The 55,877-nt window shown below is 69.1% G+C and carries 53 protein-coding genes and 1 riboswitch (2 of these 54 cut by a window edge); of the genes, 31 read left to right on the top strand and 22 right to left on the bottom strand.

What is annotated here, in order from left to right:
• The 9 genes in view from HYV14_06925 to HYV14_06965 are tightly spaced (at most 49 nt apart) and all read right to left on the bottom strand, a layout consistent with a single transcriptional unit that may run on beyond the window.
• Positions 1–760, bottom strand: the 5' portion of a protein-coding gene (locus HYV14_06925; GenBank protein MBI2385731.1) for a 3-hydroxybutyryl-CoA dehydrogenase. The gene continues 317 nt to the left of window position 1, outside the view; the window shows 760 of its 1,077 coding nt (coding positions 1–760); its start codon is at positions 758–760; the stop codon falls past the left edge of the window.
• Between the two features lie 4 nt (positions 761–764).
• Positions 765–2,279: a B12-binding domain-containing radical SAM protein gene (locus HYV14_06930; GenBank protein ID MBI2385732.1), complete on the bottom strand. Its 1,515-nt coding sequence runs from the start codon at positions 2,277–2,279 to the stop codon at positions 765–767.
• Positions 2,280–2,328: 49 nt separating this feature from the next.
• A complete protein-coding gene (locus tag HYV14_06935; protein ID MBI2385733.1) occupies positions 2,329–3,105 on the bottom strand; it encodes a class I SAM-dependent methyltransferase in 777 nt (258 codons plus the stop codon).
• Between the two features lies 1 nt (position 3,106).
• Positions 3,107–4,339: a hypothetical protein gene (locus tag HYV14_06940; GenBank protein MBI2385734.1), complete on the bottom strand. Its 1,233-nt coding sequence runs from the start codon at positions 4,337–4,339 to the stop codon at positions 3,107–3,109.
• The gene (locus HYV14_06945) at positions 4,336–5,007 is read right to left on the bottom strand and encodes a hypothetical protein (protein MBI2385735.1); all 672 of its coding nucleotides are present in this window, start codon (positions 5,005–5,007) and stop codon (positions 4,336–4,338) included. Before HYV14_06945 ends, HYV14_06940 begins: the two co-directional genes overlap by 4 nt.
• A 2-nt stretch (positions 5,008–5,009) precedes the next feature.
• A complete protein-coding gene (locus HYV14_06950; protein ID MBI2385736.1) occupies positions 5,010–5,837 on the bottom strand; it encodes a phenylacetate-CoA oxygenase subunit PaaI in 828 nt (275 codons plus the stop codon).
• 1 nt (position 5,838) lies between these two features.
• On the bottom strand, positions 5,839–6,630 hold the full coding sequence (locus HYV14_06955; protein ID MBI2385737.1) for an enoyl-CoA hydratase/isomerase family protein: 792 nt from the start codon (positions 6,628–6,630) through the stop codon (positions 5,839–5,841).
• Positions 6,627–7,418, bottom strand: a complete 792-nt coding sequence (locus HYV14_06960) for an enoyl-CoA hydratase/isomerase family protein (GenBank protein MBI2385738.1) — start codon at positions 7,416–7,418, stop codon at positions 6,627–6,629. Before HYV14_06960 ends, HYV14_06955 begins: the two co-directional genes overlap by 4 nt.
• A 1-nt stretch (position 7,419) precedes the next feature.
• The gene (locus tag HYV14_06965) at positions 7,420–8,925 is read right to left on the bottom strand and encodes an aldehyde dehydrogenase family protein (protein MBI2385739.1); all 1,506 of its coding nucleotides are present in this window, start codon (positions 8,923–8,925) and stop codon (positions 7,420–7,422) included.
• Between the two features lie 174 nt (positions 8,926–9,099).
• On the opposite strand from HYV14_06965, the gene HYV14_06970 reads away from it, so the two are divergent.
• The 6 genes from HYV14_06970 (at position 9,100) to HYV14_06995 (ending at position 15,422) form a co-directional block, all read left to right on the top strand.
• Positions 9,100–10,230, top strand: coding sequence for a HAMP domain-containing histidine kinase (locus tag HYV14_06970; GenBank protein ID MBI2385740.1), 1,131 nt, complete (start codon positions 9,100–9,102; stop codon positions 10,228–10,230).
• Between the two features lie 61 nt (positions 10,231–10,291).
• Positions 10,292–11,317 carry a c-type cytochrome gene (locus HYV14_06975; GenBank protein ID MBI2385741.1) on the top strand — a complete coding sequence of 342 codons (1,026 nt, stop codon included), beginning with the start codon at positions 10,292–10,294 and terminating at the stop codon, positions 11,315–11,317.
• Positions 11,314–11,802, top strand: coding sequence for a PaaI family thioesterase (locus HYV14_06980; protein ID MBI2385742.1), 489 nt, complete (start codon positions 11,314–11,316; stop codon positions 11,800–11,802). Before HYV14_06975 ends, HYV14_06980 begins: the two co-directional genes overlap by 4 nt.
• A 33-nt stretch (positions 11,803–11,835) precedes the next feature.
• Positions 11,836–13,020: a pyridoxal phosphate-dependent aminotransferase gene (locus HYV14_06985; GenBank protein ID MBI2385743.1), complete on the top strand. Its 1,185-nt coding sequence runs from the start codon at positions 11,836–11,838 to the stop codon at positions 13,018–13,020.
• Entirely contained in the window at positions 13,017–14,765 is a 1,749-nt protein-coding gene (locus HYV14_06990; GenBank protein ID MBI2385744.1) for an ABC transporter ATP-binding protein, read from the top strand. The genes HYV14_06985 and HYV14_06990 overlap by 4 nt, the downstream gene beginning before the upstream one ends.
• Entirely contained in the window at positions 14,766–15,422 is a 657-nt protein-coding gene (locus tag HYV14_06995; GenBank protein ID MBI2385745.1) for an HAD-IA family hydrolase, read from the top strand. It abuts the gene before it with no gap.
• A gap of 137 nt (positions 15,423–15,559) precedes the next feature.
• Here HYV14_06995 and HYV14_07000 read toward each other — a convergent pair whose 3' ends face one another.
• The 9 genes from HYV14_07000 to HYV14_07040 form a co-directional block, all read right to left on the bottom strand.
• Positions 15,560–16,201, bottom strand: coding sequence for a hypothetical protein (locus HYV14_07000; GenBank protein MBI2385746.1), 642 nt, complete (start codon positions 16,199–16,201; stop codon positions 15,560–15,562).
• Between the two features lie 73 nt (positions 16,202–16,274).
• A complete protein-coding gene (locus HYV14_07005) occupies positions 16,275–17,750 on the bottom strand; it encodes a glycerol kinase (GenBank protein ID MBI2385747.1) in 1,476 nt (491 codons plus the stop codon).
• A 76-nt stretch (positions 17,751–17,826) separates the two neighbouring features.
• Entirely contained in the window at positions 17,827–18,966 is a 1,140-nt protein-coding gene (locus HYV14_07010; GenBank protein MBI2385748.1) for a PD-(D/E)XK nuclease family protein, read from the bottom strand.
• Between the two features lie 42 nt (positions 18,967–19,008).
• A complete protein-coding gene (locus HYV14_07015) occupies positions 19,009–19,827 on the bottom strand; it encodes a tetratricopeptide repeat protein (protein MBI2385749.1) in 819 nt (272 codons plus the stop codon).
• Positions 19,824–20,357 (bottom strand): hypothetical protein, encoded by a 534-nt coding sequence (locus HYV14_07020; protein ID MBI2385750.1) that lies wholly within the window; start codon positions 20,355–20,357, stop codon positions 19,824–19,826. The genes HYV14_07015 and HYV14_07020 overlap by 4 nt, the downstream gene beginning before the upstream one ends.
• A 28-nt stretch (positions 20,358–20,385) precedes the next feature.
• On the bottom strand, positions 20,386–20,952 hold the full coding sequence (radC, locus tag HYV14_07025) for a DNA repair protein RadC (GenBank protein MBI2385751.1): 567 nt from the start codon (positions 20,950–20,952) through the stop codon (positions 20,386–20,388).
• 5 nt (positions 20,953–20,957) lie between these two features.
• On the bottom strand, positions 20,958–21,674 hold the full coding sequence (locus tag HYV14_07030; protein MBI2385752.1) for a hypothetical protein: 717 nt from the start codon (positions 21,672–21,674) through the stop codon (positions 20,958–20,960).
• Positions 21,661–22,011, bottom strand: coding sequence for a hypothetical protein (locus tag HYV14_07035; protein ID MBI2385753.1), 351 nt, complete (start codon positions 22,009–22,011; stop codon positions 21,661–21,663). Before HYV14_07035 ends, HYV14_07030 begins: the two co-directional genes overlap by 14 nt.
• Positions 22,008–22,538, bottom strand: a complete 531-nt coding sequence (locus HYV14_07040; protein ID MBI2385754.1) for an RNA polymerase sigma factor — start codon at positions 22,536–22,538, stop codon at positions 22,008–22,010. The genes HYV14_07035 and HYV14_07040 overlap by 4 nt, the downstream gene beginning before the upstream one ends.
• Before the next feature lie 106 nt (positions 22,539–22,644).
• Here HYV14_07040 and HYV14_07045 point away from each other — a divergent pair, with 106 nt between their 5' ends.
• From HYV14_07045 to HYV14_07070, 6 genes are all read left to right on the top strand, one after another.
• A complete protein-coding gene (locus tag HYV14_07045; GenBank protein ID MBI2385755.1) occupies positions 22,645–23,562 on the top strand; it encodes a HAMP domain-containing histidine kinase in 918 nt (305 codons plus the stop codon).
• Positions 23,563–23,628: 66 nt separating this feature from the next.
• Positions 23,629–24,789, top strand: a complete 1,161-nt coding sequence (locus HYV14_07050) for a PAS domain-containing protein (protein ID MBI2385756.1) — start codon at positions 23,629–23,631, stop codon at positions 24,787–24,789.
• A 2-nt stretch (positions 24,790–24,791) separates the two neighbouring features.
• Positions 24,792–25,232 carry a response regulator gene (locus tag HYV14_07055; protein ID MBI2385757.1) on the top strand — a complete coding sequence of 147 codons (441 nt, stop codon included), beginning with the start codon at positions 24,792–24,794 and terminating at the stop codon, positions 25,230–25,232.
• A 55-nt stretch (positions 25,233–25,287) separates the two neighbouring features.
• A complete protein-coding gene (locus HYV14_07060; protein ID MBI2385758.1) occupies positions 25,288–27,312 on the top strand; it encodes an MFS transporter in 2,025 nt (674 codons plus the stop codon).
• A 53-nt stretch (positions 27,313–27,365) separates the two neighbouring features.
• Positions 27,366–27,755: an OsmC family protein gene (locus tag HYV14_07065; protein ID MBI2385759.1), complete on the top strand. Its 390-nt coding sequence runs from the start codon at positions 27,366–27,368 to the stop codon at positions 27,753–27,755.
• A gap of 61 nt (positions 27,756–27,816) precedes the next feature.
• On the top strand, positions 27,817–29,091 hold the full coding sequence (locus HYV14_07070) for an acetate kinase (protein MBI2385760.1): 1,275 nt from the start codon (positions 27,817–27,819) through the stop codon (positions 29,089–29,091).
• An 8-nt stretch (positions 29,092–29,099) separates the two neighbouring features.
• On the opposite strand, the gene HYV14_07075 is transcribed toward HYV14_07070, so the two are convergent.
• On the bottom strand, positions 29,100–30,599 hold the full coding sequence (locus HYV14_07075) for a CoA-acylating methylmalonate-semialdehyde dehydrogenase (GenBank protein ID MBI2385761.1): 1,500 nt from the start codon (positions 30,597–30,599) through the stop codon (positions 29,100–29,102).
• 174 nt (positions 30,600–30,773) lie between these two features.
• On the opposite strand from HYV14_07075, the gene HYV14_07080 reads away from it, so the two are divergent.
• The 6 genes from HYV14_07080 (at position 30,774) to ygiD (ending at position 38,095) form a co-directional block, all read left to right on the top strand.
• The gene (locus HYV14_07080; protein MBI2385762.1) at positions 30,774–30,968 is read left to right on the top strand and encodes a hypothetical protein; all 195 of its coding nucleotides are present in this window, start codon (positions 30,774–30,776) and stop codon (positions 30,966–30,968) included.
• A 2-nt stretch (positions 30,969–30,970) separates the two neighbouring features.
• On the top strand, positions 30,971–34,165 hold the full coding sequence (locus HYV14_07085; protein ID MBI2385763.1) for an EAL domain-containing protein: 3,195 nt from the start codon (positions 30,971–30,973) through the stop codon (positions 34,163–34,165).
• Between the two features lie 105 nt (positions 34,166–34,270).
• Positions 34,271–34,390, top strand: a riboswitch (cobalamin riboswitch).
• A 35-nt stretch (positions 34,391–34,425) separates the two neighbouring features.
• The gene (locus tag HYV14_07090) at positions 34,426–36,477 is read left to right on the top strand and encodes a TonB-dependent receptor (GenBank protein ID MBI2385764.1); all 2,052 of its coding nucleotides are present in this window, start codon (positions 34,426–34,428) and stop codon (positions 36,475–36,477) included.
• 109 nt (positions 36,478–36,586) lie between these two features.
• Positions 36,587–37,168, top strand: coding sequence for an NAD(P)H-binding protein (locus HYV14_07095; protein MBI2385765.1), 582 nt, complete (start codon positions 36,587–36,589; stop codon positions 37,166–37,168).
• Between the two features lie 19 nt (positions 37,169–37,187).
• Entirely contained in the window at positions 37,188–37,325 is a 138-nt protein-coding gene (locus HYV14_07100) for a hypothetical protein (protein ID MBI2385766.1), read from the top strand.
• Positions 37,322–38,095, top strand: coding sequence for a 4,5-DOPA dioxygenase extradiol (gene ygiD / locus HYV14_07105; GenBank protein MBI2385767.1), 774 nt, complete (start codon positions 37,322–37,324; stop codon positions 38,093–38,095). Before HYV14_07100 ends, ygiD begins: the two co-directional genes overlap by 4 nt.
• Here the strand turns inward: ygiD and HYV14_07110 are convergent.
• Positions 38,092–38,844, bottom strand: coding sequence for an alpha/beta hydrolase (locus HYV14_07110; protein ID MBI2385768.1), 753 nt, complete (start codon positions 38,842–38,844; stop codon positions 38,092–38,094). The genes ygiD and HYV14_07110 overlap by 4 nt on opposite strands.
• A 97-nt stretch (positions 38,845–38,941) precedes the next feature.
• Here HYV14_07110 and HYV14_07115 point away from each other — a divergent pair, with 97 nt between their 5' ends.
• Entirely contained in the window at positions 38,942–39,178 is a 237-nt protein-coding gene (locus HYV14_07115; GenBank protein MBI2385769.1) for a hypothetical protein, read from the top strand.
• Positions 39,175–39,573 (top strand): type II toxin-antitoxin system VapC family toxin, encoded by a 399-nt coding sequence (locus tag HYV14_07120; protein MBI2385770.1) that lies wholly within the window; start codon positions 39,175–39,177, stop codon positions 39,571–39,573. Before HYV14_07115 ends, HYV14_07120 begins: the two co-directional genes overlap by 4 nt.
• Here HYV14_07120 and HYV14_07125 read toward each other — a convergent pair.
• Positions 39,570–42,002, bottom strand: a complete 2,433-nt coding sequence (locus tag HYV14_07125; GenBank protein MBI2385771.1) for a Zn-dependent oligopeptidase — start codon at positions 42,000–42,002, stop codon at positions 39,570–39,572. The genes HYV14_07120 and HYV14_07125 overlap by 4 nt on opposite strands.
• A gap of 98 nt (positions 42,003–42,100) precedes the next feature.
• Between HYV14_07125 and HYV14_07130 the strand changes: the two genes are divergently transcribed.
• Entirely contained in the window at positions 42,101–43,090 is a 990-nt protein-coding gene (locus tag HYV14_07130) for an AI-2E family transporter (GenBank protein MBI2385772.1), read from the top strand.
• Here HYV14_07130 and HYV14_07135 read toward each other — a convergent pair.
• On the bottom strand, positions 43,080–45,389 hold the full coding sequence (locus HYV14_07135) for a DUF3536 domain-containing protein (protein ID MBI2385773.1): 2,310 nt from the start codon (positions 45,387–45,389) through the stop codon (positions 43,080–43,082). The genes HYV14_07130 and HYV14_07135 overlap by 11 nt on opposite strands.
• 38 nt (positions 45,390–45,427) lie before the next feature.
• Here HYV14_07135 and HYV14_07140 point away from each other — a divergent pair, with 38 nt between their 5' ends.
• The 10 genes from HYV14_07140 to HYV14_07185 all read left to right on the top strand — a co-directional run.
• Entirely contained in the window at positions 45,428–47,233 is a 1,806-nt protein-coding gene (locus tag HYV14_07140; protein ID MBI2385774.1) for a hypothetical protein, read from the top strand.
• On the top strand, positions 47,230–47,706 hold the full coding sequence (locus HYV14_07145) for a DNA-deoxyinosine glycosylase (protein ID MBI2385775.1): 477 nt from the start codon (positions 47,230–47,232) through the stop codon (positions 47,704–47,706). The genes HYV14_07140 and HYV14_07145 overlap by 4 nt, the downstream gene beginning before the upstream one ends.
• Positions 47,707–47,720: 14 nt before the next feature.
• Positions 47,721–48,476 (top strand): outer membrane lipoprotein-sorting protein, encoded by a 756-nt coding sequence (locus HYV14_07150; protein MBI2385776.1) that lies wholly within the window; start codon positions 47,721–47,723, stop codon positions 48,474–48,476.
• 58 nt (positions 48,477–48,534) lie between these two features.
• Positions 48,535–49,692, top strand: coding sequence for an ABC transporter permease (locus HYV14_07155; GenBank protein MBI2385777.1), 1,158 nt, complete (start codon positions 48,535–48,537; stop codon positions 49,690–49,692).
• On the top strand, positions 49,685–50,374 hold the full coding sequence (locus tag HYV14_07160; protein ID MBI2385778.1) for an ABC transporter ATP-binding protein: 690 nt from the start codon (positions 49,685–49,687) through the stop codon (positions 50,372–50,374). Before HYV14_07155 ends, HYV14_07160 begins: the two co-directional genes overlap by 8 nt.
• A gap of 92 nt (positions 50,375–50,466) precedes the next feature.
• Positions 50,467–51,570 (top strand): hypothetical protein, encoded by a 1,104-nt coding sequence (locus HYV14_07165; GenBank protein MBI2385779.1) that lies wholly within the window; start codon positions 50,467–50,469, stop codon positions 51,568–51,570.
• Positions 51,571–51,584: 14 nt separating this feature from the next.
• On the top strand, positions 51,585–52,724 hold the full coding sequence (locus HYV14_07170) for a redoxin domain-containing protein (protein ID MBI2385780.1): 1,140 nt from the start codon (positions 51,585–51,587) through the stop codon (positions 52,722–52,724).
• Between the two features lie 7 nt (positions 52,725–52,731).
• Positions 52,732–54,390, top strand: a complete 1,659-nt coding sequence (locus tag HYV14_07175) for a thioredoxin family protein (protein MBI2385781.1) — start codon at positions 52,732–52,734, stop codon at positions 54,388–54,390.
• Positions 54,387–54,974, top strand: coding sequence for a thioredoxin family protein (locus HYV14_07180; GenBank protein ID MBI2385782.1), 588 nt, complete (start codon positions 54,387–54,389; stop codon positions 54,972–54,974). Before HYV14_07175 ends, HYV14_07180 begins: the two co-directional genes overlap by 4 nt.
• A 115-nt stretch (positions 54,975–55,089) precedes the next feature.
• Positions 55,090–55,877 carry the 5' portion of a hypothetical protein gene (locus tag HYV14_07185; GenBank protein MBI2385783.1) on the top strand. 388 nt of this gene lie beyond the right edge of the window, so only the first 788 of its 1,176 coding nucleotides appear in the window; the start codon lies at positions 55,090–55,092; the stop codon falls past the right edge of the window.

A 55,877-nucleotide genomic window follows, 5' to 3' on the forward strand; every position in this document is an offset into this window, starting at 1 on the left:
GTTCCGGTCTCCCCAGAGCCTCATAGATGGCCGTCGTAATGGCCAGGTTCGTGTCCAGCCCGATCAGATCCATGAGTTCAAATGGGCCCATCGGCACGCCGCCAATGCCGCGAGCGCCGTCATCAACGGCGGCGCAGCTCGTCTGTGTATTGACCATCCGCTGCGCCGTGACGTAATAAGGCCTCATCACGCGGTTGACGATGAACCCCGGCACGTCCTTCACATCGACCGGCGTCCGCCGCAGGCCCATCAACAGGAACTCCCACGCGGCCTGGAACGCTTCCGGAGAGGTCTCATCCGTCCGTATCATCTCGACCAGCTTCATCGCGACGGGGGGGTTGAAAAAGTGCACGCCGAGGGTCCTCTCCGGCGATTTGGCCCTCTTCATGATCTCCGCGACCGACAAAGAGGACGTGTTCGTCGCCAGAAGCCCGTCGGGGCAGACCTCCGAGAGCTTCTCGAACAGCTCCTGCTTCAGCGCCAGATCCTCCGGCGCCGCCTCGATGACCAGGTCCGCCCCCGCGAGGTCGTCGATATCGTTGACCGCGGAGATGGAATGGAACGCTCTTTCCGCCTGCTGCGTGGAGAGCTTCCCTTTGAGGACCGCCGTGTCGAACGACTTCTTCAGGCGCCCCGGGAGCGCCGCCAGCGCCGCCGGCAAGGCGTCGTGCACCTTCACGGAGAACCCGGACTGGGCGCACAGCTGAGCGATGCCCGCGCCCATCGTGCCCGCCCCCACGACCGCCACGCGCTGGATCATCGCCTCAGACCTTCTTGACCGGCGGCGCCAGCTTCATGCGGCTGAGGATCCCGCTCAGCGCCATCTCGCCGCGGGACTCGTGATGGCCCGTCCTCAGGTTGTGCAAGGTCGTGAGGAAGCGCGAGGGGCGGAACAGGTAGTTGCTGCCGTAGAACACCGCGAAGCCGAGCCAGTTGTAGATGCGCAGCCACCGGGACGAGATGTGGTCGGTGTAGGAGATCGTTTCCGTGATGTCCACGTAGGCGAGCTTGTCGAAGTACTCGTCGTCGTGCTTGATCTTGCCTTCCTTGACCAGGCGCGCGTACAGCTCCGACCCGGGATAGGGGGAAAAGGCGCCGACGGAGACGTCGTGCGCCCCGTGCCAGGACATCTTCACGAGGAACCACAGCGTCTTCCACGTGTCGAGGTGCGTGTCGTCGGGCATGCCGATGATGATGTTGAGCTTGACGTTGAGCCCGGCCTTCACCGCGTCGCGCAGGGACTGCGTCAGCCGGGGGATGCTGACGTTCTTCTTCATGCGCTTGAGGCTCTCGGCGGAGCCGCTCTCGGGCGCGTAGTTCATGTTGCGGCAGCCCGAGGCGTACAGCCATTTGGAGACCTCGGCGTCGATGGCCTCGGAGCGCGTGCCGCTGGGCAGCTGCCAGGTGATGCCGAGCTTGCGCTCGACGAGGCCCTTGGCGAACTCGAGGATCCAGTCGCGCTTGACGATCGCGGTGAGGTCGTAGAAGTCCACGTTGCTGACGCCGAAGCGCTTGACGTAATCCTCGATCTCGTCGAGGACGAGGTTCGGGGCGCGCGCGATCCAGCGCGTCGTCCACATCACCGGGTTCGAGCAGAACGTGCACTGGTAGGGGCAGCCGCGGGAGGCGAGCATCGGCATGCTCTTGCCGCGGTTGACGCCGTAAGAGAGGAAGTTGTCCCAGTAGGCCCTGAGCGGGATCAAGTCCCAGGCGGGCTTGGCGATCCGGTCCACGGAGCGGATGCGCGCGCGCTCGCCGGTGAGGAGCACGCCGCCGCCGTCGCGCAGGGCCAGGCCCTTCACGAGCTTCAGGTCGCCGCCCTTCTCGAGCGCCGCCGCCACCTCGACGATGGTCTCCTCGCCCTCGCCGAGGACGCAGACGGAGAGGCCGGGGCACTGCTTCATGCTGACGGCGGGCTCGGCGGTGAAATGCTCGCCGCCGGCGACGAGCGGGATGCCCGGGCGCGCGGCGCCGATCTTGTTGATCAACTCGCGGATGTGGACCCACTCCGAGGAGAACATGCCGGAGACGCCGATGAGGCCGGCGTCCCTCGGTATCCGCTCGCAGATCTCCTCGAAGGTCAGCCCGCGCAGGACGAGGTTGTAGGCGATCGGCACGCTCTGAAGGGGCTTCTCCCCGATGCCGTCGATCAAAACGACCTCGTGGCCGGCCTCGCGCAGGGCCGAGGCGATGTAGGCGAGGCCGATGGGAGGCGTCAGGGACGCGATGTACGAGACGGGGTTAACGATCGACGGGGGCCGGACGAGGCAGATCTTCATGTCTTCCCCTTAAGGATAGCCCCGTCGAGGACCCGCGTCAATGCCGCGCTCACCCGGGCTTCGTCCCGGAGACCCGCCAGGAGGTCCCGACGTAGAAATCCACGTGCGCGTCCTTCCAGCCCTCGACCCAGGAGCGCGCCTGCGCTTCGGTGATCAGGTGGGTGGTCGGGGCGTTGAGCTTGTCGAAGACGTTCAATAAACGACGTTGGTAGGTCGAGTCCCGAAGGTTCTTGCAGTACGAATAATACGGGAAGGTTTCCGGAAGGGGGAGGCGATAGAAGGTGTGCATGAGCGCGGTGCCGACGACGGTCAAGACATGGCTCAGGCCCATGACGACGGGCCGCGGAAGGTAATCCAGGAAATATTTCTTCAAGGGCTCCAGGATCCAATACACGAATCCGTTCCCTTCCCGCGAGTACAGCCAGAAGATGATCCTCCCGCCCGGCTTGACCAAGGTCTTCAGATGCGCGGCCGTCGCGTCGGGGTCCTGCGTGTGGTGGACGACGCCGACGGAATACACCACGTCGAAGCGCTCGCCGGTGTCCCACTTGGCGATGTCGCCGGAGACGATCTCCACGTTCGGCAGGTCCTTGAGCTTCTCCCGGGCGATCGGGGAGGTGTTGAGGTCCACGCCGACGACCCGCTTGGCGTACCTCGCCGAGAGCCGCGAATGATGCCCCGGCCCGCAGCCCGCGTCCATCACGGTCTTACCGGCGAAGCTCTCGATCGTGTTCGGGTGGATCCAGGCGCGGAACAGCCACTCGTCGTTGTCCTGGAGGTTCGTCCAGAGATAGTTCCATTCCTGCTGATTGGCTTGCATGGTCATGTCAGTGTCCCCAGGTCAGGGCCCTCAGCCACAGTGCGGCCGCCCTGGCCTGCCCCTGGAAGGCCCAGACCAGGACGTTCGCGCCGAGCCAGGCGGAGGAGGCCCGAGTGAAGCGCTTCTCGCCGGCCGCGTCGCGAGCGGCCTTCATGCCGACGACGGCGAGGAGCACGATGAACGGCGAGACGCCCTGGCGGTAGCGCGAGGCGTAGCCGCCGAAGAAGGTGAACACGATGAGCGAGCACAGCACCGCGCCGGCGACGGGCCACAGCTCCTTGCGGCGCGCGGCGACGGCGCAGCCGAGCAGCCAGAAAGGGACGATGAAGGCGTAGGTCCAATCGTACTGCGGGAGGAACGGGTACAGGATGCTGAGCAGGTTGTAGACGTAAGCCTTGGCGATCTGGCCGGCGGTCAAGGTCGCGGCCAGGGCCTTGTAGGCGCGGGCGAAGTCCGCGTCGCGCTCGAGCTCGCTCATCGTCGCGGGAGGCGCGTGGCGCTCCCCGGCGAGGCCCATCTTGGCGGCGGGGAGGTACAGCGACAGGTAGCCGACGCTCTTGCCGACGGAGCTGGCGGGCATGATGCGTCCAAGTGCCGCAAAATTCCTCCCGACCCATACGCCGACGATCAAGGCGACGACGGCCAGGGCCGAAAGCGCCTCCTTGCGGGAGAATCTCGCCCAGAGATACGGCATGAGCAGGATCGAGCAGACGATGTACGGGAGCGGCTCGGGGCGGACGAGGTAGAGGCAGGCGGAGAGCGCGGCGAAGCACACGGCGCGGCGCAAGGGCTTCCAGGACGGGTGGTAGAGTCCCCAGACGGACAGCACGAGGAAGAAGCTGTACAGGCACTCGCTGAGGGGGGCGGCGGCGGGGACGATCAGATCGTAGTAGAGGGCCGCGACGGCGCCGCAGGCGACCGCCCACTTCTCAGGGACGAAGCGCCGGGCGAGATCGAGCAGGATCACGCAGGTCAAAGCCCCGAGGAGGCACTGGGCGGCGATGACCGCCTCGGGCGAGGCGCCGAAGAGGACGCGCAGCCCGGCGAGGAAGAGCGGGTAGCCCGGCATGCGGGAGGCGGCCTCGCCGTTCGGGCCGAGGTAGCGCCCGGTCTCGACGAGATTGCGCGCGAAGGCGTCGTACTCCAGCGCGTCGCCGACGAGCGGGAGCGTCCCCTGGAGCCGCCAGAACGCGAGGCGGGCCGCCAGCGCCGTCCCGAAAACGGCGGCCGCCGCCCTCATGCCTGTTTCAGGCGGCCCGAGCGCCAGGCCTCGATCGGGAAGGCGACGCAGGCGAAGAGCGGGATCACCGTGGTGAAGAAGCGGTCGAGCAGGCCCGGGGCCAAGGCGCGCGTGAGGATCACGCAGCCCTCCTGGAACGCCCAGAACCCGGCGAGGAGGACGAAGAAGAAGCCGGCGTTCGCCCGCAAGGTGCGGAAGCCGAGCAGCAGGGCGCCGAGCGCGCCGGACGACTCGCGGCGGCGGGCGGCGGCGATCGAGGAGACGGCGCCGAGGCCGAAGGCCGCCAGCTTGCCCAAGGCGAGGATGAGGTAGAGGCCGGCCATGGAAACGCCCTGGGAGAGGCCCGCGTGGAGGAGCCAGTAGGCCAGCGGCGTCGTCAACAGGCCGAACACGAACAGCAGCGGGTAGGGGATGATGAACAAGGTCCCGGTCTCGACGAGGCGCCGCGGATCCACGCTCCGCCCGTCGCCGAGCCACAGCTCGGCGAAGAACGTCGTCACCACGACCGTCATCAGCGCTCCGAGCAGGACGCCCAGCATGACGGAGCCGGGCAGGCCGGGGGAGAGCAAGGACAGGAGGTTCTGGCCGAGCAGTCCCAGCAAGGGTGGAACGACCAGCCAGGGTCGCGTCAGCGCGCGGTCGCGGACCTCGTCTATCAAGCGCCCCACGTCTATCCGGGGATGAAAGGCTCTTCGGACATCTTGGCCGCGACCGGCGTCCACGCCGGGACCTTCAAGCCGAACTTCGCGGCCTTGTCCTTGATGTCGGCGGCGAAGGCCTGCCGGACCTCGTCGTTGTCGCGCTTCTTCAGGCCGTACTTGCGGTAGAGCGCGTTCTTCGGCGAGTTGGCGCGGCCGAAGATGTTCATCGTGCGCGGGTACCCCTTGTCGAACGCCTTCTGGAGGTCGTCGTGCGTCTTCGGGTCCTCGGACAGCCTCTTCGCCCACTGGTCGCCGTGCGCCATGTGCATCTCCTCCTCCTTGAAGATGCCCTCCATGCCGTCGCACCAGGGCTTGTAGGAGCAGTCGAGGGAGTCCTCGAGCTGATGCCCCGCGCCGCGGTCCATGCAGAAGTTGAACATGATGAAGTCGTACCAGGTCTCGATCGGGTAGTAGAAGATGTTGACGCGCTTGTCGTCGGCGGCGCGCAAGGTGCCGATGTCGTCGGCGTCGACGCGCAGGTTGAAGTTGTGGGTCTTGTAGTACTCGTCGACGTCCACGCCCATGCCCTCGAGCAGGCGGTACATCACGCGCGCGTGGCGCACCTCGTCCTTGACGATCTGCGCGACCTGCAGGGTCTCCTTGATGTCGGGGGACTTCTGGATCCACGGCACGTAGCCGAACGCGCCGGCCAGCTCGGAGTCGGCCTGCATCGACATCAGGTTCGTGAGGTGCTCGCGGTAGTCGTCGCTCATCTCGGACAGCTCGGTGATCTTCTGGCCCTTGGCGATCTTGGCGAGGAGCTTCTCTTCGCGGATGCGGTTCGGTTCGAGGGTCATCTCATTCTCCTTTGAACTGCGCGGGGCGCTTCTCGAGGAAGGCCGTGACGCCTTCGGCGTGATCGGACGTCTTTCCGAGGACCTCCTGCAGCTGGGCCTCGTACTCCATCTGCTCGTCGAGCGACGGGGACTCGGCGGAGCGGTTGACCGCCCGCTTGGTGAGCGCGAGCGCCAGCGGGGGCATCTTCACGAGCTCGGCGGCGAGCATCTGGGCCTCGACGAGGACGAACTCGGCGGGCACGACCTTGTTGACGAGGCCGCAGGCGAGGGCCTGCTCGGCGGTGACGGGCTTGGCGAGCCACATGTGCTCGAGGGCCTTCGAGTAGCCGAGGAAGCGGGGCAGAGAGTAGGTCATGCCGGAGTCGGGGACCAGTCCGACGCGGACGAAGGCGTTCAAGAAGGTGGCCTTCTCAGCGCACACCTTTATATCGGTCGCCAGGATTATGCTGGCGCCGGCGCCCGCGGCGAGGCCGTTGATCGCGCCGATGACGGGCTTCTCCAGACGCCGGATCTGAGCGACCAACGGATTGAAGTGGTCGCGGAGCTCGTCGCCGAGGGAGAACGACTTGACGGACTGCCGCTTCTTGAGGTCGCCGAGGTCGGCGCCGGCGCAGAAGGCGCGGCCGCTCGCGGTGAGAATGACGGCCTTGACGGACTTGTCCGAGGACGCTTTTTTGAGCGCTTCGCGGATGCCCTTCATCATGTCCAGGGTCAATGCGTTCAGGACTTCGGGGCGATTCAGGGTGAGAGTGAGGACGCCGTCTTTGAGCTCGTTGAGGAGATCCATGCTCATTTGCCGCTCCAAACGGGCTTTCGTTTTTCCGCGAAGGCCTTCATGCCCTCTTTCTGGTCCTGCGTGTCGAACAAACGGTAAAACGACTGGCGCTCGAATGACAGACCTTCCGACAACCGCGAATCTAACGATTCACGGACTGAAGCTTTCGCCGCCTGCACGGCGAGCGGCGGTTGAGCGGCGATGGTGTGGGCCAACTTTTTAGCTTCGCTTAAAAACGATTCCACCGGCACGACTCGATTCACCAAACCCAATGACAGGGCCTCGCGCGCCGTCAGTTTTCGGCCCGTGAGGTTCATCTCCATGGATAAAGCCTTGCCGACGGCTTTGGTCAATCTCTGAGTGCCTCCGGCGCCGGGCATAACGCCTATTAATACCTCCGGCTGGCCGAAGACGGCGGTTTCGGAAGCGACGATCATGTCGCAGGCCATCGCCAATTCGCATCCGCCGCCCAAGGCGAAACCCGAAACGGCGGCGACGACCGGCTTTTTCAGGTTCCCGATCCGGTCCCAATTCGACAGGTGGCGAGCGAGCTGCTTTTCGGCGGCTGCGCCGCCGGTGATATCCTTCATCTCGGCGATGTCGGCGCCGGCGGCGAACGCCTTCGGAAGACCCGCGAGGACCATGGCGTGGATGCTCGGATCTCGGTCGAATCCGCCCAAGGCCTCGGAAACGGCGTCCATGACGGAGATCGACAGAGCATTCAACGCCGACGGACGATTGATCGAGACGACGCCGATCTTTCCTTCGACCTCGACCAACACCTCGGCGGCGGCGGTCTGAGCCATCTTAGTTGAGGTCCACCCAGACCGACTTCAGCGACGTGTAGTTCTCGAGGGCGTACTGGCCTTTCTCTCGTCCGTAACCGGATTGCTTGACGCCGCCCCACGGCGCCGCCGCGTCCACGAAGTGGTAGCAGTTGATCCAGACCGTGCCGGCCTTGAGCTTGGCGGCGGCCTGATGGGCCTTCTTGACGTCCTTGGTCCACACGGCGGCGACGAGGCCGTAGTCGCTCGAGTTGGCGCGCGCCATGACCTCGTCGAGGCCGTCGAAAGGCATGACGGACACGACCGGCCCGAAGATCTCCTCGCGGGAGATCTTCATCTCGTCCTTGACGCCGCCGAACACCGTCGGCTGGACGAAGTAGCCGGGGCCCGAGGCGGCCGCGCCGCCCGCGAGCAGCTGCGCGCCTTCCTTCTTGCCCGACTCGATGTAGGAGAGGACCCGGTCGCGCTGCTCGGCCGAGACCAAGGGCCCCATGTGCGTCTTGGGGTCGAGAGGGTTGCCCTGCTTGACGGTCTTGGCCCGCTCGGCGAGTGCCGCGACCATCTTGTCGTAGGCGGGGCGCTCGATGAAGACGCGGGAGCCGGCGGAGCAGCACTGGCCCTGGTTGTAGAAGATGCCCATGAAGATGCCCTTCGCCGCGGCCTCGAGGTCGGCGTCGGCGAACACGATGTTGGGGGACTTGCCGCCCAGCTCCATCGAGATGCGCTTCATGTTGCCGGCCGAGGCCTTCACGACCTCGCGGCCGACCTCGGTGGAGCCCGTGAAGGTCACCTTGTCGATGCCCATGTGCCGGGCGATCGCCGCGCCGGCCGTGGGGCCGAAGCCCGGCACGACGTTCACGACGCCCGCGGGGACTCCGGCCTCCAGGAGCAGTTCTCCTAGCCAAAGAGCGGAGAGCGGCGTCTGCTCGGCCGGCTTCAGGACGACGGCGTTGCCGCAGGCCAGGGCCGGGGCGAGGCGCTCGACGGCCATCAAGAGGGGGAAGTTCCAAGGTATGATGGCCCCGACCACGCCGACGGGCTCGCGCACGGTATAGTGGAGGAACTTCGCTCCCGGGAAATAGGGCACGGAGACCGGGGTCGTCTCCCCGTGGATCTTCGTGGGCCAGCCGCCGAAGTAGCGCAGGAGGCCGACGGCCAAAGGCAGGTCGCCGTTCTTCGCCTCGCGGATCGGCTTGCCGTTGTCGAGCGACTCGAGCTGGGCGAAGGCCTCGGCGCGGGCCTCGAGCAGGTCGGCGGCCTTGTGCAGGATCTTCTCCCGCTCCGCGGGAGAGAATCTGGACCAAGATCCGTCCAGGGCCTTGCGCGCGGCGGAGACGGCGCGGTCGATGTCGGCGGAATCGGCCTCGGCGACGATCCCGAGGGCCTCGCCGGTCGCCGGGTTCAGGGTCGCGAAGGTCTTGCCGGACGCCGCGTCGGCGGGCAGGCCGTCGATCAGGAGCTTGTGGACCTTGCGCGACAGGAATTCCTTCAGAAGGGGGTGAACTTCGGGCAAAATGGCGGTGCTCATTCGTCCTCCGGGGCTCGTCGAGCGGCTGGCTTTATTCAACCAAATTCGGAGGGAATTGACACCGTCGGCTCGCCCATTGACAGGGGGGCGGGGCGGGGCTAAACTGAGGTCGTAAGGAACGAGGCGGCCGCGCACTCCGCGTTCAAGTTCCAGGAGATCGCCTTCTCGATCTGCATGGGCGCGGTGGCCGTCCTGAGCCGCGACAACCCCCACTTCTCCTCGCCCGGGATCCTCTGGGCGTTCGCGGGGCTGCTGGCCTTCAACCTCGCCTATCAGCTCGCCCTGCGCCGGCGCGGCGAGGTCTGGTTCGTCCCGATGGTCTCGATGGCGGTCAACACGGTGCTCGTGACCGCGGTCCTCGCCAGCTCGGGCGGAGAGGACTCGGGCTTCTGGCCGATGTACCTCCTGCCCATCTTCACGGCCTGCCTCTATCTCCAGGCGCGCCACGTCGTCATGGCCGCGGCCTTCTCCTGCGCTTTCCTCGGCGCCCTGCATCTCACCCCGGCGGACGGCGAGGCCGCCGCCCTGACCGCCGCCGAGCTGGCCATCAAGGTGATCGTGCTCGTCATGTCCGCGGGGGTGACCTCGCGCTTCGCGCAGCGCGAACGCAGCGCGCGCGAGGCGCTGGATCTGGCCCGCGCCGACCTCGACCGCCTGTCGGCCGACGTCGACCGCGGCGAGCGCGCGCGCCTCGACGGCCCCGGGCGGTCCGGGTTCATGGAGGGGATCCTCTACGACGTGCACGCCCGGCTCGCCGTGATCCTCGGCAGCGCTGAGGTCCTGCGCCGGGAGCTCGGGGAAGCCTCGCCGCTGGCGGAAGACGCCGAACGGATCGAATCGGCCGCGCGCGCGCTCGGCCGGCTGACCGCCGACGTCCTTCGCCGCCGCCCGGGGGAGGACGTCTCCGAGTGCCGCCTGGACCGCATGACCGAGCAGGTCCTCAGTCTCGTGGCCCACACCATCAACGACCGGAAGATCGCCCTCGAGACGCGCATCGAGCCGGAGTTGCCGGCCGCGCGCGGGAGCGCGCCGCACGTCCAGCAGGCCCTGCTCGAGCTCGTCACCATCGTCTGCACCCGCGCCAAGCGCGGCTCCCGCCTATCGGTCGTCGTCCAGTCCGAGGAGCACGAGGTCCGCGCCCGCCTGCGCTTCGCGGCCCCGGAGGAGAGCACTCCTCCGCCCCTGGCCGCCCAGCGGCGCGTCCTGGCCGCGTACGGAGGCGACGTGCGCGCCTTCGGCGCGGGACGCAACTGCGAGCTGCTCGTCAGCCTCCCGGCCGCGAGTCCCCGCGGCGTCGGGGCTTGACGTCCCCGCGAATTAGGGATATAATTAATCCGTTGATAATTATTATCCAATAGGGGGCCCCATGATCCGCCTGCTCGCCGCCGTCCTGCTCGCCGCTTCCGCGTCGCCCGCCGCGACCGCCGCCCACGCCGGGGATTTCGACGGCCCCGAATACCCGTACAAGGTCCCGCTCGGCCTGAAGGCGCCCGACGTCCCCGCGGACAACCCGGTCACCGACGCCAAGGTCGACCTCGGCAAGAGGCTCTACTTCGACAAGCGCCTGTCGCGCGACGGCACCGTCTCCTGCGCGACCTGCCACGCCCCGGAGAAGGGCTGGACCGACCAGTCGCCGGTGTCCACGGGCATCAAGGGGCAGAAGGGCGGCGTGTCCGCGCCGACAGTGCTCAACTCCGCCTACATGGAGTTCCAGTTCTGGGACGGCCGCGCCCCGAGCCTCGAGGAGCAGGCCAAGGGCCCCATCCAGAACCCGCTCGAGATGGGCTTCACGCACGAGGAGGCCGTCGCCCTCCTCAAGACGATCAAGGGCTACGCGCCGCTGTTCAAGAAGGCGTTCGGCGACGAGGGCATCGACATCGACCGCGTGGCCAAGGCCATCGCCACCTTCGAGCGCACCGTGCTGACCGGCGACGCGCCCTACGACCGGTGGCAGGCGGGCGACGAGAAGGCGATGAGCGAGTCCGCCGTCCGCGGCCACCGCGTGTTCAACGGCAAGGCCAACTGCGCGATCTGCCACGACGGCTTCAACTTCTCCGACTCCGACTTCCACAACATCGGAGTCGGCATGACGGTCAAGGAGCCGAACCCCGGCCGCTTCGCCCGGACCAAGGACCCGAACCACACCGGCGCCTTCAAGACCCCGACTTTGCGCAACCTCGGACACACCGCGCCCTACATGCACGACGGCTCCGAGGCGACCTTGGAGGCGGTGGTCGATTACTACGACCGCGGAGGCGCGGCGAACCCGCATCTCGACGGGCGCATGAAGCCCCTCGGCCTCACCGCGCAGGAGAAGAAGGACCTCGTCGCCTTCATGAACGCGCTCAACGGCGACCCGGCGGCCGTCAAATTTCCTAAAATGCCGGAATGACAGAGACCCAAGCCTCGCCCTGGCCCCTCCCCGGCTGGGAGGAAGTCCAGCCGTTCCCGTTCGCCGCGGCGAGGGGGGCCTTCGCGGGCATGACCGGCACGGAAGGCCGCATCGTCCTCAAGTACTACCGCCGCGAGGACGGGTCTTTGGTGGCGACCGCCCGGTTCGGAAGCCTGTCCGAGGGCGCGCCGGGGCTCGTGCACGGCGGGGCGCTGCTGACGGCCCTCGACGAGGCCCTGGGCGCCGCGGCCTGGCTCGCCGGACGCCCGGTCATGACCGCGCGCCTGACCACCGAGTTCCGCAAGGGCGTGCCCGTGGGGGCGACCATGCTCGTCGAGACGCGCCTGATCCGGGAGCGCCACCGCCTCGTGCTCCTCGAGGGCACGCTCAGCGACGCCGACCACGTCGTCTACGCCTACGCCGACGGCCGCTTCATGGTCCTGGCCGATTCCGACCAACGCCGTATTTTAGGACGGGCGGCGTGAATAAAAACGGCGAAAAAAGGTTAATATCCCGCTATGAGACTCGCTAAAAGCTTTTCCCGCCTCGGAACCGAGACCGCCTTCGAAGTCCTCGCCCGCGCTCGCGCGCTCGAGGCCCAGGGCCGCAAGATCGTGCACCTCGAGATCGGCGAGCCCGACTTCGACACTCCCGTCAACATCCGTGAGGCGGCCAAGAAGGCCCTCGACGCGGGCCACACGCACTACGGCCCTTCCGCCGGCCTGCCCGACACGCGCAAGGCCATCGCGGAGTACGTGAGCAAGTCCCGCGGCGTCTCCTACGCGGCCGAGGAGACGGTCATCGTCCCCGGCGGCAAGCCGATCATCTTCTTCACCATCCTCGCCTTGGTCGAGCCCGGCGACGAGGTCATCTACCCCAACCCCGGCTTCCCGATCTACGAGTCGATGATCAACTACGCCGGCGGCAAGCCCGTGCCCCTGCCCATCCGGGAGGAGCTCGACTGGGACTTCGACGCCGAGGAGTTCGAGAGGCTCCTCACGCCCAAGACCAAGCTCGTCATCCTCAACTCGCCCGCCAACCCGACCGGCGGCGTGATGAGCCGGGAGACGATGGACCGCGTGGCGAAGGCGCTGGCCAAGTTCCCCGACGCGATGCTGCTCGCCGACGAGATCTACTCCCGCATCGTGTACGAGGGGAAGCATCTGTCCTTGCTCGCCTACCCGGGCATGAAGGAGCGCACCATCCTCCTCGACGGCTTCTCCAAGACCTGGGCGATGACCGGCTGGCGCCTGGGCTACGGCGTCGGTCCCAAGTGGCTGATCGACGCGATCGCCAAATTGTCGACCAACGACCACTCCTGCGTCCCCGCGTTCTCCCAGTACGCCGCGATCGAGGCCCTGACCGGCCCGCAGGACTCCGTGACCGCGATGGTCGCCGAGTTCAAGCGCCGCCGCGACGTGATCGTGAAGGGCCTGAACGCGCTGCCGGGCGTCACCTGCAAGACGCCGAAGGCGGCGTTCTACGTCTTCCCGAGCATCAAGGGCACGGGGCTCAAGTCCAAGGCCCTGGCCGACGCCCTGCTGGCCGAGGCGGGGGTCGCGTGTCTTCCCGGCACCTCGTTCGGCGCCATGGGCGAGGGCTACCTGCGCTTCTCCTACGCCAACTCGGTCGCCAACATCGAGACCGCTCTGGCGTCGATGACGGCGGCCCTGCCCAAATTGTCGGCGGTCGCCGCGAAGTGAGCGCGGACAGGAGGTCGCTCGACCGCCTCCTGACCTACGTCAGGCCGCACCGCGTCCGCCTGCTCCAGGCCGTCGTCGTCATGGTCGGCATGGCCGCGCTCAACGGCACCCTCGTGCGGGTCCTCGGGCCCATCACGAACAGCCTGTTCATCGACTCCGACCCGGTGAAGCTCAAGCGGGTCGCGCTGATGATCCCGGCGATCTTCTTCCTCAAGCTCATATTCCAATACACGCAGAGCTACCTGATGAGCTGGCTCGGGCAGAGGATCACCCAGGAGATCCGCGAGGACCTGTTCACGCACCTGCACGCCCTCCCGATGGACTTCTTCTGGAAATCCAAGGCGGGCGAGGTCCTGGCGAAGCTCACCAACGACATGACCGCCCTGCAGTCGGCGCTGCAGTTCGTCCCGCTGTACGCGATCCGGGACTCCCTGACCATCGTCTTCGTCCTGATCATCATGATCACGACCAACCCGAAGTTCGCGCTGGTCGCCTTGATCGTCATCCCGGTCGCGGGCGGCGTGCTGGGCGTGCTGGGCCGCAAGCTGCGCTCCTCCGGGCGCCGCGGCCAGGAGGTGATGGGGGAGATCTACCACCGCTTCCAGGAGAGCCTGCAGGGCATGCTCGTCGTGAAGTCGTTCAACTACGAGAAGGGCTCGATCGCGAAGTTCCGCGTGGAGAACGACGAGTTCTTCCACCAGATGATGCGCTACTTCAGAGCGACCGCGCTGTCGGGGCCGCTGATGGAGTTCCTCGGCTCGCTCATCATGGCCGCCATCGTCTGGCTCGGCGGCTCCGCCATCGGCGCGGGCCGCATGACCGCGTCGCAGTTCGCGGTCTTCATCGGCTCATTCTTCATGGCTTACGGACCGATCAAGAACCTCGCCCAGATGAACTCGACCCTCCAGCTCGGCCTGGCCGCCGCGGAGCGCATCTTCTCGATCTTGGACGAGAGTCCGTCCGTCGTCGAGCCGCGCCATCCGCTGCCTTTCCCCGCGCTCACGCAAGGCGTGGTGTTCGAGAACGTGTCCTTCAAATATCCGTCCCGCGAGCTCTGGGCGCTGAAAGACGTTTCCCTCACGATCAAACCGGGCGAGGTCGTCGCGTTGGCCGGTCCGTCGGGTTCCGGAAAAACGACGTTCGTTCATCTGCTCCTGCGTCTGTTCGATCCGACCGAAGGTCGCATCCTCATCGACGGCATCGACCTCAAAGACATGTCCTCTCACGAACTGCGCGCGCGGCTGGGCCTCGTCTCCCAGGAGACGATCCTCTTCAACGACACCGTGTTCGGCAACGTCGCCATCGGCCGCGAGGGCGCCAGCCGCGCCGACGTGGAGAAGGCCCTCGCCGTGGCCGACGCCTCCGAGTTCGTCGGCGCGATGAAGCAGGGCCTCGACACGCCGCTCGGGGACCGCGGCGCGCGTCTCTCCGGCGGCCAGCGCCAGCGCCTGGCCATCGCCCGCGCCGTCCTCAAGGACCCGAAGCTGCTCATCCTCGACGAGGCGACCTCGAACCTCGACGCGGGCAGCGAGCGCTCCGTGCAGAACGCCATGGAGCGCCTCTATCCCGGCCGCACCGTCGTCATGATCGCCCACCGCCTGTCCACCGTGCAGAAGGCCGACCGCATCGTCGTCATGCGCCACGGGCGCATCGAGGAGATGGGGAGCCACGGCGAGCTGATGGCCAAGAACGGCGTCTACGCCACCTTGACCCGCTACCAGCAGCTCGAGGCGTCGGAGGCGTAGATGAAAGCCGTCATCTTCGACATGGACGGCGTCATCGTCGACTCCGAGGCGCAGTGGAAGGCCGTCGAGGCGGAGTTCTTCCGGGAGACGGTGTCCGGCTGGAAGGCGGCCGACAATGACCGCATCACCGGCCTCGGCGTCGAGGACCTGCACCGCTTCCTCGTCAAGGAATACGACTTCTCGATGGGCAAGGTCGAGTTCCTGGCCCACTGCGACGTCTCCGCGACGAAGGTCTACCGGGACCGCGTGGACTGCTCCGAGGGCTTCCTCGAGCTGGCGCGGCACCTGAAGCACAAGGGCGTGCGCACGGCGATCGCCTCGTCCTCCCCGGAGCGCTGGATCAAGATCGTCGTCGAGCGCTTCGAGCTGACGCCGCTGCTCGACGCCATCGTCTCGGCCGACGACGTGGGGGGGAAGACCAAGCCGCTCCCCGACATCTACCTCGAGGCGGCCGCCCGCCTCGACCTGCCTCCGGGAGAGTGCCTCGCCATCGAGGACTCCTCCATCGGCCTGCTCGCCGCCAAGCGCGCCGGCATGAAGGTCGCCGCCTTCCGCACCGAGCACAACGAGGGCCAGGACATGTCCGGCGCCGACTTCGAGCTGGGCAGCTTCGCCGGCCTCAACTACGAGCGCTTGATCTCGCATCTGCGCCGTTGACCCGACGGCGCGACTGTCGTTGACGACAGTCCCGATGTGAACGATGGGGATGAGTCCGTAGTCCGCGCGGCCCGATAAAGACGAAGGCCGGCGCCGCTTGAAGCGGCGCCGGCCTTCTTTTCAGTAAGGCCCGTCGGCTAGTCGAACTTGAGGGTCGAGGGATCGACCGCGGCGGCCTTCTCCAGGATCACGCGGCGGTCGCGGCCGCGCGGGAAGTCCGGGATGCGCGGCTCGCGGTGGTTGGGGCGGCACCACGAGGTGTAGCGGCGCTCGTTGCAGCGCGTCGCGTAGCGCGACGAGAAGGAGCCGAGCTCGGCGCCGGCGGCGGAGCGGAAGCCCACGCTCCAGTTCTCGTCGCAGGGGTCGAAGGTCGTCTCGACCATGCAGGTCTGGCTGCCCTGGTCTTCCCAGTTCGACCAGCGCTGGCTGGGGCCGGTGATCGCGTAGGAGCGGGCGCTGGCCATGTCCACGGGCTGGCCGATCTCGGAGCCCTTCAGCGTGAAGTTCCCGGTCCGGTAGTCGCCGGCCACGGCGGCCTCGAGCTCGACGTCGGGGCGGCCGCTCTGCTTGACGCGGATCGCGATCGACTTGTCGGAGGAGCCCTTCTTGAACGTGATCTCGGCGGAGCCGGCGACGAGCGTCGCGGGCCCGGCCTTGCCGTTCAGGGGGATGCCGGCGGCGCCGGCGGTCAGCACGATCTGTCCGGAACGCGTTTCTTTGAAATCGCATCCGGCTACGGCGAGGAGCACGGCGACGAGGGGGAGGGATCGGCGGTTCATGACGATTATTCTAGCACGCCCATAAATTCGCGGCGAAGGAAATTGGGCCTTAAGGCCCGGTTTTTTCAGGGCCTTATAGCACGACTTCGCGGCTGAGGCGCTGGGTCGACTCGACGAAGCTCGTCCACTCCGCGCGGCGCTTGGCGCGCGCGCCCTCCTCGGACTTCGGCGCGAACGTCTTCTCCACGCGCGCGTCGGCCATGCGCTCGGGGTCGGGCAGGCCCGCCGCCTTCGCGGCGAGGATCGCGGCCCCGAGGGCCGTCGCCTCGACCTCCTTGCGGCGCTCGAGTGTCGCGCCCAGCGCGTCGGCCTGGAAGCTCATCATCGCGTCCGCGCGCGACAGGCCGCCGGCGACGCGCGCGCGGGTCACCGGCGAGCCGGAGGCCGTCATCACCGCGGCCGCGTCGGCGAGGAGCATGCACAGCCCTTCCGCGGTGGCGCGGACGAGGTCATGCTTGGTCGTCTGCGAGTCGAGTCCGAAGAAAGCCGTCTTGGTCTTGTAGTCCCATCTAGGCGCGCCGAGCCCGCCGATCGCGGGCAGCATCAGCACGCGCCGCTTTGATTTTTTAAAGGCCTCGTCGACGGCCTTGGCGTCCTTCATCAGCCCCAGGTTGTCCTTGAGCCACTCGAACGAGGTGCCGGCCGCGTGGACGGTGCCCTCGAGATAGTAGCCGCGCAGGCCGCCGACGGTGGCCGCCGCCGAGGCGAGCAGGCCGGGCGCGCGCTCGGGGCGCGGGCCGGTGTGGCGCAAGAGGAAGGCGCCGGTGCCGTAGTTGGCCACCGCGTCGCCCTCGTTGGCCGCGCCGAGGCCGATCGCGGCCGACTGCTGGTCGCCGACCGCGGCCAGCAGCGGTATCTTGCGGCCTTTGCGCTCGATGACGCCCCAGTCCCCCGCCGACGAGCGGATGGAGGGGAGCAGCTCGGCCGACAGGCCGAACAAGGCGAGAAGGGCCGGGTCCCAGGCCGCCGTGTCCAGGTTCATCAGGAGCATGCGCTGGGCGCAGGTGGGGTCGGCCGCGACGACCGCGCCCTTCGTCAGGCGGGCGGCGATGAAGGTGGAGACCGGCGCGCACAGCAGGCGGCCCGCGTCGGCCAGCGCACGGACCTTGGGGGCGCGGTCGAGGAACCAGCGGATCTTGGGGGCGGAATAATAAGGAGTCGCGTACAAACCGGACAGGCCGTGCACCTCGCCTTGGCGCTCCTGGAGCGGCGCGACGAACTCCGCGGCGCGGCCGTCCATCCAGGATGGGGCGGACGCGGCGGGCTTGAAGCTCCCTTTCTCGCAGAAAACGACGGTCGAGCGCTGAACCGCGAGGCCGGCGGCGAGCACGCGGTCCTTGGGGCCGAGCCTGGAGAGGACCGCGTCGAGGGCCGATTCCAAGGTCTTGGCGAGCTCGAGAGGGTCGTGCTCGACCCAGCCGGCCTTCGGCCGTTTCGTGCGCACGGGGCGCTGCGCGAGGGAGACGATCCTGCCCTTCAGGTCGAAGAGCACGGCGCGCGAGGAAGAGGAGCCCTGGTCCAGAGCGAGGAGAAGGTCGCGGGTCTTCATGTCACGGTCTCCCGGTTGGCGGAGTAACTATCCTCAAGGATAGCTGATCGACTCGCACCGGTGCGAGTCCCTCGCCTCACAGGCCCTTAAGCTTGAGATCCGTCGATTCGACGCGCTCGCCGAGCTCGGCCAGGCGCGAGCGCAGGTCCGCGTCCACGGCCTTGTCCTCGAGGAGCTTGTTGACGAGGGGCGCCGAGGGCGCGAGGACCTTCTCGTACAGGCCCGCCGTCTTCAGCATCTCGAGGACCTTCTTCTTGTCCTGGAACTCCCACCTCAGGACAGGGGAGGAGGCGACCTCGAAGCGCTCGCCGAAGGCGCGGACGTAGTTCTTCTTCTTGAGCGCGGCGGCCAGCTCCTTGGCGGCGGCGGCGGCCTCGGCCTTGGCCGCCTCGACCTTGGCCAGGGCGTCGCCGTACTTGTCGACGAGCGCGGCCAGCTCCGGCTCGCCGGAGGGCTTCGCGGCGACGGCGGGCATGCCCGCGTACTGGTCCTTGTAGATCGGGCACAACGGCTTGTAGTCGCACCAGCGGCAGGCGTTCTCGGTCGGCTTCGGGTCGAAGCGCTCCTTCGTGATGCCCTCGGCGGTGTCCACGATGCGTTTGGTCAGCTCCTTGACCAGCGGGGCGCCGCGGCGCACGGTGCGGTGTTCTTTGAGAGTGGGGAGATGATAAAAAATGAGCTCGCCGACTTCGGCGCCGAGCTGGCTCTCGCAGGCGAACTGGTACATGGTGAGCTGGGCGTCGATGTCCAGACGCCCGGCGGCGAGCTTCTTGCCGGTCTTATAATCGAGGATCGACAGGCGCCCGTCCGGGAGCTTGTCGATGCGGTCGACCTTGCCGGTCAGGGGCACGCCCTCGTATTCAAAATTAAAGTTGTACTCGACCGAGAACGGGACGTGGAACGACTTCGCGTGCTTGTCGTGAAAACGGGCGAGGAGCTGGCGGCCTTCCTCGAACAGCTCCGCCTCGTGGTTCTCGTCGCGATAGCCGGTGTTCACCCAGATCTCGCGGAAGTGCTTCAGCAGGTCCTCGAGGCTCGGGGCCTTGGCCTCCTTCGGGCCGTAGAAGTACTCGAGCGCCAGATGGACGCTTTGTCCATAAGAGAAGAAGTGCTTGGGCTTCTCCGGGATCTTGTCGACGTACTTGAACTTGTACTTCTGCGGGCACTCGTTGTAGAGCGTGATCGACGAGTGGGACAGGGGGCGGGGGAGGTTCATGCGGCGCTCCGCGCCGTCCGACTATCTTTCATAAGCAGGCCGCTATTTTACCAAATCCCCGTCGAAGCGGCTGAGTTCGGTGTTCGGGTTCTCGAAGCCGGGGCCGCCGATCGTCGTCTTCACCCGGCCGACGCCCGGGCAGTAGTAGTCGTAGCGCCAGGAGCCCTTGAAGGCGCTGTCCTTCTCCCGGATCTTGAGGCAGCCGCTGAAGGTCCCGGCGGCGGCAGTGACCGTGGTCGAGGCGGAGACGACGAGGTACTCGACCTTCGACTTGCCGCGCTTGGCGCTCCAGGACTGCGCCTCGTTGTACGGATAGCGCAGGATCGCCTCGCGGCCGTCCTTGTCCACGCGCCAGACCGCCCAGTCGGCCTTCTGGTAATACTCGGTCTTCGTCAGGATGCGCTTGTCGCCGGCGTACAGCGCCGACGAGATGGAGCCGACCGAGCCGGAGGACGCCCGCGCCTCCCACTCGAGGCGCATCGCCTGACCGCGGCTGGCGCTGTCCACGTACACCCAGGTCCGGCCGGCGTCGGTGGGGAAATAGTCGGGGCAGCGCAGGAGGCCGGTCTTGGCGCGCTCGAGACAGGCGGTCAGCTTCGGGAAATCGCGGGCGGCGGCCTCGTAATGGGCGCGAGCCTCGCCGCAGCGGCCGAACACGGTCCGGTACAGTTCCGCCGCGCGCAGGCGCACCTCGCACGCGCGCGGGTCCTTCGGGCGCGAGGCCAGGAACTTCTCGTACTGCTTCACGGCCTGCACCGGGCGCCGCGCGTCCTCCTGGAGCGTGCCCGAGAGGTAGTGATAGGTGTCGCAGCCCGCGAGGAGAGCGGTGGCGGCGAGGGCGGCGATCCGGAGGGGGTTCATCGCTTTTCAGAGTATGCCACTTTCAGGCGGCGGACCAATACGGGAACGACGATCATCGCGCCGAGGACGATGAGCATCGTCGTGTTCGGGTCCTTGAAGTAGGCGTTCAGGCGCAGGGTCGAATACGCGATCACGGCGTAGTACATCATGTCGCCCGCGATCGCGATCGCCCAGCCCGCCACGAAGCCGTGCCCGGCGGCCATGGCCGCCGCGCGCCCCGTCATCGGGTCGACGCCGAAGGCGACGAGGATCAAGGCGAACGGCCCGGCGCCTTTGCCGCCGTAATGGGCCGCCGCGCGGTCCATCGCGGCCTTCATCGCCGCGCCCGCGCGGGCCAGGAAGTCGATCCTCCGGGCGACCGCCGCGAGGAGGCGCAGGACGGGCTCGAAGGCGACGGCCAGGATCAGGTCCGACGCGAAGTACAGCCCCGCGGTGACCGGCCACGCCAGGCCGGTCTGGCGCGCGAGGAGCACGCCGGCGGGTATGCCGCCGCCGACGGGGATGAGGAAGAGCAGCAGGACCGGGAGCATGATTGATTCTAACTGTTTCCGGAAACAGTCACAGAAGGCCGCTTTCCCGGAAACTGAAGAAAGAAGACTCGGACACGATCACGTGGTCGGCCAGCGGTATGCCGAGCAGCTCCCCGGCGCGCTGCAGGCGGCGCGTCGCCTCCCGGTCCTCGGCGGAAGGCGACGGATCGCCGGAGGGATGGTTGTGGACCGCGACGACGGCCGCCGCTCCGTGCGAGATGGCGGGAGCGAACACCTCGCGCGGATGGACGAGGCTCGCCGACAGGGTCCCCACCGAGACCGTCTCGATGCGCAGGAGCTGGCGCCGGGCGTTGAGGCACAGGACCAGGAAGTGCTCCTTGCGGGCGCAGCGCGCCTCGGAGGGCACGAGGCCCGCGGCGGCGCGCGCCCCGTCGACCACCGGCCGCGGGTCGAAGGCCCGGCGGCGCTTGGCGTACTCCTCGAGGGCGGCCTCCCGGCCACGGCCGCCTCCTTCCTTCACGATCGATTCGGCGCGGCGCGCGGTCACGCTCAGGATCACGGAGACCAGCTCGGCGTCGGTCAGCGCCTCGGGGCCCCGGCGCGCCAGCTTCGCCCGCGGATGCTCCTGGTCCATGACGCTCACCGGCCCGCCGTCTCGGCGACCCGGGAGGCGTCGTCCTCGGCCAGATCGCCCGTCACGACGGCCTTGCCGCCGATGAGCCGGACCTCGTAGCTCTCGAGGCCGTTCGACCAGCACCGGGCCCCGCCGCTCTCGCCGGCGAACACGAAGCCGTCGGGCGCCCACGGCCCGGTCTCGACCGCGGCCTTCAAAGGCTCGACCGGAGCGGGCAGGGACAGCTTGACGATCCGCTCCCGGCGGCGCAAGGTCCCGTCGTCGCGGTACGTCTCGCGCTTCATCAACAGGCCGCTGTCCCGGTCCACCCACAGCGCCCGACGCAGGATCCCGGACCGCAGCCTGAGCTCCAGCTTCCAGGTCCTGCGCTTGGCGACGACGCCCCCGGTGGACACGGTGACCGCGTAGAGGCCCCGCAGCCGGGCGTGAGCCGGCACGGCGTCCTCGCGAACGTGGACCTGAACGAGGGGGGCGGCTTTCTTCTTCGGCGGAAGAGTCTCGCGGCGGATCATGCCCGCTCGCGAGGAGACCAGGACCTTGAGCGCCTTAGGCTTCGCTCCGGCGAGGAACACCTGCACCCGCTCCACTCCCGCGTAGCTCGTCGTCGGACCCGACAGCATCTTCAGCAGGAGCTCATCGGCTCCCGGCCGGGCCTGCCGGGGCTTGGCCTGAAGCGGGAGAGCGGCGAGGAGGACCGCAACGACAAGATCAAATCTCGTCATCGTCGCCTCCGTCGTCGTCCGACCACAGGTCCGCCAGGGCCTGCGGGGCCGCGCTCTCGATCCTCTGGACCGGACGCTCCGCGACCGCCGGCGGGGCCTCCCGCCCGGGGACCGCCCGAAGGATCAGCATCCCCACGCCGGCCGCGGCGAACGCGGCTCCGGCCCCGTACGCCCAAGCTCCTCCGGACAGGGCTTCCCTCAAGCCGTCCCAGATCGATGGCGCCGGCTTCCGGCTGCGGGCCATGCGCTTGAGCTCGTCCTTCAGGCTCTGCGGAGCCGGGACGAGCAGGGACTTCATCGCGGCTTTCGCCAGGCGGGCGTCGTCGTCTTCATTCATAGGGTGACCTCCAGGGCCAGCAGTCGTTCCTTCAGCGCCGTGCGCGCGCGCACGATGCGCGAGCGCAGGGTGTTCAACGGGCAGCCCATCGCCGCGGCCGCCTGTTCGTAGCCGAGCCCTTCCAGATCGATCATCATCAGGACCGCCCGGGCGTCCGGGGTGAGAGCCCGCATCGCGCGGCGCACCAGCTTCGCGTTCTCCTCGCGCTCCAGGCGTTCGAGAAGCGACGTCTCCCGTATGTCCGCGATCCCATCGGCCACCGTCAGCCCCGACTCGTCGATCGGCAGGTCCAGCGACTGACCGTGCCGCTTCTCGTAGCGCTTCGTCCCGTCCAGGTAAAGATGCTTCAAGACGGTCAAAAACCAGGCCTCGAAGGGCATGGACGGGTCGTGGGTGCCGATGCGGTCCATGGCCTTGGCGAAAGCCTCCTGGACGAGCTCCTTGGCGTCCTCCTCGTTGCCGCACAGGCCCATGGCGAAGCAATAGGCCTTATTCGCCGTCGCGTCGATGAGGGCGTCCCAGTCCATTTCGATCATTCTACCTACCATACGATCGAGGGGGGCAAAAAGTTGCATCCCCGGATGTAAGTTTACGCGTAATATCGTTGTAACAGATTTAAGATACATTTAAGCCATGGACGCGACACAGCCGCAGTGGGAAGACCTGGTGATCCGCGAGGCTCCGAAGTCCGGACTGGAGCCCGCGAAGCCCGCCGCCAAGAACCACGTCCCCACGGCCCTCCGCCGCCCCGACTCGAAGGTCCAGGCCGCCTATCTGGCCCACGAGCTCCGCGCGCCGGTGACCTCCATCCGCCTCGGCCTCGAGATCCTCTCGGAGCAGATCGAGACCAAGCTCCAGGCCGACGAGAAGCAGATGCTTTCCTTGGCGATCCGCAACACGATGCGTCTCGAAGGTCTCGTCAACGACATCATGGATTACAGCAAGATCGCGGCCGGCAAGCTCGCGATCGTCAAGGAACCCTGTGACGCCCGGACGATGGTCGACGACGCCGCCGACTCGCTTCGCGCCATGGCCACCGCCAAGGGCGTGAAGATCAACAAGGACTTCGCGCCGCTGCTGCCGCGCTGCGCGGCGGAGAGCCGCCGCGTCGTCCAGGTCCTGATGAACCTGATCTCCAACGCGATCAAGTTCACGCCCGCCCGCGGCACGGTGACGGTCACCGTCGCCGAGGGCAAGTACGAGCACGCCGGGACCTTGCTCTTCAAGGTCAAGGACACGGGCTGCGGCATCGCCCACGACGAGCTCGAGAAGATCTTCGGGATGTTCGAGCAGGCCTCCGGCTCCCAGGCGCGCCAGGCGCAGGGCACCGGCCTCGGCCTGACCCTGGCGCGCGCGATGGTCGAGCTCCACGGCGGGCGCATCTGGGCCGAGTCCTGGAAGGGCTCGGGCTCGACCTTCTGCTTCACCGTCCCGATCGCGACCGTCGACATGGTCCGCCCCGTCGAGGTCTACGCGGAGCCGCTCCAGCTCCACGGCCTGCTGCTCGACGTCGCCCGCCGCCTCAACGCCTTCGTGGCGATGTTCGTCTAGAACGCGCACCCTACCTGTTACACGCCGTATATCGTCAGCGCGGCCGCCTCCTGTCTAGAATGAGACGTGGCCACCGCCCTTTTGAAGGAGACCGACTTCCGCGCCCTGTTCGAGGGGGCGCCGGACCTCTATCTGGTCCTGACTCCGGACCACCGGATCGTCGCCGCGAGCGACGCCTACCTGCGCGCGACGATGACGCGGCGCGAGGACATCCTCGGGCGGGACCTCTTCGACGTCTTCCCGGACAACCCCGCCGACCCCCGGGGCTGCGGGGTCGAACGCATCCGCCGCGCCTTGGAGGAGGTCGTGAGGGAGCGGCGGGAGGAGACGGTGCCCGTCCTGAAGTACGACATCCGACGGCCTGAATCCGCGGGCGGGGGCTTCGAGGAGCGCTACTGGAGGCCGCGCTTCACTCCGATCCTGGACGCCGACGGGAAGCTCTCCTTCATCATCCACCGCGGCGAGGACGTGACCGAGTTCGTGCGCCTCAAGCGGCGGAGCGTGGAGGATCTGGAGAAGGAGATCGCCGAGCGCACCGCCCAGCTCCAAGCCAGCGTCGCCTATCTCGAGGCCTTCTCGCACACGATCGCCCACGACCTCCGGGCGCCGCTGCGGGCCCTGGAGGGCTATTCGCGGATCCTGCTCAATCGTCTCGCCGGTTCGGCCTCGCGCGAGACGACGGAGATCCTGCACCGCATCAGGCGCGCGGCCCTGTGGATGGACCGCCTGACGCAGGACGTCTTGAACTACAGCCGCATCGCCCGCGAGGACGGGGCTCTGACCCGCGTCGACCTCGACGGGGTCGTGGCCTCCGTCCTCGAGCACTACGCCGGCATGCTGGAGGGCGCGTCCGTCCGCGTCCACGGCCCCCTGCCGCCCGTCCTCGGACAGGAGTCGCTGCTGAGCCAGTGCGTCGCCAACCTCCTCGACAACGGGCTCAAATTCGTCCCCTTGGGACGGAAAGCGGAGGTGGAGATCGGAGCGGAGGAGCGCGAGGGGAAGGTCCGGCTCTGGGTCGCCGACAACGGGATCGGCGTCGAGCCCGGCTTCCGCGACAAGATCTTCCTGCCCTTCGAACGGCTGCACCCCAAGGGCGGCCGCGCGGGGACCGGGATCGGCTTGGCCGTCGTCAAGCTGGCGGCCGAGCGCATGCGCGGGACCGTCGGATTCGAGTCGGAGCCGGGGCAGGGCAGCCGTTTTTGGCTGGAGCTGGAGTCCGCGACGTGACGATGCCCGCCGGCTCCGCCGTCCTGATCGCGGAGGACAACGAGGACGACCGCTATCTCCTGACCGAGGCCCTCCGCATCGCCGGGGTCGGCCATCCGGTGCGGTTCGTCGAGGACGGCCGGCAAGCGGTGGCCTACCTCTCCGGGACCGGCGCCTTCGCGGACCGGACGAGGTTCCCGCTGCCCGGCCTCGTCGTGCTCGACTACAAGATGCCGTTCATGAACGGGATCGAAGTCCTGCAATGGATCCGCGCCTCGGACATGAAGCGGCTGCCGGTGATCATACTGAGCGCGTCCTCCTTGCCCGGCGACGTCGAGCGCGCCTACGACCTGGGCGTGAACTCGTATCTCATGAAGCCCTCGTCGATCGAGACCCTCGCGGGCCTGGTGAAGGCCCTGAGCGCCTATTGGCTGACGTTCAACGAGTACCCGCGCGTGCCTTAAAACCGCGACTTTGCTAACATAGCCGCACGATGAGAGCCCTCCTTCCCGTCTTCGCGTGCGTCCTGATGTGCGCCTCGGCCGCCGTCCGCGCCGAGGAGACGGAAGCCGGGCCTCTCTGGAAGAGCGCGGTCCGCGGCGCCGTCGGGACGGGCGGCTACCTGGGACGAGGCGCCTCGCTCCAGTACGGCGACGTCTGGCGCCTGAAGGGCAGCTACTCCGACTATCGCTTCGACGGCTCGACGGGCACGACGCGCACGGCCGGCCTGCGCGCGTCCTATCAGGGAGAGAACCTCGCCGTCGGGCTGACCGCCTCGGTCACGCCGCGCAACGACGCCTACGCCAACCGCGGCTTCGGCGCCGACGCCGGCTGGACCTTCCTCCTCGACGAGTCCGACGAGCCCTCCGGGGTCGAGGAGCTCGAGCTGGGCGCCTTCTGGTCGCAGACCCGCCACTCTCAGATCGTGCCCGCGACGCCGGCGCTTCCGACGCGGCGCAACGTCATCATCAACCAGAACGACCTCGGAGTCACCGCCTCGGTCACGGCCTGGGACCTGACCGTGTCCGTCGACGCCTCGCGCTCGCTCTACGACCAGGACTTCAACGACCTCCCGACGGCCGCCCGCCGCCGCCCGCGCCTGGCCGAGACCGCCTCCCTCGTCAACGGCTTCCCCGACCGCAGCGGCACCGTCCGCCTCGATTACTCGCGCTGGCTCGCGTTCAGTCCCTACGCCTCCCTCACCGCGACCCGCTACAAGATCCAGCCCCAGCCCGCCTCGGCGGCGGCGAGCGCCGGCGCGGCGATGAGGTTCGGCGGCCTCGGCCTCGACCTCGGCTACGAGCTCGTCCGGCAGAAGGGCTCGCCCGACACCAAGTACCTCAACTTCGGCGCCAGCTTCAGGTTCTGATCACCGATTCGCCCGCCTTCCGCCAGAGCCGCCCGGTCCTGCTGACGACCTTCACCAACAAGGTCGGCTCGATCGGCCTCAGCCTGATCGCGATCCTCCTCGTCGAGCGCGGGGTCTCGACCGGGGAAGGCGCCTTGGTGCTGTCCGCGCTCAAGGGCACGATGCTCGCGGGGACCCTCGCCGGCGGCGCGCTGACCGACCGCGTCAACTCGCGGACTTTGGTGCTCGCCGCTTTGCTCATGTCCGCGGCGGGCCTGGGCTTCCTGCCGTTCCAGACCTCGATCTGGCTGATCCTGTTCTTCGGCATGCTCGCGCAGTTCTCCGAGGCGCTGATGGCCGTGGTCCAACGCCTGCTCCTGATGGACCAGGTCGAGCGCGCCCATCAGAAGGAAGCGCTGGGCTGGATGCGGATGGTCAACAACTTCGCGCAGATCTTCAGCTTCACGGTCGGGGCCGCCGGCTCGCGGCTCGGGCTGCTGCCGCTGTTCCTGTTCGACTCCGCGACCTCGCTGGGCGCGTTCTTCATCGGCCGCGAGATACTGCCGCGGCGCGAGGGGCCGTCCGGGGACCGCGGCCGCCTGGGCGGAGAGGACGCCGGCGGCGCCGCGTCCAAATGGACCTTCTTCCGCTGCGCGGTCGTCCTGATGGGCTGGTCGTTCTTCTACGAGCTGTTCATGGAGGGAGGCGCGGGACGCCTCGAGGTCCTCCATCCCGGAGAGGGCCTGCGCCGCTTTTCGACGATGATGATCCTCAACACGGTCCTGTGCGCCGCCTTCGCCGTGCAGGCGACCAGGCTCTTCCGCAGGCCCTGGATCACGATGGCGGGAGGGATGCTCCTGACCGTGCTCGGCATCCTGCTCGCCGGCTGGGGCATGGCGTCCCAGGCCTGGGTGTTCGCCGGCATGCTCCTGCTCACCGTGGGCGAGCTCATGGTCGGCTCCACGGCGCAGTTCGCCTTGATGCGCCTGACGCCGGGCGGCGGCCGCTCGGGCTTCTATTACTCCCTGGGCATCACCTTGATGCAGGCCGGCCGGATCGCCGGCGCGGCCGTGGCCTTTCCGTTGCTTATACACGCCGCGAGACTGGGTCCGTTCACCGCCCTGATGATCGGCGTGTTCGGCCTCCAGCTCGCCGTGCTGTGGTCTCTGCGCGGCGAGATCGGACGCCTGGCCTGAAGAATCCTTTCCCGGCCCCGAGCATCTCAATAGAAGGGGAGAAACCTATGGAGATGAAGATACGCTTTCCGGGCAACAAGAAGGTGACCGCCGAGTTCGACGGCTTCACCGTGACGACGGACCAGCCGAAGGAGGCGGGGGGCGACGGCAGCGCGCCCGCGCCGTTCGACCTGTTCCTCGCCTCGCTCGGGACCTGCGCCGGCATCTTCGTGCTGAGCTTCTGCCGCAAGCGCGACCTGCCGACCGAGGGCCTGGAGCTCACGCAGACCGCCGAATGGGACGAGGCCGCTCACCGGGTCTCCAAGATCGTCTTGAAGATCACCTTGCCCAAGGGCTTCCCCGAGAAGTACCGCGACAGCGTCATCTCGACGGCGAACCTGTGCACGGCCAAGAAGCACATCCTGAACCCGCCCGCCTTCGAGATCGTCGCCGAGGCGTCCTGAGGCAACGCTATCCTTGAGGATAGTCAATGACGCGGAGCCGGATATTTAGCACCTTATACCCATGAACATCCTCGTCCTCAACTCCGGCTCCTCCTCGATCAAGTTCCAGGTCGTGCAGACCGACCAGGACCTCATCGCCAAAGACGGCGACCGCTGCCTGGCCAAGGGGCAGGTCGAGCGCATCGGCAGCCTGTCGCTCGTCGCCTTCCAGGCGACCGGGCGCCCGCCGCTGAAGGAAGACGTGCCGCTGCGGGACTACCGCTCCGCGCTCGACCGCATCGTGCGCTGGGTCATCTCGCCGGAGTCGGGCATCGAGGGCATCAAGTCGATGGCCGACATCCACATCGTCGGCCACCGCGTCGTCCACGGCGGGGAGAAGTTCCGCTCCTCGACGGTCATCGACGACGCCGTGCTCGCGGGCATCGAGGACTGCATCGAGCTCGCCCCGCTGCACAACCCCGCCAACATCCGCGGCATCCGCGCCGCCGCCGAGGTCTTCGGCCGGGGCGTGCCGCAGGTGGCCGTGTTCGACACCTCCTTCCACGCGACGATGCCGGAGACCGCCTACCTGTACGGCATCCCCTATCACCTGTACCGCCGCTACAAGATCCGCCGCTACGGCTTCCACGGCACCTCGCACCGGTACCTCGCGTACCGCTACCGCGTCCTCAACGACATCCCGAAGGAGAAGGTGAACATCATCACCTTGCACCTGGGCAACGGCTGCTCGGCGTGCGCGATCAAGGGCGGGGACTCCGTCAACACCAGCATGGGCTTCACGCCGCTCGAGGGCATGGTGATGGGTACCCGCGCCGGCGACGTCGACGTCTCGGTGATCGAGTACCTGTCGCACAAGGAGGGCCTGAGCCTTCCCGACATGATCACGTTGCTCAACAAGCAGTCGGGCCTGCTCGGCCTGTCGGGCCTGACCAGCGACATGCGCGAGCTCCTCGAGGAGGAGAAGGAGAACGGCGACCGCCGCGCGACCTTGGCCGTCGACGTGTTCTGCGCCAGCGCGCGCCGCCGCATCGGCTCCTACCTGGCGGAGATGGGCGGAGCCGACGCTTTGGTCTTCTCCGGCGGCATCGGCGAGAACTCCCCGGCGATCCGCAAGCGGATCTGCGCGGGTCTCGAGGCCCTGGGCATCGACCTCGACTCGGCGCGCAACGCCGCCCTCAAGGGGGGGCAGACGGGGGAGATCTCCGCGAAGGCCTCGCGCGTGAAGATACACGTGATCCCCACGAACGAGGAGCTCCTCATCGCGCGGGACGCCTTCCGCGCGGTGTCCGGCCTGCCTCAGCCGACCTTCTCGCCGCGCAAAGCCCGCAAGTCCTGACGGCGGCGTCAGCCGTGCGTGGGCATCGTGAACTGCGCGCCCTTGCGGATGCCGGCGGGCCAGCGCGAGGTCACGGTCTTCGTGCGCGTGTAGAAGCGCACGCCGTCGGTCCCGTGCTGGTTGGCGTCGCCGAAGGCGGAGTTCTTCCAGCCGCCGAACGAATAGAACGCGAGCGGCACCGGGATCGGCACGTTGACGCCGACCATGCCGGCCTGCACGCGCGAGGAGAACTCCCGCGCGGCGTCGCCGTCGCGGGTGAAGATGGACACTCCGTTGCCGAACTCGTGGTCGTTGGGCAGGCGCAGGGCGTCCTCGAAGTCCTTCGCCCGCATGACGCACAGCACCGGTCCGAATATCTCTTCTTTGTAGATGCGCATCGCCGCCGTGACCCCGTCGAAGAGGCAGCCGCCGAGGAAGAATCCCTTCTCGTGGCCCGGCACCTTCACGCCGCGCCCGTCGACGACGAGCTTCGCGCCTTCCTTGACGCCCGCCTCGACGTACTCGATCACCTTGGCGCGGTGCGCGCCCGTGACGAGCGGCCCCATGTCGGAGTCCTTTTCGGTCGGCAGGCCGACCTTCAAGCCCTTGAGACGCTCCTTCAGCAGCGCGATCAGCTTGTCGGCCGTCTCGTCGCCGACGGCGACCGCGACGGAGATCGCCATGCAGCGCTCCCCGGCCGAGCCGTACGCCGCGCCCATCAGCGCGTCCGCGGCCTGGTCCAGATCGGCGTCGGGCATCACGATCATGTGGTTCTTGGCGCCGCCCATCGCCTGCACGCGCTTGCCGTGCGCGGACGCCGTCGAGTAGACATGACGCGCGATGGGCGTCGAGCCGACGAAGCTCACGGCCTGGACGCGCGGGTCGGTCAGCAAGGCGTCCACCGCCTCCTTGTCCCCGAGCACGACGTTGAGAACGCCGGGGGGGCCGCCGGCCTCGAGGAAGAGCTCCGCCAGGCGCAGCGGGCACGAGGGGTCCTTCTCCGACGGTTTGAGGATGAAGGTATTGCCGCAGGCGATCGCGACCGCCGACATCCACAGCGGGACCATGGCCGGGAAGTTGAAGGGCGTGATGCCCGCCACGACGCCGAGCGGCTGGCGCATCGAGTGCATGTCGACGCCGGTGGAGACGCCGGGGGAGAACTCTCCTTTCAGGAGGTGCGGGATGCCGCAGGCGAACTCGACGACCTCGTTGCCGCGGATCAGGGACCCCTTGGCGTCGGCGTGGACCTTGCCGTGCTCGGAGGAGATCAGATCCGCGATCTCGTCGGCGTGCTTCTCGAGCAGGGCCTTGAACTTGAACATGACTCGCGCGCGCGCGATGGGGGAGGCGGCGGCCCAGGCCGGGAAGGCCTCCGCGGCGTTCGCGACGGCGGCCTCGACCTCGGATTTGGAGGCGAACGGGGCGCGCGAGGCGACGAGGCCCGTCGACGGGTTGAAGACGTCGCCGAAGCGTCCGCTCTTGCCGGACACCTTCTTTCCGCCGATGAAATGTCGAAGCTCTTGAGGCATGAGTCCTCCGGGCGGCGATTTCGCCGCCTGGATTATTGTACCTCAACTCAGGCGCGTCCCATGGAGGGTTTGCAGATGCCCTGTATTTCGAGGCCGTTCCGGGGCTACAAAACCGCAGCGAAAACTTATTCCCTTCGCCATGGCGGGCGGAGGGATAATCGGATTGAGTTTGCCATGAGCAAGCCGAACATCAAGGCACAACGTCTGGCCGCGCTGTTCTTGCTTGGCAACGCGCTCTTCAACTATCCCCTGCTGGCGCTCTTCAACCGGCCCGTGATGCTGGGCGGATTTCCGCTGTTGCTTGTGTATATGTTCTCCGCCTGGGCGCTCCTGATCGTTCTCCTGGCGCTGGCGAGCGAGAGGAAATAGCCGTGCCGGCCTGGGTCATCGTCCTCGCCGGCGGGTCCTACCTCGGTCTGCTCTTCGTCATCGCCTACCGCGGCGACAAGGCGGCCGATGCCGGACGCAGCATGATCGCCAATCCCTACGTGTACGCGCTATCGCTCGGCGTCTACGCCACCGCCTGGACGTACTACGGCAGCGTCGGTCGCGCCGCCGCCAGCGGCGTCGGCTTCCTGCCCGTCCACCTCGGCCCGACCATCATGGCCGCCCTGTGGTGGGCGGTGCTGCGCAAGATCATCCGCATCGCCAAGGACAACCGCATTACCTCGCTTGCCGACTTCATCTCCTCGCGCTACGGAAAAAGCGCGGCGCTGGCCGGTCTGACGACGGTGATCGCGGCGGCCGGCGTCACGCCCTACATCTCCCTGCAGTTGAAAGCGGTCTCCACCAGCTTCACCGTCCTGCGCGCCTATCCCGAGATCCTGACGATCGCGCCGGGGGCGCAAAGGGTCTGGCACGACACCTCGTTCTACACCGCCCTGATACTGGCCGCCTTCACGCTCGTCTTCGGCACCCGCAAGCTCGACGCAGCCGAGCGCCACGAGGGCATGGTCGCGGCGATCGCCTTCGAATCGGTGATCAAGCTCCTGGCCTTCCTCGCCGTCGGCGTCTACGTCACCTGGTTCCTGTTCGACGGCTTCACCGACATCTTCGCCCGGGCGGCCCGGGTGCCCCGCCTCGCCTCGGAGTTCACCATCGGCGGCGGAGAGGTCGACATCTACCACAGCTGGGCCTCGAGCATCTCGCTGGCTTTCCTCGGCATGCTGGCCAGCCTGTTCCTGCCGCGGCAGTTCCAGCTGGCGGTGGTCGAAAACGTCGACGAGGCCCACTTGAACAAGGCGATCTGGCTCTTTCCTCTCTATCTCTTCCTGTTCAACATCTTCACCTTCTCCGTCGCCTACGGCGGCGCTCTGAGCTTCCCCGACGGCCGCGTGGACCCCGACACCTACGTCCTCGCCGTGCCGATGTCCGGACAGCAGCGAGCCCTGGCCCTGGTCGCGTTCCTCGGCGGATTATCGGCCGCCACCGGCATGGTGATCGTCGAGACCATCGCGCTGTCGTCGATGGTCTGCAACGACCTGGTGATGCCGGTCCTTCTCCGCATCAAGCCGCTGCGCCTGTCCGGACGCGCCGACCTCACCGGCCTCCTGCTGGCCATCCGGCGCGGCGCGGTCGTGCTCATCCTGCTGTGCGGCTACGCCTATTGCCGCATGGCCGGAGAAGCCTACGCCCTCGTCGAGATCGGCCTGATCTCCTTCACCGCCGTCGCGCAGTTCGGACCGGCGCTGCTCGGCGGGCTCTACTGGAAAGGGGGCACGCGGAACGGGGCGCTGGCCGGTCTCGGAGCCGGATTCCTGGTCTGGGCTTACACCTTGATCCTGCCGACCTTCGCACGTTCCGGCTGGCTGCCGATGCCGCTCGTCGAACGGGGCCCCTTCTCGATCGACCTCCTGCGGCCGCTCGCCCTCTTCGGCCTGGAGGGCCTCGACAATATCTCCCACGCCGTTCTCTGGAGCATGTTCGCCAATATCGGCGCCTACCTGACGGTGTCGATCATGAGCGGCCAGAGCTCCGTCGAGCGGACGCAAGCGGCGCTCTTCGTCGACGTCTTCAAGCACGACCGGGGCGCCGAGCGGACCTGGCGGACGAGCGGTTCGCTGCCGGATCTCCAGGCCCTGATGAGACGCATCCTCGGCGCCGAAGGCGCCGAACGGGCGTTCGCCGACTATGCCCTGGAGCATGGCCTGGGGCCGCCGTGGAAGATCGACGCGGAACTGGCCCGCTATTGCGAGGCGAGGCTAGCCGGCGTCGTCGGCTCCGCCTCCGCGCGGGTCCTGCTCTCCTCGGTGGTCGAGGAAGACATGCTGCGCGACAGCCTGACCGGCCTGCCCAACCGCTCGCTGCTGTTGACCCGGGTGGAGGATGCCCTGGACCGGAGCCGGCTCGAATCCGGCCGCCGTTTCGCGCTGCTCTTCATCGTCCTCGACCGCTTCCGCACGATCACCTACAGCCTCGGCGGCGCCGGCGGCGACGAGCTTCTGATCGCCGTCGCGCGGCGCCTCGGAGACGCCCTTTACCTCGGCGACACTTTGGCCCGCGTCGGAGACGCGAGCTTCGCTGTACTCCTCGAGGCGTCGAAGGACGCGGACGAGGCGGTGCGATTCTCCGACAAGCTCCAGGACGCGCTCTCGGCCGGCTTCCGCGTGGACGGCAAGGAGGTGTTCACCGCCGTCAGCATCGGGATCGCCCATGGCCGGCCGAGCTACGCCGGCGCGAGCGACCTCCTGCGCGACGCCGAGACCGCCGCGCATACCGCATTGCGGCTGGGCGGGGCGCGGCACGAGGTGTTCGCCGCCGGCATGCGCGAGCTCGTCGTCGCCCAGCTGGAAGTGGAGACCGCGCTGCGCCACGCGGTCATCGGGGGCAAGGAATTCCGCGTCTATTACCAGCCCGTCGTCTCGCTGAAGACGGGCCGGCTGACGGGGTTCGAAGCGCTCGTGCGCATGCGTCGCTCCGACGGCAGCCTGCGGCCCCCGAGCGAATTCATCCCGCTCGCCGAGGAGACCGGGCTCATCGTCACCATCGGTCTTTGGGTGCTGACGGAGGCCTGCGGACAGATGCGCGCCTGGCAGCGCTCCCACCCGGAGCATCCGCCTATGCAGGTGAGCGTCAACCTCGCCGGACGCCAGTTCGCCCAGCCCGACCTGCCGGAACAGATCGCGGCAGTGCTGGCGAAGACCGGTCTCGATCATGGCAGCCTCAAGCTCGAAGTGACCGAAACGGTGATCATGGAGCACAGCGCGGCGGCGGCGGCGGTGCTCGGCCGCTTGCGCTCCCTCGGCATAAAGCTGCTGATGGACGATTTCGGCACCGGCTATTCCTCGCTCTCCTACCTGCACCGCTTCCCGGTCGACACGCTCAAGATCGACGCCTCGTTCGTGCGCCGGATGGACGTCGACCGAAAGGACGCGGACATCATCGGGGCCATCGTCACCTTGGCTCATACCCTGGGCATGGACGTCGTCGCCGAAGGCGTCGAGAATGCCGAGCAGCTGGCTCAACTGCGCGCGCTGGGGGTGGAATACGGCCAGGGCTATCACTTCGGCCGGCCGGTCGACGCGGCGGCGGCCGAGGCGCTGATCGGCGTCCGGCCGACCTGGTAGACTCAGCCGGCGACGATCGTGCAGGCATAGAACCTCCCCGGGCCGACATCCTTTATTGTGAATCCATTTGCTTTAATACACTCGCCGCACCCCGACGCATCCGCAGGAAGCCGGTGTAATTCCGGCACGGTACCGCCACTGTAAACGGGTAGCCCGCCGCAATGTCACTGTCCTAGAAAGGATGGGAAGACGCGGCAATGGGCGACGATCCGTAAGTCAGGAGACCTGCGTCGGGCAACCTCGAGTAAGGAGGACCACCCATGGTCCCGACACGCATCGCCGTCCTTGCCGCCGTCCTAGCCGTCCTTCCCGTCGCCGCCCGCCCCGCCGCCCTCACCGGAGACTCGCTCTTCCGGGATATCCGCTCCGCCTCGCGACTGCCCGACGCGCCGATCGACGAGCGCCGCTATCCCGGAACCGCCCGGGTCCTCGACGCCGCCGACCTGCGCCGGCTCGGAGGCGACACCGTGGCCGACGCCATCGGCCGTTTGCCGGGGGTCGTCCTTTATAACCAGTCCGGGAACCCGTTCCAGCCCACGCTCGACCTTCGCGGCTGGAACGCCTCGCCCGGGCCCGCGACGATCGTCCTCGTCGACGGCGTGCGCGTCAACGAGGCCGACCTGGGCCAGGTGAACTGGCAGCTGATCCCGCTGGAGACCGTCGAAAGGATCGAGGTCCTGCCCGGACCGAGCACGATCTACGGCAAGGACGCATTGGCCGGGGTCGTCGCGGTCTTCACCAAGCGGGGGACCAAGAAGACCGCGGCGACGGCCTCGGCGGGCCTGGGCTCGTACGGCCGGGCCGAGGCCGACGCGTCCGCGCGCGGGACGGCGGGAGGCTGCGACTACGCCGTGTCCGGCGTGCACGCGCGAGAGGACGGCTACCGCCGCGGCGCCTCCTCGCGCATGACCGGCGTCAACGGCAGCCTCGGCCGCCGCACCTCGAAAGACGACCTGCGGCTGACCTACGCCTTCGCCGACGACCGCCTCGACCAGGGCGGCTCGCTGACCCAGGGGGAGTTCGAGGCCGACCCGCGCCAGCGCGTCAGCCTCGTGAAGACGGACAGCCTCCTCAACGCCGTGACCCTCAACGGCCGCCGCACCCTCTTCGAGGGACTGTCGGGCGCGGTCATGGCGCAGTTCCGCGAGCGCCTGGAGAACACGCCGCTCAACCGCGGCCGCTCCTCGACGTCGGCCAGCTCGGCGAAGCTGCGCGGCGCCGGCGGGGCGGGGCAGCTCACCGCGGACGGCGAGCTCGCCGGCCGGCGGCTGACCTTGAACGGAGGCGTGGAGGGCGCGCGCGCCGACGCCGAGTCCTCCTCGGCCGGCGACTTCGGCGGGTTCCCGTTCCGCAGCGCGAGCGGCACGCGCGACACGCGCCTCGGCTCGTGGCTGACGGGCACGGCGGACCTGTGGCCCTCGGGACCCGTCCTGACCGCGGGCGCGCGTTGGGACCGCACGACGATCGACTATAAGAACCGGATCACGCCGGCCAACGACGGGTTCCGCTCGTACGCGCGGACCTCGCCGCGCGTCGGGATGAACTGGGAGGTCGGGGGCGGCGCCTCTTTGCGCGCCTCGTACGCCGAGGCGTTCCGCGCTCCGACCTCCGGCGAGCTGTCGGCGCTGGGACCGTTCCCCTCGACCCCCGATCTTCGCCCCGTGAAGACGCGGAGCTGGGAGACCGGCGCGGGCTGGCGCCACCCCGCGTGGGGGGAGGCCGACGTGACCCTGTACCGCGCGCTCGCCGAGGACGAGATCTACGCCGTCTTCGACCCCGTCGCCGGCTTCGGCCAGAACCGGAACATCGACCGGACCCGACGCCAAGGGGTCGAGGTCTCTCTGCGCCCGCGCGTCGGGAAGGCCGACGTCCACGTCGACTACTCGTACACGGAGGCGACCTTCCAAGGCCGCTTCCAGCTCGACAAGGCCCCGTTCCCGGCCACGCAGACGGTGACCCCGGGCTCCGAGATCCCGATGGTCCCGCGCCATCGACTATCAGTCGGCGCGTCCGTTCCTCTGCCTCGGGGCTTTCGCGCCGGCGCCGGGGGCCAGTGCGTGGGCTCGAGCCGCTTCTTCGGCGACGAGGCCAACCTGGAGCGCAAGCTCCCCGGCTACTGCACGCTCGACCTCGACGCCTCGCTCGAGCGGGGGGCCTGGACCGTCAGCCTGGGAGCGAAGAACGTCCTCGACGAGGGCTACGCGACGCGCGGCATCCTGTCCGCGTCGGGCGGGCGCCTCGAGCGCTTCGTCGTGCCCGCCGTCGGGCGCACGGTCTCCGCGCGCCTGCGCTGGAGGTTCGCCGCGCCCTGATCCGCGGGGGCTTGACAAGCCCGGCATCTGTGACTATAATGGTTACAGTTGCCGGGCCTTTTTTTAAGGGTTCATATGTAACAGACTCAGTTGCGTTAGGAGGCTATCCATGAAAACGGTATTGTTCGGAGCGACGGGAATGATCGGACGGCGGATCGCGGCGGAGCTCGCGGCGCGCGGCCACGAGGTGTCCGCGCCGCGGCGCGACGTCCTCGACCCGGATTCGATCGCGGCCGCGGCGAAGGGCGCGGACGCCCTGCTGAGCGCGTACGGCCCCGGACCCGCGGGAGACGTCTCCAGCGTGGTGAAAGCCGCGGAGTCCCTCGTGGCGGGCGCGAAGAAGGCGGGTGTGCGGCGCCTCATCGTGGTCGGCGGAGCGGGCAGCCTCAAGGCCGGCGGCGCGGACCTGATCGATTCGCCCCAGTTCCCGGCGGCGTGGAAGGGCATCGCCCAGGCGCACCGGGAGTCGCTCGCGGTCTTCCGCGCCTCGGGCCTCGACTGGACCTTCTACGCCCCGGCCGCCCTGATCGAGCCCGGGAACCGGACCGGGAAGTACCGGACTGGCGGCGGGGACCTGATCTCCGACGCCCAAGGGGCGAGCCGCATCTCCGCCGAGGACTACGCCGCCGCGTTCGTCGACGAGCTCGAGGCGCCCCGCCGCGCCGGAAGCATCGCGACCGCCGCCTACTGATGACCGAGAGGAGGGACCTATGATCACGATCGAACGCGACACGACCCTGTCCGCCCCCGCGGCGGCGCCCGAGTGCGAGCGGCCCGTGTTCCGCTGGACCGAGGATTCACGGATCGTCCGCGGCTGCGCGGATAAGGGAGCCAGGGCGGCGCGATGAAGCGCGCGCCCGTCTTATTCATCGGCCACGGAAGCCCGATGCACGCCCTCGCCGACGACGCCTTCACCCGGACGCTGGCGCGGCTGGGGCGGGAGATCGGCAAGCCGGCGGCCGTGCTCTGCGTCTCGGCGCATTGGCTGACGGAGGGGACCCGGGCGACGGCGATGGAGAAGCCCCGGACGATCCACGACTTCTACGGCTTTCCCGCGGAGTTGGGCGCCATCGAATATCCGGCGCCGGGCAGCCCGACCATCGCCGCGCTCGCGCGCGAGGCCGTCGGCGGCTCCGTGGAGCTGGACGCAGGGGACTGGGGTCTGGACCACGGCGCCTGGGCGGTCCTGCGCCACATGTACCCGGCGGCGGACGTCCCCGTCGTCCAGCTCAGCGTGGACCTCGCGCGGCCGGGCGCCCATCATCTGGCGCTCGGACGGAAGCTGGCGGCGCTGCGCGAGAAGGGAATCGTGATCCTGGGCAGCGGCAATATCGTCCACAACCTCTCGAGGCTGGTCTGGGACGAGCGCGCCGAGCCCCACGCGTGGAACGCCGAGTTCGACGCGTTCGTCAAAGCCCGCACCGAGGCGGGGGACGCCTCCGCTCTGGCCGGCGATCCGCGCGCGATGCCGGGGGGAGCGCTCAGCGTCCCCACGCCGGACCACTGGTACCCTTACCTGTACGCGCTCGGGGCGGCGGACGGAGATCCCGTACGCTGGGAATACGAGGGGCTGGAGAACGCGTCGCTCTCGATGCGCAGCGCGAGCTTCGGGCTCTAGGCGGCGCCGACCCAGGCCAGGACGCGCTCGGCGGACTCGCGCGGCGAGGAGCCGAGGACGTTGTGGTCGGCGGAGCGGATGATGACCTCGCCCCTGTAGCCGGGGCACTCGCGCTCGAGCCAGCGCGTGACCAGCGGCCAGGGCACGAGCGGGTCGATCATGCCGCCGAGGTAGTGGACCGGCGCGCGCGTGGCGCGGGCGGTCGCGCGAGGGTCGCTCTTGACGATCAGGCTCAGGCGCCAGCTCATGGCCGCCCACTCCCGGCTCCCGCGGTTCCGGGCGAAGGAGAGGAGTTCCTCGGCCTCCTCCGGCCCCCGCCGCGCGAGAGTGTTGCACGCGACGGTGTACGCTTGGTAGGCGGGATTGACGATTCCCGAGGGCACGCCGGAGAGCAGCGCCTGGAACAGGCGGGCCCCCCACGGCCACGGGTGCCTCACGAAGCCGCCGGCGAGCACGACGCCGTCGGCCGCGAACCCGCGCGCCAGCAGCGCCCAGCCCACCTGGGAGCCGAAGGACTGGCCCAGCAGCCAGCCCGAGGTCACGCCGCGGGCGGTCAGCTCGGCGTGAACGAGGCCGGCGAGCCGTTCCAGCGTGATCTCGTCCTTCGAGTAGGCGAACTCGACGAAGCGCACGCGCGGGCCGAGCGCGCGGCGGAACGCCCCGATCAGGCCCCAGTCGCCGTGGATGCCCGGCAGATAGATGACCGTGGGGCCGGCGCCCTCATGGACCCGGATCTCGACTCCGCTCACCGGGATAGTCTACGAGTTTGGGAACTTTTCATGGCCCTCGATCGTATGATGAGAGAGGGGGGATTGACAATCATACACCATGCTATATACTAATGAGGTGAGGCGAACACAGATACTGCTGGAGGACCGGCAGCACCGCGCGCTCCTGTCGCTGTCGCGCCGGACCGGCCGAGGCGTCTCGGAGTTGGTCCGGGGCGCGATCGACCGGCTGCTCGGCGGGGAGAAGGATCCCGCGTCCGCGCGGAAGCTCTCGGACATCCGGGCGCTCGCCCGCGACCCCGGAGGGCCGGCGGCGGCCGATCACGATCGCGCGCTGTACGGCAAGGACTCTTGAACCGGGTCTTCGTCGACACTTCGGGCTGGTACGCCTACGCCCGCGCCGACGAGCCGGCGCACGACGCGGTCCGAAAGGCGCTCGAGCGCTGGGAAGGGCGCCTCGTCACGACCGACTTCGTGTTCGACGAGATCGTCACGCTCGCCCGCCTGAGGCTCGGCTTCGCCCACGCCGCGAGCATCGGCGAGACCTTGCTCGATCCGGGCGTCGTCGAGCTCGTCCGGCTGCTTCCCGAGGACTTCGAGGACGCCTGGAGCCTGTTCAAGAAGAACACGGACAAGGGCTGGTCCTTCACCGACTGCTCCTCGTTCTCCGTGATGCGCAGGCTCCGCCTGTCGGAGGCGATCGCGACCGACCGGCATTTCCGCCAGGCCGGCTTCGGAACGCCGGTCTAGCGCGGCGCGTTGCGCCGATCGTAGACCGCGCGCGCCTCGACGGCGAAGCGGTAGGCGGCTTCGTAGCGCGCCGCGGCGTCCTTCGACGGCGCGCCCAGCCCGGAGAACCAGGTCAGAGGGTTCCACCAGACGCGGCGCAGGCGGGCGAGGTTCGCCTCCGAGTGGTACAGGTACTCGAAGTAGACGGTGCGGCCGTCGATCTTCACGCGCACCTGCGGGTTGTCCGCGGAGAAGTGGGAGAGGAACTCGAGCGTCACGCCCTTGGGCAGGGCGCCGACGCGCGCGCGCGCGGCGATGACGGCCGCCATGGCCTCGGGGCCGAACTCGCCGACCATGCTGACGCCTTCGGACGCGCCGGCGGCCGGCTTCTCGTCCTCGAGGGAGCGCATGAACGCGTCTTCGCTCGGCTCGCGGCCGAGGAAAGCCTTGAGCGACTCCTCCTCGGAGCGCTCGGAGCCGGTCTCCAGGATGTCGCGGCGATAGCGCCCGCCGACGGCGGGGTTCAGCGGCCCCTCGGCCTGGAAGGCGGAGTAGATGTCGGAGTCGAAGACGAGCGACCACAGGTAGGAGTAGTAGCCCGCGCCGTAGCCGCCCATCAGGTGGCCGAAGCTCGCCGCGGAGTTGCCGCCCGGCGCGCCGGGCATGCCGGTGATCTCGGCGACGACGCGGTTGAACTCGGCGGACGGGTCCGCCGGGACGAGCGAATGCAGCGCCATGTCGGCCGCGGCCATCGCGATCTGCTGGAGGGTCTGGACGCCCTCGTTGAAGCGGCGCGCGGCGGTCATTTTCTTGAAGAGCGCGTCCGGCAAGCGCTCCCCCGTATCCCAGCGCCCCGAGATCTCGGCGAGGACTTCCGGCTCCCACGCGAAGTTCTCGAGCATCTGTGACGGGGCCTCGACGAAGTCGAGCGCGACGGACGTGCCCGAGAAGGACATGTGGCGCGCCTTGGTGAGGGTCTGGTGCATCAGGTGGCCGAACTCGTGGAAGAAGGTCTCCACCTCGGCGTGCGGCAGGAGCGCGGGCTTGCCCGGGATGGCCTTGGGGAAGTTCGCGACCATCGCGGCGGCGGTCTGGTCGTAGCCGCCGGGGACCTCGCGGCCCATCAGCAGGGGGAACGCGGCCGCGTGGGTGTACTTGCCCTCGCGCGGGTACAGGTCCAGGTAGAAGTGGCCGATCAGCTTGCCCGTCTTCGTGTCGACGATCTCGAAGAGCCGCACGTCGGCGTGCCAGACGGGACCGCCCTTGACCTCGCGGAAGGTCACGCCGAGGATGCGCTGGTAGACCTTCATCACGCCGGAGACGACGCGATCGACGGGGAAGTACTGGCGGACCTCTTCCGCGTCGTAGGAGTACCGCTCCTCGCGCAGGATGCGGGAGTAATAGCCTCGCTCATGATCGCCGACCTCGGTCGCGGCGGGGTCGTCGCGGCGCTTGACCTCGAGCACGGCGGCGAGTTCGGCCCTGGCGCGCTCGCGGACCTTGTCGGTCAGGCGCGAGAGGAACTCGGCGACGCGCTGCGGCGTCTTGGCCATGCGGTCCTTGAGCGCCATCGTCGGGTAGTCCTGATGGCCGAGGAGGACGGCCAGCTCGCGGCGGAGCTCCAGGCCCTCCTTCAGGATGGGAAGGTTCTCGGGAACGGCCCGGTTCTCGTATTTGTGGTTGAGCGCGCGGCGCAGCTCGCCGTTCTTGGCGTAGCGCATGAACGGCACGTAGCTCGGATAGTCGAGGCCGACCTTGTACTTGCCGTCGGCGGTCTTCTCCAGCCCGGCCTTGTAGTCGGCGGGGAGACCCGCCAGGCCGTCCTCGTCCACCTCGAGCCAGTCCTTGCCCTCGTTGATGTTGATCTCGAAGCGCGAGGAGAGGTCGTTGAGCTTGCGCTGGATCGCCTTGAGGCGCTCGCGCTGCTCGGGCGGCAGGCCGAGACCGCTGTCCCGGTAGTTGCGCAGCGTCACGTCGAGCAGCTTCTGGTCGGCGGCGTCGAGCTTCTCGCCCTTGGCGGCCGCGGCCTCGACGCGCTCGTAGATGTCCGTTCGCTGGCCGAGCTCGACGAAGCGGCGGTTCATGACCTTCTCGATGGCCTGCGCCGTCATGCGCACGCCCTTGTCGGGGGAGACGTGGGCGTTGAAGACGAGCGGGATCATCGCGCGCACGTAGTCGCCGACGGCCTTCTCCTGGGCCAGCACGGTGCCGGCGTAGCTCGCCTGCGCGACGGGCGCGGCGACGATGCGGGCCAGCTCGCCGTCGAGGGCCGCGGACGCCTCGCGGTACGCCTGCCGCATCTCGGGGCGGCTCAGGTCGAAGCGCAGCGCCGGGACGGAGGGCGCGCCGCCGGGGACGGCGGAGGCGGACCGGCCGACGACCTGCGCCGAGGCCGGAAGGGCGGGCGAAAGGGCCAGCAGCAGCGCGAGAAAGAGGGGGAGCTGATTCATGCCGCCATCCTATAAAGAGGGCGGCCCGGCAGTATGAGCCGGAGGGCCCAACGCGGCCGCGTCAGAGGACCTAGGCCGGAAATTGCTATCCTCAAACGATGAGCACTTTCCTCTCCGGCCCGCGCAAGGCCTCCTACGCGCTGTTCGCGCTCGCGCTGATCGTCGTGGCCCGGTTCAACCTCGGCCCGTGCGTGCTGGCCGGCCTCGTCTCGTTCATGATCATGGACCTCACCGAGCGCGGCCTGCGCCGCCGCGGGGCCAAGATCCGCGTCGCGCGCTGGGCCGCCCTGGCCATGTTCGCGGTCATGGCCGTCGCGCTGTCCTGGATCTTCATCGCCTTCGTGCGCGTCGGCGTGGCCCGCCTGCCGGTGCTCCTCGACACCGTGCTGCCCCGGCTGACGACGCTCTCCACCGAGTGGGGGTACGAGCTCCCCGTGGACAACGCCCTCGAGCTGCGCGACCTCCTCGTCACGTCGGCCAAGGAGAACTTCGCCTCCGTCACCAAGACGAGCGGCCTGCTCACGCGCGGCTTCTTCCTGGTCCTCGTCGGAGTGTTCGCCGCCGCGATGCGGTTCCTGACCCCGCACGAGGAAGGCGGAGGAGCGAACCTCTACGAGGCCCTGCGCGAGGAGTTCTCCGCGCGCGTGCGCCTGTTCGTGCGCAGCTTCGAGCTCGTCGTCGGCGCGCAGGTCGCGATCTCCACGGTCAACACTATCCTGACGGCGGTCTTCCTCTACGCGATGGGCTTCCCGTTCAAGACCTTCCTGATCCTGACCGCGTTCGTCTGCGGCCTCGTGCCCATCGTCGGCAACGTCATCAGCAACGTCGCCATCGTGACCGCCGGCCTGACCGTCTCGGTGCATCTCGCGACGTTCGGGCTCGCCTACCTCGTCGTCATCCACAAGCTGGAGTACATCCTCAACAGCCGGATCATCGGCGGGTCCATCGACACGCCGATGTGGATGACCTTGCTCGGGCTCGTCGCCGGCGAGGCGCTGATGGGCGTGCCCGGCATCCTGCTGGCCCCGGCGCTGCTGCACTACGCGCGCGCCGAGCTGCGGGACCTTCCCGTGCCCGCTACGACCTGATCCCGAGCAGGCGCCCCAGGACGTCCGCCTCCGGCGCGGCGTGAGCCTGCGCCTTCAGCCAGCGGAACACGCGCACCTGGGCGGCCGGACGCCAGTCGTGGAGGCCCGCGACGTCCGCGGCCGCGGCCGCCTCGATGAGCTCCCGGCAGGACCCGTCGGCCGAGCCGTTCTCCAGGCCCGCGAGCAGGCGCTCGACGCCGCGCGCGAAGGACTGCTCGGCGCGGGCGGAGGGGGCGGGCAGGCCCGCGGCCTTGGCGCGCGCCACGACCGCCTTCAGCTCGTCGAGCGCGCCGAAGGCGTCCTCCTCGAAGCGCCGCGCCGCGTCGGCCAGCGCGTGGCCCAGCGACAGGCTCGTCTCCTCCTCGAGGCCGGGCGGCAGGGGCAGGCCGAGGCCGCGGAACTGCTCGGCGAGCGTCAGCGCGTCCTCGAGCTGGTCGCGCCCGGCGGCCTCCCAGCGGATGAGCCGGCGCTTGAGCACCGTCGTCAGCACCTTCTCGCGCTCGTCGGGGCGGAGGTCGCGGAGGAGGAACAACCGGCCCGGCGGCAGCGCCGCCTCCGCGCCGCCCGCGGCCGCGTGCAGCAGGCTGTCGAAGCGGTCGTCGGGCAGGTCGCCCGCGCAGACGAAGGCCTGCACGCGCTGGCCCTTGAGCACCGCCGCGAAGAAGGTCCGGGTCCAGCTCGCGCCGGTGCAGCCGTCGAAGAAGGCCGCCCGGCCCGCCGCCACGGTGATGCCGCCCTCGACTCGGCGCGTGAAGCGCTCGCTGTCGGCGCGGTGGTGATGCACGAAGGCGGGGGGCTGGTCCTCGAACAGCAGCGACACGGCGTAGTGCGCGGCGACGTGGTCGGGCGTCACGATCTGGGTCTTCACGAGCCTCTCCCAGACGCCGCCTTCGTCCTTCAGCGCGGAGACGAAGTCGGCCTCGAAGTCGGCCCCGAAGACGCGCGCGAGCTCGAGGGCGCGGGCCGCGTACAGGAGGACCTGGACGGGCTCGATGCGCGAGAGCTGGTCGAAGAACCAGCCGCAGCTCGTGAACATCATCAGCGAGTGGCGCTGCAGCTCAAGGAGGCTCAGCGCCCGCACGCGCGCGGCCTCGTCCTTCGCCGAAGGCGCGTGACGGGAGAGGAAGGCCGCGACGTTCTCCTCGGAGCGGTCGAGCACGACGGAGATGTAGGCGTCGCGCGCGGCCCAGGGCTCGGGCAGCAGCCCGGCGGACTCCTTCTCGTACAGCGCGTCGAGCTTGTCGCGCAGGCCCTCGAGCGCCGAGCGGAGCGGCGCGCGCCACTCGAGGCTGGCCCCGTCCACCGCGCCGCACCCGCAGGCGGAGCGCCAGCGCTCGACGCCGTGCGGGCAGCTCCAGGAGGTGCCGCCCTCGCGCAGGCGCACCTCCAGCCGCGGCGGATGCTTGGCCAGCCACCAGCCGAGGTTGACCGGCGTGACGGTCTTGGCGGGAAGGGCGTAGCGCAGGAAATGGGCGAGGCCCATCTCGGCGAAGGACTCGTGATGGCCGTAGGACTCGCCGTCGGTGGCGAGCAGGGCCAGGCCGTCCTCGGCCGTCGGCGGGAGGCGGGAGACGACGCGGCCGGCGAAGGCGTTGCTGTCGCTCATCGCGCGCTCGAACGCCACGGACCGGGACAGGGGGCCGTCGTAGAAGAAGACGGCCAGCCTGCTCTTTCCGTCCGTCCATTGATAGGCCGTGCCGGGCCGAAGGGCGTCGGCGGCGCTTTTAAATGCGCCCCCTGAAAGGGGGCGCACGGCGTCGGCCTGGTGCGGCTCGAGGATCACGAACTTGACGCCCTCCGCGGCGACGGCGGCCATGGTCGCGTCGTCGGTCGCGCACTCCGGGAGCCACAGGCCCTCGGCCTCGCGGCCGTACCGCGTCTTGAAATCGGCCAGGCCCCAGCGGATCTCGGTCAGGCGGTCGCGGGGGGAGGCCAGAGGCAGGATCGAATGATGGTACGCCTGCGCCAGCGCGTTCCCGTGCCCTTCCAGGCGCGCGGCGCTCTCCTTGTCGGCCGTGAGCAGCCGGGCGTAGCCGTGGGGATGGGCGTCCTGGAACCAGGCCAGCAAAGTCGGGCCGAAGTTGAACGACATCCAGGCGTAGTTGTCGACGATGTCGGTGATGCGGCCGTCGCTGTCGACGACCCGGGCCTCGCCGTTGGGCACGTAGCACTCGCGCGAGATGCGCGCGTTCCAGTCGTGGTCGCGGCCGGCCGACGGCTGGCGCTCGACCGCGCCCGTCCAGGGGTTCTCCCGGGGCGGCTGGTAGAAATGTCCGTGCACGCAGGCGAATCGCTTCACCCGGCTATTTTACTTAATCGGACTGCTATAATTCGCGGGTGGAACCGGTCCGGGTCGAAAGAACGATCAAGCTGAAGTCCTCGCCCGCGGACCTATGGCCGCAGGTATCGAACACCGACCGGATCAACCGGGCGCTCGGCCTCCCCGCGACCGAGTCGTCCGCGCCCGACCCGAAGGACCTGCGCAAGACCGTGCGCTCGCGCCTTCTGGGCCTGCCCGTGACCTGGCTCGAGGCCCCGTTCGAGTACGTCGACGGGCGCTTCTACACGCTGGCCCGCGACTTCGTCAACGGCCCGATCCTCCGCTACGAATGGGGCTTGACGCTCGCCGCCGACGGCGCCGGCACGACCGCAGTCCTTCACGGGGCCTTCTGGCCGCGGTGGGGGTTCGCGCGGCCGCTGCTGCGCCTGGCCGCGTCGAAGACCCTCGGCGACATCGCCTGCCTCATCACGAGCATCGACGACTCGCTCGCGCGCGTCGGCAGCTTCCCGGCCCCGCGGCGCACCGTGACCGCCGTCGACGCGGCCTTGTTCGCCTCGCGGTCCCGGGCGCTGCGGGACGGGAGCGCCGCCAAGGACGCGGTCGAGCGCCTGCTCGCCCACCTCGAGGGAGCGCCGGACGACGAGGTGCGCGGCATGCGCCCGTTCGAGCTCGCCGACCGCTGGGGCCTGCCGCGCGCCGACGCCCTCCGCGCCTTCCTGCACGCGGTCAAGACCGGCCTGCTCGACCTGAAGTGGGAAGTGCTGTGCCCGAACTGCGCGGCGCCGAAAGAGTCGCTGGGGAGGCTGTCGGACCTCAAGACCACCTCGCACTGCGGCTCGTGCGAGATCGAGTACGGCGTCGACCTCGGAACCTCGGTGGAGCTGCGCTTCACGGTCCATCCGAGCGTGCGCGACGCCAAGGGCGCGGTATTCTGCGTCGGCAGCCCCGCCCACACGCGGCACGCCTCCGCCCAGCTCCGCCTCGACGGCGCCGCGGCGCGGGCCGTGGACCTCGACCTCGAGGCGCGCTCGTTCGTCGTGAGATCGCTCCAGACGAAGCGCGCGGTGCGCCTGCGCCCCTCGGCCGCCGGCCCCGCGACCGTCTCCATCGACTTCGCCCGCGCCGCCGACGGCGACGAGATCGCCTTCCGCCCCGGGCCCGTGAGGGCCGTTTTCCAGCCGACGCTCGAGCCCGCGCTCGTGCGCGTCGAGAACGAGGACTGGAAGGACGCCGCGGCCTCGGCCGCGCTCGTGACCACGATGCAGGAGTTCCGGGACCTGTTCTCCGCCGAGGTGCTGGCGCCCGGCGTGGAGATCGGGGTCAAGAACCTCGCGCTGCTCTTCACCGACCTGAAGGGCTCGACCGCGATGTACGAGCGGGTCGGCGACGCGGCCGCCTACGGCGTCGTGCGCGACCATTTCGACTGGCTGACCGCGATCATCGCCGCGCGAGGCGGCGCCGTCGTCAAGACGATCGGCGACGCGGTGATGGCCGTGTTCCCGTCCGGCGCGGGCGCGCTCGAGGCGGCGCTCGACATGCAGGAGCGCATCGGCGAGCTGTCCGCGAAGCTGGCGCCGCGCGAGCCGGTCACGCTCAAGATCGGCGTGCACCAGGGGCCGACGATCGCGATCAACGCGGGCGGCCTCCTCGACTACTTCGGGACCATGGTCAACGTCGCCGCGCGCGTGCAGAACGAGAGCGCCGGGGGGGACGTCGTCATCACGAAGGCGATCGAGGCGGACCCGGCCTGCCGCGCGGTCATGGACCGCCGCTGTCCCGCCGCGGAGCGCGTGACGATCGCGCTCAAGGGCCTCAGCGGCGAGTTCGACCTCGAGCGCCTGACGATCCGCGAGCCGAAGTGAAGGCCCGCTGCTTCCCGCCCGTCGCCGGCAGGAGGACGAAGGTCCTCATCCTCGGGTCCTTGCCCGGGCTCGCCTCGCTGCGCCTCGGCCAGTACTACGGCCATCCGCAAAACCGGTTCTGGGAGCTTCTGGGATCGGCGCTCGGCGAAGACCTGCGCCGCCTTCCGTATAAAAAGCGGCTCGCGCGCCTGAAGGCCCGGGGCGTCGCGCTCTGGGACGTCGTGGCCGAGGCCCGGCGCCCGGGGAGCCTCGACTCCGCGATCCGCGGCGAGTCGCACAACGAGGTCGCCGCGCTCGTCGCGCGGCTCAAGCCGCGCGCGGTCTTCCTCAACGGCCTCAAGGCCGCGGCGGCCTTCCGCCGCTGCGCCCCGGGGCTGCCGGCGACCATCCTGCCCTCGTCGAGCCCGGCGAACGCCTCGGTGCCGTGGGCGCGGAAGGCCCGGGCCTGGCGCCGCATGCGCGCCTACCTATAGTAGAATTGCGGACCATGAAGGCCCTCCTGTGCGCGCTGCTCCTCGCGGTCCCCGCGGCCGCCGCGGAGCCGGACATCCGCGACCTCGTGGACAAGGCCAACAAGGCCCTGCGCGGCGACTCGAGCCACGGCCGCCTGACCATGACCATCGAGACGCCGGAGTGGAAGCGCTCGCTCGAGATCGAGGGCTGGAACAAGGAGCGCACCTACGCCTTCATCAAGATCCTCGCCCCGGCCAAGGAGCGGGGGAACACCACCTTGCGCCGCAAGACCGAGATGTGGGTCTGGCTGCCGAAGGTCGAGCGCGTGATCAAGATCCCTCCCACGATGATGCACTCGACCTGGCAGGGCTCGGACTTCACCTACGAGGACATCGTCAAGGCCGACTCCATCGTCAAGGACTACACGCACAAGCTCCTCAAGACGACGAAGGAGGAGGGGCGCACGGTCTACCACATCGAGGCGACCCCGAAGCCCGACGCGCCCGTCGTCTGGGGCAAGGTGCTGACCGACGTGGCCTATTACGACGACGACGGATCGGTCATACCCCTCAACGAGCTCGACTACTCCGAGCGCGGCGAGCTCATCCGCACGATCACGCTCTCCGACGTCAAGGTCATGAGCGGGCGGCGCGTGCCGGCGCGGCTGGAGTGCGTGCCCGCGCGGAAGCCGGGCCAGCGCACGATTCTCCATTACAAAGAGCTCGAGTTCGATATCCCGCTGGAAGAGAATTTCTTCAGCTACCAGCGCCTGCAGAAGGGCGGGGGCTGACCTGCTCCGCCTCGCCTGGCGCAACGTCTGGCGCAACCGCCGCCGCAGCCTGATCAACGTGGCCGCGATGGGCTTCGGCCTGGCCGCGATCATGCTCGGCCAGAGCATGATCCGCTCCCTTCAGATCCAGCTCGTCGAAAAGGCGACGGGCTCGATCACGGGGCACGTGCGCGTCCAGCGCAGCGACGTCGACGAGTCCAAGTTCCCCGACAAGTTCATGCCCGACCCCGAGCCGGCCGCGAAGGTCCTCGACGCCGACCCCCGGGTCGCGATCTGGGGCCGGCGCATCCAGATGACCGGCCTCGTGTCCGCGCCGAGCGCGTCCCTGGGCGCGCTGATCTGCGCCGTCGAGCCCGACCGGGAGAAGAAGCTCACCGACATGTCCTCCTACATCAAGGAGGGGACCTATCTCGAGACGGACGGCAAGGGCATCGTCATGGGCCGCAAGATCGCCAACCGCCTCGACGTCCGCCTCGGGGAGAAGGTCGTCATCATGGCCCAGGCCGCGGACGGCTCGATGGGCGCCGAGGCCTTCCGCCTCGTCGGGATCCAGGTCACCGGCTCGGAGTCCTTCGACGGCCAGATCGTCTGGATCCCGCTGAAGGCCATGCAGGAGATGCTCGGCCGCCCCGGCCAGGCCAACCAGCTGGCGGCGCGCGTCGTCGACATCGAGGCCGCCGAGGCGGTCGCCGCCGACGTCGACGCGCGGCTGCCGCCGGGCAACATCCGCGCGATCAGCTGGAAGAAGATCGACCGGGAGATCATCGGCATCCAGGCCTTCCAGAACGGCATCCTGACCGTCGTGCTGTTCATCGTGTTCGCCATCGTGGCGCTGGGCATCCTCAACACCCAGCTGATGAGCCTGTTCGAGCGCGTGCGGGAGTTCGGCGTGCTGATGGCCATCGGCGCCCGCCCGCGCTGGATCGTGCGGCTGATCCTGGCCGAGTCGCTCGTCCTCGGCCTCGTCGGGACCTTGCTCGGCCTGACGCTCGGGGCCGCGATGATCGCGTACTTCGGCCGCAACGGCCTTCATCTTCCCGTCGGCGAGGCCTTCTCCTACTTCCTGCCTTTCCCGTCGGTGATCTACCTCGTCCCCGCGTGGCGCATGCACGCCTTCGCCTGCTTCTCCGTCTTCCTGATCACCTTGCTGGCCTCCTTGCCCCCGGCGCTGCGCGCCGGGCGGCTGAAGCCGGCGGAGGCGCTGCGCCATGTCTAAGCTCGTCGAGGTCTCCAACCTCCACAAGGTGTACCCCGGCGGCTCGAAGGTCGCCGCGCTCAAGGGCATCGACCTCGTGATCGCGCGGGGGGAGTTCACCGCGCTGGCCGGCCCGTCGGGCTCGGGCAAGTCCACCTTGCTCAATATGATCGGGACGCTGGACCGGCCGACGAAGGGGACGGTCAGCTACGACGGCCACGTCGTCTCGTCGCTGGGGGCCGATCCCCTTTCAGATTTCCGCCTGCGCTCGCTCGGCTTCGTGTTCCAGGCCTACAACCTCATCCCGGTCCTGACCGCCGTCGAGAACGTCGAGTATCCTCTCGTGCTGCAGGGCATGGACGCGGCCGAACGCCGCGCGCTCGCGGAGGAGGCCCTGGCCTGGGTCGGGCTCGAGACCTACGCCGAGCGCCGCCCCGACCTGCTCTCCGGCGGCCAGCAGCAGCGCGTCGCCGTCGCCCGCGCGATCGTCACGCGCCCGTCGCTCGTGCTCGCCGACGAGCCGACGGCCAACCTCGACTCCAAGACCGGCGCCCAGCTCTTAGACCTCATGGAAGGATTGAATCGCGACCACGGCATCACCTTCCTGTTCTCGAGCCACGACGGCGCGGTCCTCGAGCGCGCCCGACGCGTCGTCCGCCTCCAGGACGGCGAGCTTCTCTCCGACGAAACGCGAACGGATTGAACCACAAAGACACAAAGACACGAAGGACGAGCGGCAAGAGGGTTAACGTCGACGTAAACCTTCTCTTCCGTTCTTCGTGTCTTTGTGCCTTTGTGGTTCTTTCGTTTCCGTCGCCGGCCTCGGCCGGCGTGAAGGCCGGCGGCTACCTCAAGGACTTCTGGCAGTACTCCCATTCCGCCCTCGACGGCCGCGCCTACAACCTCAACACCGCCCGCGCGCGCCTGACCCTCGACGCGGAGAAGTCGGCGCTCAAGGCGCACGTCGATTTCGACCAGCAGGTCGCCGCCGGCTCCTTCTTCCGCACCACGGAGTTCCGGCAGTTCGGCTACGCGCCGCCCAAGCCCTGGCTCGACATGGAGCACACCGTCTCGACGGGCACGACCAACGGCTACGGCGTCGGCGCCTACCGCGCCTGGGTCGGCGTCGAGGACGAGAGCGGCGTCGTCCGCGCCGGCCGCCAGCGCATCGCCTGGGGCAGCGGCAAGCTCTGGAACCCGACCGACGTCCTGAACCCCTACGACCCGACGACCGTCGAGCGCGACGAGCGCCGCGGCGTGGACGCCCTGTACGGCCGCGCGGGAGTCGGTTCCCTCGGCCAGGCCGAGCTGGCCTGGGCGCCGGGCGACTATTGGGTCGATCACGCCCTACTCGCGCGAGGGCGCGCGAACTGGGAGGGCTGGGACGCCGCGCTGATGGGCGGCAAGATCCCGGGCTCGACGGCGTCGTTCGTCATCGGCGGCGACTTCGCCGGCGCCGTCCTCGAGGGCACCGCCCACGGGGAGGTCGCCTGGTTCAGCCCCGAGACGCGGACGCCGTATTGGAAAGCCGGCCTGGGCTACGATTACAACTTCCCGTCGGGCACGGCGGTCCTCGTCGAGGTCTACCACGCCGGCAACGGCCAGGCCGACCCGCGGCGGTACGACTACGCGTCCCTGCGCGCGGGCAAGGAGCAGGGCGTCGCCCGGAACTACGCGGGCGCGACCTTCACCAAGGACCTGCACACCTTGCTCAAGCTCGAGTGCGCCGCCCTCGTCAACGCCGACGACGGCTCCACGCTCGCCTACCCGAGCCTGTCCTGGAACGCGCTCCCCGACCTGTGGCTGACCGCCGCGTGGCGGCGCTTCGGCGGCGACGCGCTCGACGAATTCGGGCGCCAGCCCAACGCCGCCGTGCTGACCGCGCAATATTGGTTTTAAGCTAGACTGTCGCCATGACCGCCATCGCCCTCGCCGCCCTCCTGGCCTCGTCCTCCGCCGCCGCGCCGGGGCCGAAGGCCCCCGAGCTCAAGATCGCCAAGGTCTTCAACGCCCCGGTCTCCGAGGTCAAGAGCCTCGCGAGCCTCAAGGGCAAGGTCGTCTTCGTCGAGTTCTGGGCCACCTGGTGCGCGCCGTGCGTCGCGGGCGTCCCGCGCACGAACCGCCTGATCGACGCGCTCAAAGGGGAGCCCGTCGTCTTCCTCTCCGTGACCGACGAACCCGCGGACCAGATCGCGGCGTTCCTCAAGACCCACGAGTTCAAGTCCTGGGTCGGCGTGGACGAGGCGAGGTCGTCGCTCAAGGCCTACAAGGTCCGCGGCCGTCCCGACGGCTACCTGATCGGCAAGGACGGGACCTTGCTCGCGCGGATCTTTCCCGATTCCCTCAAGGAAAGCGACGTGCGCGACGCGATCGCCGGCCGCTTCACGCCGGTCCCGGTCAAGTTCGGCGGCGGCGAAGGACCCGCCCTCCCGGCGGCGTCCGGCCGGACCCTCTTCGAGGTCCTGATCTCCTCGGCCGCGGGCGAGCCTTCCATGAGCCGCGGCGACGGCATGCTCGAGGGCGGGGGGCTTCCGTTCTCCGCCCTCCTCGCCTGGATCTGGGACGTCGAGGACGAGCAGGTCGTCGTCGACGCCCCGGCGCCCGACTCCTTCAACTTCCGGCTCCGGACGCCGCCGGAGGGCTTCGAGCGAGGCCGCGAGCTGCTGAAGCAGGCGGTGCAGGCCGCCTTCGCCGTGCGCGTGGAGCCCATGATCAAGGAGACCGACGTCTTCCTGCTGACCCTGTCCACGGAGGCGGGCGCGCCGCGTCCGCAGCTCGGGGACCCGGCGCTCAAGCCCGGGATCATGGCCTCCGGCGGCGGCCGCCTTCTCGGCCGGTCGACGATGGCCCGTTTCGCGAAGGCGCTCTGGATGGGCTCTCCCAAGCCGGTCATCGACGCCACCGGCCTCGACGGGCTGTATTTCCTCGACCTCGAGTGGAAGCGCCGGGACGACGCCGCCCGCGACCGCGCGCTCGCGGCTCACGGGCTGAAGCTCGTCCCCGGACGGCGCGAGGTGGAATTCCTGCGGGTCCTGCCCGCCAAGAAGGACTAGCGCGGCGATGCGCGGCCTCGTCTTCGCCGCCCTCCTCGCCGCGCCCGCCTCGGCCGGGCACGTGAAGGCGGCGCTGTACGCGGCCGGCGAGCGGGCCGCCCTCGTCCTCCGGCACGATCCCCATTGGCACACCTACTGGTCCAACCCCGGCGACTCCGGCCTGGCCACCAAGCTGACGCCGGGCATGCTCGAGTTCCCGGCGCCGGAGCGCATCGTCGCCGGGCCGCTCACGAGCTTCGGCTACTCCGGCGAGGTCGCGATCCCGGCCCGGCTCCCGAAAGGCGCGCGGCGGTTCACCGCGACCTGGCTCGAGTGCGCCGAGGTGTGCGTCCCCGGCCGGGCCGAGCTGACCCCCGAGGCCGGGCGCCGCGAGCTCGTCTCCGAGGCCTGGGAGCGCCTGCCCAAGCCCGACCCGGCCGCGGCCCTCGGCGCGTTCCGCCGCGGCGACCGCGTCGTCCTCGAGCTCGCCGGCCGCCACCCGCTCGCCGAGTTCTTCCCGTCGGCGCCCGGCGCCTTCGAGGGCGCGCGCGGGGCCGTCGCGGTCGCCCCGACGCGCACCGAGCTCGCGCTGCAGAAGGCCCCCGGCGCCCCGGACCTCGCGGCGCTGTCCGGCGTGCTCGTCCGTCCCGGCCTGCCGCCCGTCGCGGTCTCCGTGCCCGTGTCCGCGGGGGGCGTCGCCCTGCGCAACCTCCTGCTCGCCTTCCTCGGCGGGCTGCTGCTCAACCTCATGCCCTGCGTGTTCCCCGTGCTCGCCCTCAAGGTGGCCGGGCTGCTCGAGCGCCCGGGCCGCGGCCACGCGCTGGCGTACACGCTCGGCGTGATGACGAGCTTCCTCGCGCTCGCGGGAGGCCTGCTCGCCGCGCGCGCCGCGGGCGCCTCGCTCGGCTGGGGCTTCCAGCTCCAGTCGCCGTGGGTCGTCGGCGCGCTCGCCGCGCTGTTCGCCGCGATCGGCCTGAACCTGCTCGGCGCCTTCGAGGTCGGCACGCGCCTGATGTCCCTCGGCGCGCGCGGCGGCGGCGGCTCGTTCTCCTCCGGCGTGTTCGCCGTCGTCGTCGCCGCGCCCTGCACCGCGCCGTTCATGGGCGCGGCCCTCGGCTGGGCGCTGTCCCGCCCGGCCTGGGAGGCGCTCTCGGTGTTCGCCGCCCTCGGCCTCGGCACGGCGGCGCCTTACGCCGCCCTCGCCTCCTGGCCCGCCTTGCTCGAGCGCCTGCCGCGTCCCGGCCCGTGGATGGTGACGCTCAAGAAGCTGCTGTCGGTGCCGATGTTCACCACGGCCCTCTGGCTGCTCTGGGTGCTGTGGCGCCTGCTCGCCCCGCCGGTCTCCGCCGACACGCTCTGGAAGACCTGGTCCCCCGAGGCCGTTCAGGAAGCCCGCGCCTCCGGCAAGACCGTCTTCGTCGACTTCACCGCCGCCTGGTGCCTGTCCTGCCAGGTCAACGAGCGCGTCGTGCTGTCGCGCCCGGAGGTCAGGGCCGCGCTCGGCAAAGGGATCGCGTTCAAGGCCGACTGGACGGACAAGAACCACGTCATCGAGGCGGAACTCGCCAAGCATGGACGCGCCGGCGTGCCGCTGTATATCGTCTATCCGAAGGGCGGGGAAGCCGTCACCTTGCCCGAGATCTTGACTCCGGGCCTCGTGCTCGAGACATTGGGGGAGAAACCATGAAGACCGTCCTCGCCGCCGTCCTGCTGTCGCTCGCGTCCGCCGCCCACGCCGCCCCCGAGCTGGGCAAGCCCGCGCCCGACTTCACGCTCACCGACCAGAGCGGCAAGCCGGTCAAGCTCTCCGACTCCAAGGGCAAGCTCGTCGTCCTCGAGTGGTTCAACGAGGGCTGCCCGTTCGTGCAGAAGCACTACGGCTCGAGGAACATGCAGGGCCTGCAGAAGAAGTACGGGGCCAAGGGCGTCGTCTGGTACACGATCGTGTCCTCCAAGGAAGGCAAGCAGGGCCACCTGACGCCCGCCGACGCGACGGACCGCCTCAAGGCCATGTCGTCGAAAGCCATCCTGCTCGACGGGAAAGGCGACGTGGGCCGACTCTACGGCGCGAAGACCACGCCGCACATGTTCGTCGTGGACAAGAAGGGCGCGCTGATCTACATGGGCGCCATCGACGACAACGCCAGCGCCGACCCCGAGGACGTGAAGACCGCGAAGAACCACGTCGCCGCCGCGCTCGACGAGGCTCTCGCCGGCAAGCCGGTCTCGACGCCCTCGTCGCGCCCCTACGGCTGCTCGGTCAAGTACTGATCCGCCAGCAACGCGACTGTTTCCGGAAACAGTTGAAAGGCCCTTAGGACCAACGGTTTCGAGTCGGGGCCTTTCGGCCCATGACCGGATCCTCGGCGCGAGGTATACTGGAATAATGAATTTTTCTCCCCGATTCGCGGCCCTCTTGATGGCCGCCGCCCCCGTCTCCGCCTTCGCCGCCGGCTACGCCGATCTGCCCGATCCCGCGCTCGTTCTGGCCGGGCTCAAGGCCGCGCGGCCGGCCGCCTTCGCGCCCGCGTCGCGCCCGCTCCTCCTCGCCGATCCCGCCGACCGCGCCGACGTCGACGCGCTGTGGGCCCGCATCCAGGACTCGCCGCTCGGCCGCGAGCTCTCCGCCGCGTTCACGGCGCGCGGACGCCCCGTGCGCGTCGTCTTCGAGGATATGAAGACGACCGTCTCGGAGGACGGCCTCGACGGCCAGAAGGGCAGGTCCGATTTCGAGTCGAAGACATTCGTCGTCGGCCTCTCCACTCTCCTGCGCGATCCCCGCTGGCGCGACGAGGGCGCCGGGACGCTCGCGCACGAGCTGCTGGGCCACTGCGACCGCTATCAGGCCCTGCCTCCGGGGCTCTCCACCTCGACCTATCACCTCTACGCCGGAGACGAGACCTACGCCAGCCTCGTCGGCTGGATCGTCACCCTCGAGCTGGGCTCCCGCGCCCACGCGTCCGAGGCGCTTGCGATGGCCGAGGGACGCGCCGCCATCGAATCCAATCGCCGCTTCCTCAACCTCGCCTACGCCCAGGCCCTGAGCCTCCGCGAGATGTCCGCGCCCGCCGGGGCCTACGCCGCCCGCCGCGACGACGCCGCCCGCGCGCGCAAGGATAACGCGGGCAATATCGCCCTCCTCGAGTTCATGGCCGCCGCCGCGGATCACTTCGT

This window comes from Elusimicrobiota bacterium, assembly GCA_016182905.1.
Classification (GTDB): Bacteria; Elusimicrobiota; Elusimicrobia; order UBA1565; family UBA9628; genus GWA2-66-18.

What these genes read in the sequence shown, in the direction of transcription:
- HYV14_06930 (MBI2385732.1), bottom strand. Translation starts at nt 2,279, where the DNA reads ATGAAGATCTGCCTCGTCCGGCCCCCGTCGATCGTTAACCCCGTCTCG.
- HYV14_06935 (MBI2385733.1), bottom strand. Translation starts at nt 3,105, where the DNA reads ATGACCATGCAAGCCAATCAGCAGGAATGGAACTATCTCTGGACGAAC.
- HYV14_06940 (MBI2385734.1), bottom strand. Translation starts at nt 4,339, where the DNA reads ATGAGGGCGGCGGCCGCCGTTTTCGGGACGGCGCTGGCGGCCCGCCTC.
- HYV14_06950 (MBI2385736.1), bottom strand. Translation starts at nt 5,837, where the DNA reads ATGACCCTCGAACCGAACCGCATCCGCGAAGAGAAGCTCCTCGCCAAG.
- HYV14_06955 (MBI2385737.1), bottom strand. Translation starts at nt 6,630, where the DNA reads ATGAGCATGGATCTCCTCAACGAGCTCAAAGACGGCGTCCTCACTCTC.
- HYV14_06960 (MBI2385738.1), bottom strand. Translation starts at nt 7,418, where the DNA reads ATGGCTCAGACCGCCGCCGCCGAGGTGTTGGTCGAGGTCGAAGGAAAG.
- HYV14_06965 (MBI2385739.1), bottom strand. Translation starts at nt 8,925, where the DNA reads ATGAGCACCGCCATTTTGCCCGAAGTTCACCCCCTTCTGAAGGAATTC.
- HYV14_06970 (MBI2385740.1), top strand. Translation starts at nt 9,100, where the DNA reads ATGGGCGCGGTGGCCGTCCTGAGCCGCGACAACCCCCACTTCTCCTCG.
- HYV14_06975 (MBI2385741.1), top strand. Translation starts at nt 10,292, where the DNA reads ATGATCCGCCTGCTCGCCGCCGTCCTGCTCGCCGCTTCCGCGTCGCCC.
- HYV14_06980 (MBI2385742.1), top strand. Translation starts at nt 11,314, where the DNA reads ATGACAGAGACCCAAGCCTCGCCCTGGCCCCTCCCCGGCTGGGAGGAA.
- HYV14_06985 (MBI2385743.1), top strand. Translation starts at nt 11,836, where the DNA reads ATGAGACTCGCTAAAAGCTTTTCCCGCCTCGGAACCGAGACCGCCTTC.
- HYV14_06995 (MBI2385745.1), top strand. Translation starts at nt 14,766, where the DNA reads ATGAAAGCCGTCATCTTCGACATGGACGGCGTCATCGTCGACTCCGAG.
- HYV14_07000 (MBI2385746.1), bottom strand. Translation starts at nt 16,201, where the DNA reads ATGAACCGCCGATCCCTCCCCCTCGTCGCCGTGCTCCTCGCCGTAGCC.
- HYV14_07005 (MBI2385747.1), bottom strand. Translation starts at nt 17,750, where the DNA reads ATGAAGACCCGCGACCTTCTCCTCGCTCTGGACCAGGGCTCCTCTTCC.
- HYV14_07010 (MBI2385748.1), bottom strand. Translation starts at nt 18,966, where the DNA reads ATGAACCTCCCCCGCCCCCTGTCCCACTCGTCGATCACGCTCTACAAC.
- HYV14_07015 (MBI2385749.1), bottom strand. Translation starts at nt 19,827, where the DNA reads ATGAACCCCCTCCGGATCGCCGCCCTCGCCGCCACCGCTCTCCTCGCG.
- HYV14_07020 (MBI2385750.1), bottom strand. Translation starts at nt 20,357, where the DNA reads ATGCTCCCGGTCCTGCTGCTCTTCCTCATCCCCGTCGGCGGCGGCATA.
- radC (MBI2385751.1), bottom strand. Translation starts at nt 20,952, where the DNA reads ATGGACCAGGAGCATCCGCGGGCGAAGCTGGCGCGCCGGGGCCCCGAG.
- HYV14_07030 (MBI2385752.1), bottom strand. Translation starts at nt 21,674, where the DNA reads ATGACGAGATTTGATCTTGTCGTTGCGGTCCTCCTCGCCGCTCTCCCG.
- HYV14_07035 (MBI2385753.1), bottom strand. Translation starts at nt 22,011, where the DNA reads ATGAATGAAGACGACGACGCCCGCCTGGCGAAAGCCGCGATGAAGTCC.
- HYV14_07040 (MBI2385754.1), bottom strand. Translation starts at nt 22,538, where the DNA reads ATGGACTGGGACGCCCTCATCGACGCGACGGCGAATAAGGCCTATTGC.
- HYV14_07045 (MBI2385755.1), top strand. Translation starts at nt 22,645, where the DNA reads ATGGACGCGACACAGCCGCAGTGGGAAGACCTGGTGATCCGCGAGGCT.
- HYV14_07055 (MBI2385757.1), top strand. Translation starts at nt 24,792, where the DNA reads ATGCCCGCCGGCTCCGCCGTCCTGATCGCGGAGGACAACGAGGACGAC.
- HYV14_07065 (MBI2385759.1), top strand. Translation starts at nt 27,366, where the DNA reads ATGAAGATACGCTTTCCGGGCAACAAGAAGGTGACCGCCGAGTTCGAC.
- HYV14_07070 (MBI2385760.1), top strand. Translation starts at nt 27,817, where the DNA reads ATGAACATCCTCGTCCTCAACTCCGGCTCCTCCTCGATCAAGTTCCAG.
- HYV14_07075 (MBI2385761.1), bottom strand. Translation starts at nt 30,599, where the DNA reads ATGCCTCAAGAGCTTCGACATTTCATCGGCGGAAAGAAGGTGTCCGGC.
- HYV14_07080 (MBI2385762.1), top strand. Translation starts at nt 30,774, where the DNA reads ATGAGCAAGCCGAACATCAAGGCACAACGTCTGGCCGCGCTGTTCTTG.
- HYV14_07090 (MBI2385764.1), top strand. Translation starts at nt 34,426, where the DNA reads ATGGTCCCGACACGCATCGCCGTCCTTGCCGCCGTCCTAGCCGTCCTT.
- HYV14_07095 (MBI2385765.1), top strand. Translation starts at nt 36,587, where the DNA reads ATGAAAACGGTATTGTTCGGAGCGACGGGAATGATCGGACGGCGGATC.
- HYV14_07100 (MBI2385766.1), top strand. Translation starts at nt 37,188, where the DNA reads ATGATCACGATCGAACGCGACACGACCCTGTCCGCCCCCGCGGCGGCG.
- ygiD (MBI2385767.1), top strand. Translation starts at nt 37,322, where the DNA reads ATGAAGCGCGCGCCCGTCTTATTCATCGGCCACGGAAGCCCGATGCAC.
- HYV14_07125 (MBI2385771.1), bottom strand. Translation starts at nt 42,002, where the DNA reads ATGAATCAGCTCCCCCTCTTTCTCGCGCTGCTGCTGGCCCTTTCGCCC.
- HYV14_07130 (MBI2385772.1), top strand. Translation starts at nt 42,101, where the DNA reads ATGAGCACTTTCCTCTCCGGCCCGCGCAAGGCCTCCTACGCGCTGTTC.
- HYV14_07150 (MBI2385776.1), top strand. Translation starts at nt 47,721, where the DNA reads ATGAAGGCCCTCCTGTGCGCGCTGCTCCTCGCGGTCCCCGCGGCCGCC.
- HYV14_07160 (MBI2385778.1), top strand. Translation starts at nt 49,685, where the DNA reads ATGTCTAAGCTCGTCGAGGTCTCCAACCTCCACAAGGTGTACCCCGGC.
- HYV14_07170 (MBI2385780.1), top strand. Translation starts at nt 51,585, where the DNA reads ATGACCGCCATCGCCCTCGCCGCCCTCCTGGCCTCGTCCTCCGCCGCC.
- HYV14_07175 (MBI2385781.1), top strand. Translation starts at nt 52,732, where the DNA reads ATGCGCGGCCTCGTCTTCGCCGCCCTCCTCGCCGCGCCCGCCTCGGCC.
- HYV14_07180 (MBI2385782.1), top strand. Translation starts at nt 54,387, where the DNA reads ATGAAGACCGTCCTCGCCGCCGTCCTGCTGTCGCTCGCGTCCGCCGCC.